44 protein-coding genes are annotated in these 46,112 nt (G+C 71.8%); 20 read left to right on the forward strand and 24 right to left on the reverse strand.

Annotation, left to right across the window (positions count from 1 at the left end):
- Nucleotides 1–113: 113 nt before the first annotated feature.
- The 4 genes from ACWCPY_RS35575 to ACWCPY_RS35590 form a co-directional block, all read right to left on the reverse strand.
- Nucleotides 114–797: an ABC transporter ATP-binding protein gene (locus tag ACWCPY_RS35575; protein WP_451272103.1), complete on the reverse strand. Its 684-nt coding sequence runs from the start codon at nt 795–797 to the stop codon at nt 114–116.
- Between the two features lie 45 nt (nt 798–842).
- Nucleotides 843–2,297: an ABC transporter permease gene (locus ACWCPY_RS35580; RefSeq protein ID WP_451272105.1), complete on the reverse strand. Its 1,455-nt coding sequence runs from the start codon at nt 2,295–2,297 to the stop codon at nt 843–845.
- 200 nt (nt 2,298–2,497) lie between these two features.
- Complete coding sequence (locus tag ACWCPY_RS35585) at nt 2,498–3,760, reverse strand: L,D-transpeptidase (protein ID WP_451272107.1); 1,263 nt, start codon at nt 3,758–3,760, stop codon at nt 2,498–2,500.
- 275 nt (nt 3,761–4,035) lie between these two features.
- Nucleotides 4,036–4,437, reverse strand: coding sequence for a hypothetical protein (locus tag ACWCPY_RS35590; protein WP_451272109.1), 402 nt, complete (start codon nt 4,435–4,437; stop codon nt 4,036–4,038).
- A 107-nt stretch (nt 4,438–4,544) separates the two neighbouring features.
- Here ACWCPY_RS35590 and ACWCPY_RS35595 point away from each other — a divergent pair, with 107 nt between their 5' ends.
- Nucleotides 4,545–4,838: a hypothetical protein gene (locus tag ACWCPY_RS35595; protein ID WP_451272111.1), complete on the forward strand. Its 294-nt coding sequence runs from the start codon at nt 4,545–4,547 to the stop codon at nt 4,836–4,838.
- A 49-nt stretch (nt 4,839–4,887) separates the two neighbouring features.
- Here the strand turns inward: ACWCPY_RS35595 and hutH are convergent, their stop codons facing one another.
- The 5 genes from hutH to ACWCPY_RS35620 all read right to left on the reverse strand — a co-directional run bounded on the left by hutH (nt 4,888) and on the right by ACWCPY_RS35620 (nt 11,078).
- Entirely contained in the window at nt 4,888–6,438 is a 1,551-nt protein-coding gene (gene hutH, locus ACWCPY_RS35600) for a histidine ammonia-lyase (RefSeq protein WP_451272113.1), read from the reverse strand.
- A 77-nt stretch (nt 6,439–6,515) separates the two neighbouring features.
- Complete coding sequence (locus ACWCPY_RS35605) at nt 6,516–7,685, reverse strand: diguanylate cyclase domain-containing protein (RefSeq protein ID WP_451272115.1); 1,170 nt, start codon at nt 7,683–7,685, stop codon at nt 6,516–6,518.
- A gap of 95 nt (nt 7,686–7,780) precedes the next feature.
- A complete protein-coding gene (locus tag ACWCPY_RS35610) occupies nt 7,781–8,593 on the reverse strand; it encodes an enoyl-CoA hydratase/isomerase family protein (protein WP_451272117.1) in 813 nt (270 codons plus the stop codon).
- Between the two features lie 88 nt (nt 8,594–8,681).
- On the reverse strand, nt 8,682–9,854 hold the full coding sequence (locus ACWCPY_RS35615; protein WP_451272119.1) for an adenylate/guanylate cyclase domain-containing protein: 1,173 nt from the start codon (nt 9,852–9,854) through the stop codon (nt 8,682–8,684).
- 357 nt (nt 9,855–10,211) lie between these two features.
- The gene (locus ACWCPY_RS35620; protein ID WP_451272121.1) at nt 10,212–11,078 is read right to left on the reverse strand and encodes a biotin--[acetyl-CoA-carboxylase] ligase; all 867 of its coding nucleotides are present in this window, start codon (nt 11,076–11,078) and stop codon (nt 10,212–10,214) included.
- 134 nt (nt 11,079–11,212) lie between these two features.
- Here ACWCPY_RS35620 and ACWCPY_RS35625 point away from each other — a divergent pair, with 134 nt between their 5' ends.
- The 4 genes from ACWCPY_RS35625 to ACWCPY_RS35640 all read left to right on the forward strand — a co-directional run bounded on the left by ACWCPY_RS35625 (nt 11,213) and on the right by ACWCPY_RS35640 (nt 13,959).
- Nucleotides 11,213–12,796 (forward strand): acyl-CoA carboxylase subunit beta, encoded by a 1,584-nt coding sequence (locus ACWCPY_RS35625; protein WP_451272123.1) that lies wholly within the window; start codon nt 11,213–11,215, stop codon nt 12,794–12,796.
- Nucleotides 12,797–12,810: 14 nt separating this feature from the next.
- Entirely contained in the window at nt 12,811–13,032 is a 222-nt protein-coding gene (locus ACWCPY_RS35630; protein ID WP_451272125.1) for an acyl-CoA carboxylase epsilon subunit, read from the forward strand.
- 155 nt (nt 13,033–13,187) lie between these two features.
- Nucleotides 13,188–13,316, forward strand: a complete 129-nt coding sequence (gene mmpB / locus ACWCPY_RS35635; protein WP_451272127.1) for a morphogenic membrane protein MmpB — start codon at nt 13,188–13,190, stop codon at nt 13,314–13,316.
- 31 nt (nt 13,317–13,347) lie between these two features.
- Nucleotides 13,348–13,959, forward strand: coding sequence for a nucleoside triphosphate pyrophosphatase (locus ACWCPY_RS35640; protein WP_451272129.1), 612 nt, complete (start codon nt 13,348–13,350; stop codon nt 13,957–13,959).
- A gap of 25 nt (nt 13,960–13,984) precedes the next feature.
- Here the strand turns inward: ACWCPY_RS35640 and ACWCPY_RS35645 are convergent, their stop codons facing one another.
- Nucleotides 13,985–14,446, reverse strand: a complete 462-nt coding sequence (locus tag ACWCPY_RS35645) for a hypothetical protein (protein WP_451272131.1) — start codon at nt 14,444–14,446, stop codon at nt 13,985–13,987.
- Between the two features lie 410 nt (nt 14,447–14,856).
- Between ACWCPY_RS35645 and ACWCPY_RS35650 the strand changes: the two genes are divergently transcribed.
- Together ACWCPY_RS35650 and ACWCPY_RS35655 are read left to right on the forward strand one after the other, a co-directional pair.
- Nucleotides 14,857–16,611, forward strand: a complete 1,755-nt coding sequence (locus ACWCPY_RS35650) for an acetyl/propionyl/methylcrotonyl-CoA carboxylase subunit alpha (protein ID WP_451272133.1) — start codon at nt 14,857–14,859, stop codon at nt 16,609–16,611.
- Nucleotides 16,612–16,758: 147 nt separating this feature from the next.
- The gene (locus ACWCPY_RS35655; RefSeq protein ID WP_451272135.1) at nt 16,759–17,358 is read left to right on the forward strand and encodes a TetR/AcrR family transcriptional regulator; all 600 of its coding nucleotides are present in this window, start codon (nt 16,759–16,761) and stop codon (nt 17,356–17,358) included.
- A gap of 55 nt (nt 17,359–17,413) precedes the next feature.
- Here ACWCPY_RS35655 and ACWCPY_RS35660 read toward each other — a convergent pair whose 3' ends face one another.
- Nucleotides 17,414–18,394, reverse strand: coding sequence for a DeoR/GlpR family DNA-binding transcription regulator (locus ACWCPY_RS35660; protein WP_451272137.1), 981 nt, complete (start codon nt 18,392–18,394; stop codon nt 17,414–17,416).
- A gap of 187 nt (nt 18,395–18,581) precedes the next feature.
- A complete protein-coding gene (locus ACWCPY_RS35665) occupies nt 18,582–20,021 on the reverse strand; it encodes an NAD(P)H-quinone dehydrogenase (protein ID WP_326767398.1) in 1,440 nt (479 codons plus the stop codon).
- Between the two features lie 249 nt (nt 20,022–20,270).
- Here ACWCPY_RS35665 and ACWCPY_RS35670 point away from each other — a divergent pair, with 249 nt between their 5' ends.
- The 3 genes from ACWCPY_RS35670 to ACWCPY_RS35680 all read left to right on the forward strand — a co-directional run bounded on the left by ACWCPY_RS35670 (nt 20,271) and on the right by ACWCPY_RS35680 (nt 23,343).
- Complete coding sequence (locus tag ACWCPY_RS35670) at nt 20,271–20,708, forward strand: gamma-glutamylcyclotransferase (protein WP_072486709.1); 438 nt, start codon at nt 20,271–20,273, stop codon at nt 20,706–20,708.
- 101 nt (nt 20,709–20,809) lie between these two features.
- Nucleotides 20,810–21,634: a purine-nucleoside phosphorylase gene (locus ACWCPY_RS35675; protein WP_362448127.1), complete on the forward strand. Its 825-nt coding sequence runs from the start codon at nt 20,810–20,812 to the stop codon at nt 21,632–21,634.
- Between the two features lie 59 nt (nt 21,635–21,693).
- Complete coding sequence (locus ACWCPY_RS35680; RefSeq protein ID WP_451272140.1) at nt 21,694–23,343, forward strand: phospho-sugar mutase; 1,650 nt, start codon at nt 21,694–21,696, stop codon at nt 23,341–23,343.
- Nucleotides 23,344–23,379: 36 nt separating this feature from the next.
- On the opposite strand, the gene ACWCPY_RS35685 is transcribed toward ACWCPY_RS35680, so the two are convergent.
- The 9 genes from ACWCPY_RS35685 to ACWCPY_RS35725 all read right to left on the reverse strand — a co-directional run bounded on the left by ACWCPY_RS35685 (nt 23,380) and on the right by ACWCPY_RS35725 (nt 34,685).
- On the reverse strand, nt 23,380–24,204 hold the full coding sequence (locus tag ACWCPY_RS35685) for a phosphate ABC transporter ATP-binding protein (protein WP_451272180.1): 825 nt from the start codon (nt 24,202–24,204) through the stop codon (nt 23,380–23,382).
- A gap of 36 nt (nt 24,205–24,240) precedes the next feature.
- Nucleotides 24,241–25,182: a sortase gene (locus tag ACWCPY_RS35690; RefSeq protein ID WP_451272142.1), complete on the reverse strand. Its 942-nt coding sequence runs from the start codon at nt 25,180–25,182 to the stop codon at nt 24,241–24,243.
- Nucleotides 25,183–25,268: 86 nt separating this feature from the next.
- Complete coding sequence (locus ACWCPY_RS35695) at nt 25,269–26,627, reverse strand: Ig-like domain-containing protein (RefSeq protein WP_451272144.1); 1,359 nt, start codon at nt 26,625–26,627, stop codon at nt 25,269–25,271.
- A gap of 95 nt (nt 26,628–26,722) precedes the next feature.
- Nucleotides 26,723–27,691 carry a hypothetical protein gene (locus ACWCPY_RS35700; protein ID WP_451272146.1) on the reverse strand — a complete coding sequence of 323 codons (969 nt, stop codon included), beginning with the start codon at nt 27,689–27,691 and terminating at the stop codon, nt 26,723–26,725.
- A gap of 189 nt (nt 27,692–27,880) precedes the next feature.
- On the reverse strand, nt 27,881–30,325 hold the full coding sequence (locus ACWCPY_RS35705) for a hypothetical protein (RefSeq protein WP_451272148.1): 2,445 nt from the start codon (nt 30,323–30,325) through the stop codon (nt 27,881–27,883).
- Complete coding sequence (locus ACWCPY_RS35710; protein WP_451272150.1) at nt 30,322–32,022, reverse strand: phosphate ABC transporter substrate-binding protein PstS; 1,701 nt, start codon at nt 32,020–32,022, stop codon at nt 30,322–30,324. The genes ACWCPY_RS35705 and ACWCPY_RS35710 overlap by 4 nt, the downstream gene beginning before the upstream one ends.
- 3 nt (nt 32,023–32,025) lie before the next feature.
- Nucleotides 32,026–33,225, reverse strand: coding sequence for a phosphate ABC transporter permease PstA (gene pstA / locus ACWCPY_RS35715; RefSeq protein WP_451272152.1), 1,200 nt, complete (start codon nt 33,223–33,225; stop codon nt 32,026–32,028).
- A 13-nt stretch (nt 33,226–33,238) separates the two neighbouring features.
- Nucleotides 33,239–34,243 carry a phosphate ABC transporter permease subunit PstC gene (pstC, locus tag ACWCPY_RS35720; RefSeq protein WP_451272154.1) on the reverse strand — a complete coding sequence of 335 codons (1,005 nt, stop codon included), beginning with the start codon at nt 34,241–34,243 and terminating at the stop codon, nt 33,239–33,241.
- Nucleotides 34,244–34,304: 61 nt separating this feature from the next.
- Nucleotides 34,305–34,685 (reverse strand): hypothetical protein, encoded by a 381-nt coding sequence (locus tag ACWCPY_RS35725; RefSeq protein ID WP_451272156.1) that lies wholly within the window; start codon nt 34,683–34,685, stop codon nt 34,305–34,307.
- A gap of 209 nt (nt 34,686–34,894) precedes the next feature.
- Between ACWCPY_RS35725 and ACWCPY_RS35730 the strand changes: the two genes are divergently transcribed.
- Nucleotides 34,895–35,698: a hypothetical protein gene (locus tag ACWCPY_RS35730; RefSeq protein WP_451272158.1), complete on the forward strand. Its 804-nt coding sequence runs from the start codon at nt 34,895–34,897 to the stop codon at nt 35,696–35,698.
- Nucleotides 35,699–35,756: 58 nt separating this feature from the next.
- On the opposite strand, the gene ACWCPY_RS35735 is transcribed toward ACWCPY_RS35730, so the two are convergent.
- Nucleotides 35,757–36,410 (reverse strand): PH domain-containing protein, encoded by a 654-nt coding sequence (locus ACWCPY_RS35735; RefSeq protein ID WP_451272160.1) that lies wholly within the window; start codon nt 36,408–36,410, stop codon nt 35,757–35,759.
- 114 nt (nt 36,411–36,524) lie between these two features.
- Here ACWCPY_RS35735 and deoC point away from each other — a divergent pair, with 114 nt between their 5' ends.
- Genes deoC through ACWCPY_RS35750 form a run of 3 tightly spaced genes read left to right on the forward strand, consistent with a single transcriptional unit; the run spans nt 36,525 to nt 39,866 of the window.
- Nucleotides 36,525–37,526 carry a deoxyribose-phosphate aldolase gene (deoC, locus tag ACWCPY_RS35740; protein WP_451272182.1) on the forward strand — a complete coding sequence of 334 codons (1,002 nt, stop codon included), beginning with the start codon at nt 36,525–36,527 and terminating at the stop codon, nt 37,524–37,526.
- A 5-nt stretch (nt 37,527–37,531) separates the two neighbouring features.
- A complete protein-coding gene (locus ACWCPY_RS35745) occupies nt 37,532–38,971 on the forward strand; it encodes an aldehyde dehydrogenase family protein (protein ID WP_451272162.1) in 1,440 nt (479 codons plus the stop codon).
- Nucleotides 38,961–39,866 carry an aldehyde dehydrogenase family protein gene (locus ACWCPY_RS35750; protein WP_451272164.1) on the forward strand — a complete coding sequence of 302 codons (906 nt, stop codon included), beginning with the start codon at nt 38,961–38,963 and terminating at the stop codon, nt 39,864–39,866. Before ACWCPY_RS35745 ends, ACWCPY_RS35750 begins: the two co-directional genes overlap by 11 nt.
- A 66-nt stretch (nt 39,867–39,932) precedes the next feature.
- On the opposite strand, the gene ACWCPY_RS35755 is transcribed toward ACWCPY_RS35750, so the two are convergent.
- Complete coding sequence (locus tag ACWCPY_RS35755; RefSeq protein ID WP_451272166.1) at nt 39,933–40,352, reverse strand: hypothetical protein; 420 nt, start codon at nt 40,350–40,352, stop codon at nt 39,933–39,935.
- Between the two features lie 63 nt (nt 40,353–40,415).
- Between ACWCPY_RS35755 and ACWCPY_RS35760 the strand changes: the two genes are divergently transcribed.
- Entirely contained in the window at nt 40,416–41,123 is a 708-nt protein-coding gene (locus tag ACWCPY_RS35760; protein WP_451272168.1) for a uridine kinase family protein, read from the forward strand.
- A 176-nt stretch (nt 41,124–41,299) separates the two neighbouring features.
- Here ACWCPY_RS35760 and ACWCPY_RS35765 read toward each other — a convergent pair whose 3' ends face one another.
- Nucleotides 41,300–42,061, reverse strand: a complete 762-nt coding sequence (locus ACWCPY_RS35765) for a SigE family RNA polymerase sigma factor (RefSeq protein WP_451272170.1) — start codon at nt 42,059–42,061, stop codon at nt 41,300–41,302.
- Nucleotides 42,062–42,253: 192 nt separating this feature from the next.
- On the opposite strand from ACWCPY_RS35765, the gene afsQ1 reads away from it, so the two are divergent.
- The 5 genes from afsQ1 (at nt 42,254) to ACWCPY_RS35790 (ending at nt 46,069) form a co-directional block, all read left to right on the forward strand.
- On the forward strand, nt 42,254–42,931 hold the full coding sequence (afsQ1, locus tag ACWCPY_RS35770; protein ID WP_388583446.1) for a two-component system response regulator AfsQ1: 678 nt from the start codon (nt 42,254–42,256) through the stop codon (nt 42,929–42,931).
- On the forward strand, nt 42,928–44,466 hold the full coding sequence (locus ACWCPY_RS35775) for an ATP-binding protein (RefSeq protein ID WP_451272172.1): 1,539 nt from the start codon (nt 42,928–42,930) through the stop codon (nt 44,464–44,466). Before afsQ1 ends, ACWCPY_RS35775 begins: the two co-directional genes overlap by 4 nt.
- Entirely contained in the window at nt 44,466–45,083 is a 618-nt protein-coding gene (locus ACWCPY_RS35780; RefSeq protein ID WP_451272174.1) for a hypothetical protein, read from the forward strand. The genes ACWCPY_RS35775 and ACWCPY_RS35780 overlap by 1 nt, the downstream gene beginning before the upstream one ends.
- A gap of 109 nt (nt 45,084–45,192) precedes the next feature.
- Nucleotides 45,193–45,771, forward strand: a complete 579-nt coding sequence (locus ACWCPY_RS35785) for a VanZ family protein (RefSeq protein ID WP_451272176.1) — start codon at nt 45,193–45,195, stop codon at nt 45,769–45,771.
- 94 nt (nt 45,772–45,865) lie between these two features.
- Nucleotides 45,866–46,069 carry a PspC domain-containing protein gene (locus ACWCPY_RS35790; protein WP_451272178.1) on the forward strand — a complete coding sequence of 68 codons (204 nt, stop codon included), beginning with the start codon at nt 45,866–45,868 and terminating at the stop codon, nt 46,067–46,069.
- Nucleotides 46,070–46,112 lie beyond the last annotated feature (43 nt).

Here is a 46,112-nt window from a genome sequence, read left to right on the forward strand (position 1 = left end):
GGTCATGTCACAGCTCCCAGGCGACCGGGAGACCCGCTCCGGCGCGCCCGAATGGGTGGAGTAAATGTGCCCCCGCCCCGCCGCACATGCCGCACTCCGCAGGCCTCCCCGTGTCAGGCCGCCGCGTTCTCCGTGATCGTTACCTCGCCCTTGCGGATGGTCGCCAGGCGCGGTGCCCGCCGGGCGATGGCGCTGTCGTGCGTGACCATGACGAAGGTCAGTCCGTGCTCCTTCCACATGGTCTCCAGCACCTCCATGACCTCGTCGCGCATCGACTCGTCGAGGTTGCCGGTGGGCTCGTCGGCGAGCAGCACCTTCGGCTGCTTGACCAGGGCACGGGCGATCGCCACCCGCTGCTGCTGGCCCCCGGACATCTCGCTGGGCAGGTGCCCGAGCCGCTCGCCGAGGCCGACGGAGTCCAGTGCCTCGGCGGCCCGCCGGCGGCGCTCGGACGCCCGGCCGCCGAGCGGTACGAGCGCGGTCTCGACGTTCTCCTGGGCGGTGAGCGTCGGGATGAGGTTGAAGCTCTGGAAGACGAAGCCGATGTTCTCGGCGCGCACCTTGGTGAGCTTGGCCTCGCTCAGCTTCGCCAGATCGACGCCGTCGAGCTCGACGCTGCCGCTCGTGGGGCGGTCCAGGCCGCCGAGCATCTGCAGCAGTGTGGACTTGCCGCCGCCGGTGGGGCCCTGGATGACCAGCCGGCCACCGTCCTCGATGGTCAGATCGACACCGGCGAGCGCGTGGACGGTGGACTTGCCGCGCGCATAGCGCTTGGTGACGTCTCTGAGCGTGTACATGGGTCAACTCCTGCTGGGACTGAGGGGGATGGGGCACGGGGTGGGCTATTCGACGCGGCGCAGGGCGTCGGCCGGCCGCAGCCGGGAGGCCCGCCAGCCGCCGAAGCCCCCGGCGATCAGCCCGCCCGCCACGGCCAGCGCCACGGCGGCCAGGATGACGGAGAGCGAGACGGGTGCGGTCAGCGCGATGTCGAGCGTCCTGGACGCGGCGGCCCGGCCCGGTCCGCCCATGAACCGGCCACCGCCCATGCCGCCGCCGGACGCGCCGAGCTGTGCGGTGAGCGTGGGGCTGATCGCGGTGACGAGGTACGCGCCGGCCAGGCCGATGCCGATGCCGAGGACGCCGCCCAGCAGCCCGTTGACGAGGGCCTCGCCGACGACCTGGCGGGTGACCCGGCCGCTCTTCCAGCCGAGCGCCTTGAGCGTGCCGAACTCCCGTACCCGGCGGCTGACCGCCGAGGAGGTGAGCAGACCGGCCACCAGGAACGCGGCGGCCAGCACCACGATCGAGAGCCACTTGCCGACGCCCGCGGCCAGGTCGGAGGCGGTGGAGAGCGAACCGGAGACGGTGTCGGCGAGGTCCGCGGAGGTGGTGACGGTGGTGCCCGAAACGTTCTTCTGGATGGTGGACTTGACCTGGTCGATCTGCTGCGAGTCCGCGGCCTTCACATAGACCGTGGTGACCTTGTCCTTCGAGTCCGCGAGGGTCTGCGCCTGCTTGAGCGGGATGTACAGGTTGGCGGCCGCGTCACCGCTGTCGGCGGTCGAGACCCCGACGACGGTGAACTCCGTCCCGTGGACGGTGACGGTCTTGCCGACGTCGAGCTTCTTCTCCTTGGCGTACGCGGAGTCGACGACGGCCACCTTCGCGTCGGTCTCGGACGTCTTGAACGTACGCCCCTTGGTGATCTTCGACGAGGTCAGCGGGCCGAGGTTCTGCTCGGTGACGTCGGTGCCGTACACCGAGTAGGAGTTGACGTCGAAGGAGGCGCCGCCGCCCCTGACCTCGCCCTGCGGCTGCCCGGTGCCGCCCTGCCCGCCGGGGCCGCTCCGGCCGCTCTGGCCCGCGCCCTCCTGCTGCTTGAACTCACCGCGCTTGAACTGGCCGTCGACCTTCATCACGTTGAGGCTGAGGCCGCCGACGGCGCCGGCGACGCCGTTCTGTCCGCCGATCCTGGTGACGGTCGACGAGGCCAGTGTCTGGAAGCCCTGGACCATGACCCGGTCGCTGCTCTGCGTGGCGTCGTCGTCGCCCTTGGCGTCGAACTCGAACTTCGGGCGTCCCTCCCCCGATCCGGGAGCCGCGGCGGCCTTGGTGACCGTCATGTCCGTGCCGAGGCCGTACAGCGATTCCAGGACCTTGTCCTGGGCCCGGCTCATGCCGGTGGAGACCGAGCTGACGACGATGACCAGCGCGATGCCCAGCGCGAGTCCCGAGGCGACGACCAGCGCCGCCTTTCTGCGACGGCGCAGCTCGCGCCGGAGGTAGGTGAAGAACATGGCGCGACGCTATGGAGTGCTTGTGATGGCGGGATAAGGCCGCGATGAAAGCCGGATGAGAAGACATACGAACGCCGGAGGCGGCGGCACCGCGGATCCGTGGGGATCCGGGTGCCGCCGCCTCCGTACGGGATTCGGGGACCGGCCGTCGCCAGGGGCGACGGCCGGCGGCTCGCGCCGGGGACGGCGCGTGGGGTGGGTCAGGCCTGGGAGCCCGCCGTCCACTGCGCCCAGCTCATGTTCCAGCCGTTGAGGCCGTTGTCGGGGGTGATGGTCCGGTCCGGGGAGTTCTTGACGATGACCACGTCGCCGACGATGGAGTTGTTGTAGAACCAGGCGGCGGGCTGGTTGGCGTCGCCCGCACCCTTCACGTCGGCGAGGCCGACGCAGCCGTGGCTGGTGTTGGCGCTGCCGAAGATCGACCGCGCGCCCCAGTAGTTGCCGTGGATGAAGGTGCCCGAGGTGGACAGCCGCATGGCGTGCGGCACGTCCTTGATGTCGTACTCACCCTTGCCGTCGTCGTCGGTGAAGCCGACCGTCGCACCGTTCATCCGGGTCTCCTTGAACTTCTCGGAGATCACCATCTGTCCGTTGTACGTGGGGTTGTCGGGGGAGCCGGAAGAGATCGGGATGGTCCTGATCGTCTTGCCGTCCTGGGTGACGGTCATCATCTTGGTCTTGGCGTCGACCGTCGAGACCTGGTTGCGGCCGACCTTGAAGGTGACCGTCTTCTGCTGCACGCCGAAGACGCCGTCCGCGCCCTCGACGCCGTCCAGCGCCAGCTTCAGCGTGACGGTGGAGCCGCCCTGCCAGTAGTTCTCCGGGCGCAGGTCGAGACGCTGCGAGTTGAACCAGTGGCCCGCCACCTGCTGGCCGCTGCTGGACGTCACGGTGATGCCGGCCTCGACGGCCTTCTTGTCCGTGATCGCCTTGTTGAAGTTGATCGAGACGGGCATGCCGACGCCGACCGTGGAGCCGTCCTCGGGGGTGAAGTTCCCGATGAAGCTGTTGGCGGGCGAGACGGTGGTGAAGGAGGAGTTCTCGTGGGCCTCGCGGCCCTTGGAGTCCTTCGCCGTCGCGCTGATCTTGTACGTGGTGGAGCGCTCCAGCTGGACGTCCGGCTTCCAGCTCTTGCCGTCGGCGGAGAGCGTGCCCTTGACGGTGGCTCCGGCCGTCGTGGTCATGGTGACCTCGGAGAGCGTGCCCTTGGCGACAGTGACCTTGGCGTCGTTGTTGATGCTCGCGTTGGTCGCGCCGTTCTTCGGCGAGATCGTTATCTGGGCTTCCGACGCGTCCTGGGCCGCTGCCTTGTCGACCTCGGCCGCCTGCGACTTCTTCGAGCCCTCGGCACTGCTCTCGCCGCTGTCGTTGCAGCCGGTGAGCACCAGTACGCCGCCGAGCAGTGCGGACGCGGCCATCAGGCCCCTGCGCCGCTTGCTGTCCGTCATCACACGCTTCTCCATCGTTGCCGAATCCCCAAAAACCCCGAGCGGAGCCGCCGACCGGCGAAACCCGTCAATGGTCCTAGAACCCATGGAAAGGGTCCTCCGTTCCCCATCCAAGAAAGATGTGGGGAACAACACTCAACGACGCGTCCGCGGCTGCGGTGGTTCCCGACGCCGATCACGTAGGGGTGAGCGGCGAACCACACGGCCCCGGTCCGCGTGCGAAGCGGTCCGGGGCCGGTGTTCACCAGCTGCTGGTCCCGCCGCCCGCGGCGACGTGACCGTCGTCGTCCTCACCCATTGTGCGGGACGCCACCACCGCCCTCCGCACCGTCCTCCTCGTCCTCCTCGTCGTCCTCGTCCTCCTCGTCGTCCTCGTCGTCGAGGTCCCAGGAGTCCGGGTCGTCCGGGTCGTAGTCGACGATCTCGCTGCTCCAGGACGCCTGGGCGAGTTCGACCCCGGGCACCTCACCGACCAGGTCGAACGGGTCGACGAGGGAGGCGAGGGCCTCCGCGCCGTCCTCCCGTACGGCGGCCTCGGCGCGCAGGCGTTCCTCGGCGGACTCGCCGCCCGGCTCCCCGAACTCGGCGGCGATCGACTCCAGGGCGGTGCCGCTGAGTGCGTCGGGGTCCGTGATCTCCAGCACCATTTCAACTCGAAGCCGAACAAAGCGTGCTGTCTCAGAAGTGCTCATGCGCCGGAGCGTAAGCTCCCCGCACTCCCGGCTTTCCCGCGACCCGCTGCTTTCACTAGCATCGGCGCACATGACTAACTCACGGCCGTGACAAGGGGATCGATTCCGTGGTCATCGCTCGCCGCCCGCTCCTGACCGCCACCGCCGCGGGCACATTGCTGGCCGCCCTCTGGTTCGTACCGTCCGCCAACGCGACGGGCGAACCGGCCGGTCCGTCGGGCAACCGGAGCGGACCGACCACCACCACCGTCGCCGGGGACACCGCGGCCGGTCCGAGGCTGGCCGACACCGGGACCGGGATCGACACCACTCCGTATCTGATCGGCGGAGTGGCGTTCCTGGGCATCGGCGCGGCGCTGGTCTCCCACTCGGCCCGCCGCAGCGACGCCTTCTCCGCCTAGAACACGCCCGGAGGCGTCCGGAGCACCTCCGGACGCCTCCGGAACGGGCCTACGCCAGCGGGCCGGTCACCGGCTCGACCGCGGCGACCAGCTTGCCGGCGCGCACGAACGCGTCCGTCGCGGCCAGGTCCGGCGACAGGAAGCGGTCCGGCCCCGGGCCCTGGACGCCCGCCGCGCGCAGCGCCTCGATGGCGGCCTGCGAGGCGGGGGCGGGGGTGAGTCCTCCGGCGGCGCGCAGCTCGATGGCGCGGGTCGCCGCGTAGAGCTCGACGGCGACGATCCGGGCGAGGTTGTCGACGGCGGTACGGAGCTTGCGTGCCGCCGACCAGCCCATGGAGACGTGGTCCTCCTGCATCGCGGAGGACGGGATCGAGTCGGCCGAGGCGGGTACCGCCAGCCGCTTCATCTCGCTGACCAGGGCGGCCTGGGTGTACTGGGCGATCATCAGGCCCGAGTCCACCCCGGCGTCGTCGGCGAGGAACGGCGGCAGCCCGTGCGAGCGGTTCTTGTCCAGCAGCCGGTCGGTGCGGCGCTCGGTGATGGAGCCGAGGTCCGCCGCGACGATCGCCAGGAAGTCGAGTACGTACGCGACGGGGGCGCCGTGGAAGTTGCCGTTGGACTCGACCCGGCCGTCGGGAAGGACGACGGGGTTGTCGACGGCGGAGGCCAGCTCGCGGTCCGCGACGATCCCGGCGTAGTCGAGGGTGTCGCGGCCCGCGCCGTTGACCTGGGGGGCGCAGCGCACCGAGTAGGCGTCCTGCACACGGGGCGCGTCGTCCTGGTGGTGGCCGGTGAGGCCGGATCCGGCGAGGACCCGCAGCATGTTGTCGGCGCTGACGCCCTGGCCCGGGTGCGGGCGGATGGCGTGCAGCTCCGGGGCGAGCACCTTGTCCGTGCCGAGCAGCGCCTCCAGGGAGAGGGCGGCGGTGATGTCGGCGGAGGTGTAGAGGCTCTTGAGGTCGGCCAGGGCCATCACGAGCATGCCGAGCATGCCGTCGGTGCCGTTGAGAAGGGCGAGGCCCTCCTTCTCGCGCAGCTCGACCGGGGTGATGCCGTGGGCGGCGAGCAGTTCACCGGCCGGGCGCACGGTGCCGTCGGGACCCTCCGCGTCGCCCTCGCCCATCAGCGTCAGGGCGCAGTGGGAGAGCGGGGCCAGGTCGCCGGAGCAGCCGAGCGAGCCGTACTCGTGGACCACGGGCGTGATGCCCGCGTTGAGGACGTCGGCCATGGTCTGCGCGACCTCGGGGCGTACGCCGGTGTGTCCGGAGGCGACCGTCTTCAGCCGCAGGAACATCAGCGCGCGCACGACCTCGCGCTCGACGCGCGGCCCCATGCCGGCGGCGTGCGAGCGGACGATGTTGCGCTGGAGCTGTGCGCGGAGATCCTGGCTGATGTGCCGGCTGGCCAGCGCCCCGAATCCGGTGGAGACGCCGTAGACCGGCTCGGGCTTGGCGGCGAGTGCGTCCACGATCTCGCGGGCGGCGGCAAGCGCTTCGACGGCGGCTGCGGAGAGCTCGACGCGGGCGTTGCCGCGGGCCACGGCGATGACGTCCTGAGCGGTGGTGCCGGACGTCCCCACCACGACTGTATGCATATCCATATTCAGAAGCGTACGGACTGAATCCCTTCATGTCACTAGTGGTCGTGCGGTTGACCCCTTACCGGCCGGTGCGGCGCTCAGGGACGACTGCCGCGCAGGTGGCGGCGGTCGTGCGCGGGCTTGGGCGGCGAGTCGGCCAGCCGGAGCACCTCGCCGTCGCGCCCCGCCACCACCGGCCCGACCGAGCGGGCCGCCTTCGCCCGGTACTGGGCCGCGTCCGCCAGCCGGAACAGCCGCCGCGCCGACACCACCGGACCGATCGGGTCACCGGTCGACGCGATCCCGCACGCCACCCCGTCACCCTGCTCCAACTCGGCTGCCCGTTCGCAGAGTTCGGTGGCCACCCGGACCACGTCGTCCACCTCGGGCCCCACCGTGAGCAGACAGAACTCATCACCGCCGAGCCGGGCCGCGAGCGCGCCGGGCAGCATGGCGCCACAGCGGGAGAGCACCGAGCCGAAACGTTCCAGCAGCCGGTCGCCGACCGCGTGGCCCTGGGTGTCGTTGACCTGCTTCAGACCGTTGAGATCGCAGACGACCAGGCTGACCACCGCCCCGTCCGCCCGGTGCCGCTCCACCGCCTCGTCCAGCCGTACGTCGACGGCGCGACGGTTGGCCAGACCGGTCAGCGGATCGGTGAAGGCGAGCTTGCGGACCTCTTCGAGCCGTTCGCTCTGGGAGACCCCGGCGGCGACGACCGCGGCCAGCACGGTCGCGAAGTCCGCGTCCGACCGCCCGAACACCGGCGCCCCCACCGGGCGGGCCACATACAACTCGCCCCAGGCCCGCCCGTGCAGCACGATCGGGGCGACCACGCAGCAGCCGCGCCCGCGGCGCCGCAGCGCGGCCACCCGCTCCCGGCCGTACCCGCTGCCGTACTGCCGCAGCCCCGCGCCCCCGCCCGGCGCCGCGCCGGGCGGGCCGTCGGCGGTCTCGACCCAGGCGTCCGGCTCACCGCCCTTGGCCCACCGTTCGTGCAGGAACTCGGTGATCTCCGGGAACTGGTGCACCGGATACGTCTCCGCCTCGGGGAACTCCTCCTCCCCTTCGGCCCGTTCGCCCGCGTTCACCAGCACCCGCAGTTCCCCGCGCCCCCGCTCCCACACGGAGAGCGCGGCGAAGCTGCCGCCCAGCGCCTCGCACGCCCCCAGCGCGGCCGCTCGCCACGACCCCCGCGGGGTGTGCGCCGCCGCCATCGCCTGCGCAAGCGCAACCACGGCCCGCAGCCGTGCATCATCACCACCCATCGCTACAGCTTATGTAGTTTTGTGGTGATTTGATCAGTTTGGGGCTTTCGTTGCGTGCACTTCGTGTCCATTCAGTTACCGAAGGTCACTCCGCATCACTCGCCGGGCCAGTTCGGCTTCCTCTTCTCGTTGAACGCGGCCACGCCCTCGGCCCGGTCCCCGGAGAAGGCCACCGAGCGCCAGGCCGCGTCCTCGACTTCGAGGCCGGCCCGCAGATCGAGGCCGTGGCCCAGCCGCAGCGCCCGCTTGGCGGCCCGCAGCCCCACCGGGGAGTTGGCGGCGATCCGGCCGGCGAGCGCCAGCGCGGCCGTACGGTCCTGCCCGGCCTCCACCAGTTCGTCGACCAGCCCGCTGTCGTGCGCCTCGGCCGCCTCCACCCGCCGGGCCGTGAAGACCAGCTCGGCGGCGCGCGCCGCACCGATCCGCCGCGGCAGCAGCTGCGTACCGCCGCCGCCCGGAATGACACCGACCGACACCTCGGGCAGGCCGACCACGGCCGTACGGTCGGCGACGATCAGGTCGCAGGACAGCGCCAGCTCGAATCCGCCACCGAGCGCGAAGCCGTGCACCGCGGCGATCGTCGGCATCGGCAGTTCGAGCACGCCGGTGTACGCGGACCGGGCGGTGGGGCGCTGGCGCAGCAGATCGGCGTCGGTGAAGGAGTTGCGCTCCTTCAGGTCCGCGCCCACGCAGAAGGCCCGCTCGTGGCTGGAGGTGAGGACGGTGACCCGCACGCCGGGGTCGGCGGCCAGCGCGGCACAGGCGGCGGCGATCGAACGGGCCATGTCCGTGGACACGGCGTTCATCGCCCCGGGCCGGTCCAGGACCAGCTCGGCGACGTGTTCCTGCCCCTCGTGGACCCGTACGACGACGAATTCCCCGAACCGCTGCTCGGACGTGACGGTCATGGCTTCACCCCTCCGGTTAACGATCGTTACCGGAGGGATCCTATGGCGCGGCCCGGACAGTGGTCCCGGGAGTGTCCGGGCCCGGGATTCAGGAGGTGGTGCGGCGCGCCAGCAGCCAGGGCTCCACCACGCCGAGGCCGCGCACCGGGCGCTGCCACATCGGCTGCAGCCCGTAGCGGTACTTGGGCAGGGCGAGCGGCTCCACGCCTTCCTGGCGCTCCTTCTCGGCCACCGCGGCCTCCTCCGCCGCCTGCGCCTCGGAGGCCGGGGCGTCGCCGGTACGGGTCAGCTCCTCGGCGAACGCCCCGTCCACCAGCACGGCGTCCTTCGGCGCTATCGAGGTCAGCCGGCTGGCGAGGTTCACCGTCGTACCGAAGACATCGCCCATCCGGGTGGTGACCGTGCCGAACGCGATGCCCACGCGCAGCGCCGGCATGATCTCGTCCTGGGTCATCGCCTCGATCAGGCGCAGCGCGATCTCGGCCGCGGTGCCCGCGTCGTCGGCGGCGAAGAGGACCTCGTCGCCGAGGGTCTTGATGAGACGGCCGCCATGGGCGGCCACCAGGTCGGCCGAGGTGGTCTCGAAGGCCTCGACCAGCTCACCGAGCTCCTCCTCCTCCAGCCGCCGGGTCAGCCGGGTGAACCCGACGAGGTCGGCGAAACCGACGGCCAGGCGCCGGTCGACCATCTCCTCGTCGTCGGCGGCCTGCACGACCCGCCCGGTGGCGGCGGCCAGCTGGCGCCGCCACACATAGACCAGGAACTCCTGGAGCTCCGGGAGCAGCAGCTCGACCAGCGGGTACGTGACCTCGGTACGGGTCATCCCGGGCTCGGGCGGCTCGGTCAGCCCCTCCAGGAAGGAGTCGATCTGCCACTCGGCCAGCCGGGCGGTGGTCTGCCCGGTGGAGCGGGCCACCTGGATCGCCATCGGTTCGCTGAGCAGCCCCGCCTCGACGAGACCGGCGAGCCGGCGCAGCGCCAGCACATCGGCCTCGGTGAGCGCCTTGGCCTGCCCGATGTCGGCGAAGCCCATGGCCCGCCAGAACCTGGAGGCCAGATCCATCGAGACACCGGCGGTACGGGCCGCCTGGAAAGGCGTGTAGCGACGGTCGGCGCCCAGGATCAGCTGTTCCAGCCGGATCGCGAGGGGGTCGTCGGTCGGCTCCGCCGTATGGTCGACTTCGTGATGCGGTGTCGCGTGGACCGAGGGTTCCGACGGGGGCTGTGCTCCCGCACCGGAGGTCGTGTCGTCGACGGTCACCAGCCGCCTCCTGCCCGTTCCCTGCGCACTGCCCTGCCGATCTGTCGGTGGATCGCCTCAACGATACGGCAGGTGTGCCGTGGCTCACGCCCGTATGGCACCCGGGAATGTTCCTGGGTGGGCCGGGGGGCGTGGGTGGTTGCGGCCGGTGGGGGGTTTCCAGGAGGGCACGGTCCTCAACCCCCGGAGCCTCCCGGAACGACCCCTGGGTGGGCCGGGGGGCGTGGGTGGTTGCGGCCGGTGGGGGGTTTCCAGGAGGGCATGGTCCTCAACCCCCGGAGCCTCCCGGAACGACCCCTGGGCGGGCCGGGGGGCGTGGGTGGTTGCGGCCGGTGGGGGGCCAGGAGGGCATGGTCCTCAGACCAGGCCGCCCCCCGCGCCCCGCAGGTGGACGATGTCACCGGCCGACACCGGTTCCTGGAGGCCGTCGTCGGTGGACAGGATCAGGCGGCCGTCGCCGTCGATCGCCACGGCCTCGGCGGTGAGCGTGCGGTCTCCGGGCAGCTGGGCCCTCACCGTCCGGCCGAGGGTCGCGCAGCCCGCCGCGTACGCCTCCTGGAGGCCGCTCGCCGCCGCGTCGCCGTCTGCCGCGCGCCACTGGCCGTACCAGTGCTCCAGCGAGCGCAGCACGCCCCGCAGCAGGGTCTCGCGGTCGGTGGAGACGGCCCCGGCCAGGGCCAGCGAGCCGGCCGTGGGGGCGGGCAGTTCCTCGGCGCGCAGGGAGACGTTGAGGCCCATGCCGATGACGACGCCGTCCCCGGCGCGCTCGGCCAGGATGCCGCCCGCCTTGCGCTCCACGCCCTCCACCGTGACCAGGAGGTCGTTGGGCCACTTCAGGGCCGTGTCGACGCCCGCGGCCTTCGCCAGGCCGGTCGCCGCGGCGACGCCGGTGAGCAGCGGCAGCCAGCCCCACCGTTCGGCGGGCACGTCGCCCGGCTCCAGGTAGACGGAGAAGAACAGGCCCGAACGGGCCGGAGCCGTCCAGGTGCGGTCGAGGCGGCCGCGGCCCGCGGTCTGCTCCTCGGCGACCAGCACGGTGCCCTCGTCGAGCCCGGCCGCCGCCCGCCGGGCGAGCTCCGAGTTGGTGGACCCGATGGTCTCCACGACGTCGAGCGAGGTCCACAGCCCGCCCGGCCGCAGCAGTCCGCGGCGGAGCGCGGCGACGTTCAGGGGTGGCCGGTCCAGGTCCGACCAACGGTTCCGTGGCGCATCCGAAGGTGTCATGCAAGCCAGACTAGGTGTGTCAAACGCCGCACTGCCGAACCGTATCCGCGCCGATACGCTACGGGTCAGTAGGTGTTCAGATACCTGATCAGCAGCACAGTCGTCCCCGTGACCAGGCAGGGAGCCGCCACCCGATGTCCGAGCCGGAAGAGACCGACATCCACACCACCGCGGGCAAGATCGCGGACCTGCAGCGCCGAATCGACGAGGCGACGCACGCGGGCTCCGCGCGCGCGGTCGAGAAGCAGCACGCCAAGGGCAAGTTGACCGCGCGCGAACGGGTCGACCTGCTGCTCGACGAGGGTTCCTTCGTGGAACTCGACGAATTCGCCCGGCACCGCTCCACCAACTTCGGCATCGAGAAGAACCGCCCGTACGGAGACGGCGTCGTGACCGGCTACGGGACGGTCGACGGCCGCCCCGTCTGCGTCTATTCGCAGGACTTCACCATCTTCGGCGGCTCGCTCGGCGAGGTCTACGGTGAGAAAATCGTCAAGGTGATGGACTTCGCGCTGAAGACCGGCTGCCCGGTCATCGGCATCAACGACGGCGGCGGCGCCCGGATCCAGGAAGGCGTGGCGGCGCTCGGTCTGTTCGCGGAGATCTTCCGCCGCAATGTGCACGCCTCGGGTGTCGTGCCGCAGATCTCGCTGATCGTCGGACCGTGCGCGGGCGGCGCGGTCTACTCCCCCGCGATCACCGACTTCACGGTCATGGTCGACCAGACCTCGCACATGTTCATCACCGGTCCCGACGTCATCAAGACGGTCACCGGCGAGGACGTCGGCTTCGAGGAGCTCGGCGGCGCCCGCACCCACAACACCACCTCCGGTGTGGCGCACCACATGGCGGGCGACGAGAAGGACGCCATCGAGTACGTCAAGTCGCTGCTGTCGTACCTGCCTTCGAACAACCTGTCCGAGGCGCCCGCCTTCCCCGAGGCGGCCGATCTCGCCACCACGGACGAGGACCGCGAGCTCGACACCCTCATCCCGGACTCGGCGAACCAGCCGTACGACATGCACACCGCCATCGAGCACGTGCTGGACGACGGCGAGTTCCTGGAGACCCAGGCCCTGTTCGCGCCGAACATCATCACCGGCTTCGGGCGCGTCGAGGGCTACCCGGTCGGCGTCGTCGCCAACCAGCCGATGCAGTTCGCGGGGTGCCTGGACATCAACGCGAGCGAGAAGGCCGCGCGCTTCGTCCGCACCTGCGACGCCTTCAACGTGCCCGTGCTGACCTTCGTGGACGTCCCCGGCTTCCTGCCCGGCGTCGACCAGGAGTACGGCGGCATCATCCGCCGCGGCGCCAAGCTGATCTACGCCTACGCCGAGGCGACCGTCCCGCTGATCACGGTGATCACCCGCAAGGCGTTCGGCGGCGCGTACGACGTCATGGGCTCCAAGCACCTGGGCGCCGACATCAACCTCGCCTGGCCGACCGCTCAGATCGCGGTGATGGGCGCGCAGGGCGCGGTGAACATCCTGCACCGCCGGACGATCGCCGCCGCCGACGACCAGGACGCGACCCGCGCCGAGCTGATCGCCGACTACGAGGACACGCTGCTCAACCCGTACGTGGCGGCCGAACGCGGTTACGTCGACGCGGTGATCATGCCGTCCGACACCCGCGCCCACATCGTGAAGGGGCTGCGCCAGCTGCGTACCAAGCGGGAGTCGCTGCCCCCGAAGAAGCACGGCAACATCCCCCTCTAGAAAGGGTCCTGGCCATGATCAAGGTCGTACGGGGCAACCCGACCCCTGAGGAACTGGCCGCCGCCCTGGCGGTGGTGCGGGCGCGCGCCGCGGCGACGGCGTCCGGCGAGCCGTCCGGTGCACCGGCGGGCTCGCCGGCGCTGCCCGGCCAGTGGTCCGACCCGGGACGCATCGCCCGGCGCACACGTCATCTGCCGGGGCCGCGGGCCTGGGCCCGGACGTACTGGCCCGGGTAGGCGCGGAAGCATTCCTTCCCACACGTTTCCGGAGGTCCGGGCCCTTTCGGGTCCGGGCCTCCGGCGCGTGCGGGCGCGATCTGGCCCGTAGGCACCACGAGGGTTGAGTACCCGTACTCAGGCGCGCCGTCCGTCGCGGCAGCAGGATCGTTTCCATGCTGTGGTCCGACCCCGAGAACAAGCCCCCGAAGGACCTGCGCGACGCCCAGGCCATGATGCGTCGTGCGGGGCTGGTGCTCGCTCTCGCGATGGTGGTCGCGATGTTCGTGGCCGGTCTGCGCTGAGCGGGGCCGGGGCCGGTCCGCCTCTTCTACGATGGCGCGTATGACTGATCAGCGCCGTCTCGTGCTCGCCTCCGCCTCCCCCGCCCGCCTCGGTCTGCTGCGGCAGGCCGGCTTCGCGCCCGAGGTGATCGTCAGCGGCGTGGACGAGGACGCGCTGAGCGCCCCGACACCGGCCGAGCTGGCGCTCGTGCTCGCCGAGGCCAAGGCCGCGGCGGTGGCCGGCCGGCCGGAGGCGGCGGGTGCTCTGGTCATCGGCTGCGACTCGGTGCTCGAACTCGACGGCGAGGCGCTCGGCAAGCCGGCCGACGGCGAGGAGGCCATCGCCCGCTGGAAGTCCATGCGCGGCCGGGCCGGTGTACTGCGAACGGGCCACAGCGTGATCGACACCGCGACCGGACGCACCGCCTCGGCGACCGCCTCCACGACCGTCCGTTTCGGCGAACCGACGGATGCCGAGATCGCCGCCTACGTGGCCACCGGCGAGCCGCTCCACGTCGCGGGCGCCTTCACCCTGGACGGCCGTTCGGCTCCGTTCGTCGACTCCATCGAGGGCGACCACGGCAATGTCATCGGGCTCTCGCTGCCACTGCTGCGCCGGCTGCTGGGCGAGCTGGGAATCTCCGTCACCGAGCTCTGGGTCTGAGAACCGACGGGCCGGGGCCGGCCCGTCAGACCGGCGCCGGGGCGCTCGCCCCGGCGTCGTCGGCGGGCTCGTCGCCGGGCTCGTCCGACCGGGTGCCGTACGCCACCAGGGTCAGCACGATCAGGCCGAGCACCACCATCAGGAACGCGAACGCGGTCCAGCCGACCAGGCCGACCACCAGCGCGCCCAGCACCCCGTGCACCACGGCGCAGAGGATCAGGACGACGCGGGCGAAGCGGCCCGGGGCCCGGTCGCGGATGCCGGCCAGCAGCAGGAGCAGGCCGCACAGCAGCAGGTACAGGCCGAAGACGCCGCCCATCACCCAGGTGCCGTTGGACATGACGGCGGGGTCCATCCCGGCCAGCGACATGTCCTGGTTCTTGACCACCGTCGCCAGGATGCCGTTGATGAGCACGACGCCCACGGCTTCCGCGAACAGCACGAGCGCGGCCACGAACGCCACCGGTCTGCGCACCACGGCGCTCACCCCCTGTTACCTGCAGTACGTGCGATAGCGCGGACCCTACTAACGGGTAATGCTCCGGACAAGGGCCCGGACGATCTCCGCCCCCGCCCCGCGCGCCACGCGTGCGCGGGCGCACTCGTCACCCACCCCCTTGTCGCGGCTCTCGTGCGTCGCGCAAAGAATCGTTCGCCCATTAGTGGGGACTCGACAAAGAAACGCGAAAACTCGCAGCTCGCACGAACAGAGACCTGGACCACACCTTGTGGCTACTGTGCGGTTATGAAACCCGGCGTACCGTGGTGCCACAAGGGATTTCGCGACTTGAGCAAGCCTCGAATCACACTCCGTGTGGGCAAGCTCACCATTGGGGACGGGTCGTAGGGCCGTGTCGGTAGTCCCTAAACTCAGCTTGTTTCAAGGAGGGAGCCATCGTGCGCAAGGTGCTCATCGCCAACCGTGGCGAAATTGCTGTCCGTGTTGCTCGGGCATGCCGGGATGCCGGGATCGGGAGCGTGGCCGTCTACGCAGACCCTGACCGCGACGCTCTGCATGTGCGCGCGGCCGACGAGGCATTCGCTCTGGGCGGTGACACCCCGGCCGCCAGCTATCTGGACATGGCCAAGGTGCTCCAGGCTGCCAAGGACTCCGGGGCCGACGCCATCCACCCGGGCTACGGCTTCCTGTCGGAGAACGCCGAGTTCGCCCAGGCCGTGCTGGACGCCGGTCTGACGTGGATCGGTCCGCCGCCGCAGGCGATCCGGGACCTCGGCGACAAGGTCGCCGCCCGGCACATCGCGCAGCGTGCCGGGGCCCCGCTGGTGGCCGGCACGCCCGACCCGGTCGGGGGTTCCGCCGAGGTCGTGGCCTTCGCCGAGCAGCACGGCCTGCCGATCGCGATCAAGGCCGCCTTCGGCGGCGGCGGTCGCGGGCTGAAGGTGGCGCGCACGCTGGAGGAGATCCCGGAGCTGTACGACTCCGCGGTCCGTGAGGCCGTCGCGGCGTTCGGCCGGGGCGAGTGCTTCGTGGAGCGTTACCTCGACCGGCCGCGTCACGTCGAGACGCAGTGCCTGGCCGACACCCACGGCAACGTGGTCGTGGTCTCCACCCGTGACTGTTCGCTCCAGCGCCGCCACCAGAAGCTGGTCGAGGAGGCCCCGGCCCCGTTCCTGTCGGACGAGCAGAACGCGGAGCTGTACGCGGCGTCCAAGGCCATCCTGAAGGAGGCCGGCTACGTCGGCGCCGGCACGGTGGAGTTCCTGGTCGGCACGGACGGCACCATCTCGTTCCTGGAGGTCAACACCCGGCTCCAGGTCGAGCACCCGGTGACCGAGGAGGTCAGCGGTCTCGACCTCGTACGCGAGATGTTCCGCATCGCCGACGGCGAGGAGCTGGGCTACGACGACCCGGCCGTGCGCGGACACTCCTTCGAGTTCCGGATCAACGGCGAGGACCCGGGCCGCGGCTTCCTGCCCGCCCCGGGCACCGTCACCACGTTCGCCCCGCCGACCGGCCCCGGTGTCCGCCTCGACGCGGGTGTGGAGTCCGGCTCCGTCATCGGCCCCGCCTGGGACTCGCTGCTGGCGAAGCTGATCGTGACCGGCGCGACCCGTGAGCAGGCGCTCCAGCGTGCCGCCCGTGCGCTGGCCGAGTTCAACGTCGAGGGCATGGCCACGGCCATCCCGTTCCACCGCGCGGTCGTCGTCGACCCGGCCTTCACCAGCGATCCGTTCCGGGTGCACACCCGCTGGATCGAGACCGAGTTCGTCAACGAGATCAAGCCCTTCACCGCCACCGCCGACGCCGAGGCCGAGGAGGAGGCCGGCCGTGAGACGGTCGTCGTCGAGGTCGGCGGCAAGCGTCTCGAGGTCTCCCTGCCCTCCTCGCTCGGCATGAGCCTGGCCCGTACCGGGCTCGCCGCGGGCGCCAAGCCCAAGCGCCGCGCCGCGAAGAAGAGCGGTTCAGCGGTCTCCGGCGACACCCTGGCGTCCCCGATGCAGGGCACCATCGTCAAGATCGCGGTCGAGGAGGGCCAGCAGGTCCAGGAGGGCGACCTGATCGTCGTCCTGGAGGCCATGAAGATGGAGCAGCCGCTGAACGCGCACCGCTCCGGCACCGTCAAGGGTCTTGCCGCCGAGGTCGGCAGCTCGGTCTCCTCCGGCGCCGTCATCTGCGAGATCAAGGACTGATCGGGCGGTACCCGACGTTCCGCCGGGGCCCCCGCCGAGTCGTGCGACTCGGCGGGGGCCCCTGTCGTGCGCCACTCCGCGTGGCCTCACTCCTGCGGGGGCGATGGCATCCTGGACCCCGGGGCGGAAGAAAGGGAGGACTGCGCCATGGCGATCAGTGCGGCACGGACACCGGCCCGGCCGATGCGTGCCGACGCGCGCCGGAACTACGGCCGGCTGCTGAGCGAGGCCCGGACCGCCTTCGCGGAGCACGGCACCGACGCGTCCCTGGAGGACATCGCGCGGCGCGCGGGCGTGGGGATCGGCACGCTCTACCGGCACTTCCCGAACCGGCACGCGCTGATGAACGCGGTCTTCCAGGACGCCCTGACGTCACTGATCACCCGTTCCCGTGAACTCGCGGGGGCGGAGCAGCCCTGCCGGGGCCTGGTGGAATGGCTGGGCGCGATCATCACCCACGCGGGTGAGTACCGCGGGCTCGCGCAGGCGCTCATGTCGACGTCGCGGGACGAGACTTCGGCCCTGGCCCAGTGCAATGTGCCGTTGCGCGAGGCGGGGGCGGTGTTGCTGGCGCGGGCGCAGGCGAGCGGGGCCGTGCGGCCGGATGTGTCGATCGACGACCTGATGCAGCTGACCAACGCGATCGCGCTGGCTGCCGAACAGTCGCCGGACGACCCGGAGTTGGCGGGGCGGTTGCTGATGCTGACCTTGCAGGGGCTGAAGGGGCCGAGCGCGGAGAGGTGTTGAGGGGTTCCGCCCCGGACCCCGCGCCCCGAACGCCGACGAGGCCGGCTCTCGGCTGCTACCTGCGTCGCAGGTCCGCGACCCTTGCCCGGTCCCCAGGGCCCTGGCCCTGCTCCGTCAGGGACGCGGCACTCCGCAGCTGCTGCGGACCCGGGGCTCCGGGACCACCCCCGTGCGTACGGCGCTGTCCGGGCACAGGCAGGTCGCGGCGGCCCTGACGGCCGTGCGGGAGGGGCTCGGCAGCTGCGGGGCCACCGCCCGAACCGGCCACCGCGATCTGTACGCCCTGGTCCGCCAGGGCCTGGAGTTCGGTGGCGGCACGGTCGTCGTGGCCGGGGGGCTCGTCCGTCACCAGGCGGGTGATGAGGTCCGTCGGCACCGTCTGGAACATGGTGTCGGCGCCGAGCTTGGTGTGGTCGGCCAGGACCACCACCTCCGCGGCGGCCTGCACCAGCGCCCGGTCCACGCTCGCGGAGAGCATGTTGGACGTGGAGAGGCCGCGCTCGGCGGTGAGCCCGCTCCCGGAGAGGAACGCGCGCGAGACCCGCAGGCCCTGGAGGGACTGCTCGGCGCCACTGCCCACCAGGGCGTAGTTGGAACCGCGCAGCGTGCCGCCGGTCATCACCACCTCCACCCGGTTGGCATGGGCCAATGCCTGGGCGACCAGGAGGGAGTTGGTGACGACGGTCAGGCCGGGGATCCGCGCGAGCCGGCGGGCCAGCTCCTGCGTGGTCGTACCGGCGCCGACGACGATGGCCTCGCCCTCTTCGACGAGACCGGCGGCCAGGTCGGCGATGGCCGTCTTCTCCGCGGTGGCGAGATGGGATTTCTGCGGAATGCCGGACTCACGCGTGAAACCGCCCGGCAGTACCGCACCGCCGTGCCGGCGGTCGAGGAGTCCTTCTGCCTCCAGTGCCCGCACGTCCCGCCGTACGGTCACTTCGGAGGTCTGGACGACGCGGGCGAGCTCACGGAGCGATACCGCCCCGTTGGCACGCACCATTTCGAGGATCAACTGACGACGTTCTGCAGCGAACACGAAACTGACAGTAACGTGACCGCCCGAGTGTTTTCAGCAGTTTGCGCCGAATAACGGAAGTTGTACATACAAGGGGCCGCCAAGTGGTATAGGCGGCCCCGTTGTTGTTCTGTACTGATCGGACGGCGGTCACCGGACCGCCGGAGTTGCCGGAAGTCGCCGGGGTTCTCCGGGTTTCCGGGGGCGTTTACGCCTCGCCCGCGCGCTTACGGGTGTGCAACTGCCGGGCCACTTCCGCGATCGAACCCGACAGGGACGGATACACGGTGAAGGCGTTTGCGATCTGTTCTACCGTCAAATTGTTGTCGACCGCGATCGAGATGGGGTGGATGAGTTCGCTCGCGCGCGGCGCGACGACACAGCCGCCGACCACGATGCCGGTGCCGGGGCGGCAGAAGATCTTGACGAAGCCGTCGCGGATGCCCTGCATCTTGGCGCGCGGGTTGCGCAGCAGGGGCAGCTTGACGACCCGGGCGTCGATCTTGCCGGCGTCGACGTCGGCCTGGGTGTAGCCGACGGTGGCGATCTCGGGGTCGGTGAAGACGTTCGAAGAGACCGTCTTCAGGTCCAGCGGGGCCACCGCGTCGCCGAGGAAGTGGTACATCGCGATCCGGCCCTGCATGGCGGCGACCGAGGCGAGGGCGAAGATCCCGGTGACGTCACCGGCCGCGTACACGCCCGGGGCGCTGGTGCGGGAGACCTTGTCGGTCCAGATGTGGCCGGACTCCTTGAGCCGGACCCCGGCCTCCTCCAGGCCCATGCCCGCGCTGTTCGGGATCGCGCCGACCGCCATGAGGCAGTGCGAACCGGAGATGACCCGGCCGTCGGCGAGGGTGACCTCGACCCGGTCGCCGACACGCTTGGCGGCCTGGGCGCGGGAGCGGGCCATGACGTTCATGCCGCGGCGCCGGAAGACGTCCTCCAGGACGGCGGCGGCGTCCGGGTCCTCGCCCGGCAGCACCCGGTCGCGGGACGAGACGAGGGTGACGCGCGAGCCGAGCGCCTGGTAGGCGCCCGCGAACTCGGCGCCGGTCACGCCGGAGCCGACCACGATGAGCTCCTCGGGCAGCTCGTCGAGGTCGTAGACCTGGGTCCAGTTCAGGATGCGCTCGCCGTCGGGGAGCGCGTCCGGGATCTCGCGGGGGTGGCCGCCGGTCGCGATCAGCACGGCGTCCGCGGTGAGCGTCTCCTCCGTGCCGTCGGCGGCGGTCACGACGACCTTGCGGGAGCCGTCGGCGGCCTGGAGGCCCTCCAGACGGCCGCGGCCGCGCATCACGCGGGCGCCGGCGCGGGTGACGGAGGCGGTGATGTCGTGGGACTGGGCGAGCGCCAGGCGCTTCACCCGTCGGTTGACCTTGCCCAGGTCGACGCCGACCACACGGGCGGCCTGCTCGACGTGCGGGGTGTCGTCGGCGACGATGATGCCCAGTTCCTCGTACGAGGAGTCGAAGGTGGTCATCACCTCCGCCGTCGCGATCAGGGTCTTCGAGGGCACACAGTCGGTGAGCACGGACGCGCCGCCGAGACCGTCGCAGTCGACGACGGTCACCTCCGCGCCGAGCTGGGCGCCCACCAGTGCCGCCTCGTAGCCGCCGGGTCCGCCGCCGATGATCACGATCCGGGTCACGAAAAGTCCGCCTCGCGTATGTCATCCCGCGGCCGTCTGCTGCCCCGGCCGGGGGTCCGGGGGAGCGCCCCGGGGGAATGCAGTACGTACTTCATTGTCCCGCACGCGCCAAGGTGCTTCGCCCCGGGGCCCTCCATACGTGCGCCGGGGCGTGCGCGCCGGGGCCCGGGAGCGGGAAGCGGAACCCTCTGAGTGGTCTTCCGCACCGGAATCGACGTTCTCACCGTCACCTCCCGTACCCTCGAACCCATGTCGCTCTACGCCGCGTACGCCGGCAACCTCGACGCGCGGCTGATGACGCGCCGCGCACCGCATTCCCCGCTGCGCGGCACCGGCTGGCTCAACGGCTGGCGGCTGACCTTCGGCGGGGAGCAGATGGGCTGGGAGGGCGCGCTCGCCACGGTGGTGGAGGCCCCCCGTTCCCAGGTCTTCGTGGCGCTGTACGACCTGGCGCCGATGGACGAGGACTCCATGGACCGGTGGGAGGGTGTCGGGCTCGACATCTACCGCCGGATGCGGGTGCGGGTGCACACCCTGGACGGCGAGGAGCCGGCCTGGATGTATGTGCTGAACGGCTACGAGGGCGGGCTGCCTTCCGCCCGCTATCTGGGTGAGATCGCCGACGCGGCGGAGTCCGCGGGCGCGCCGCACGACTATGTGATGGAACTGCGCAAGCGCCCCTGCTGACCTGCCGACCAGCGCTTTTGTGTGAAAGTACGAGCAAGTGCGCGCAGACTCTGCGCAAGGGCATCTACGCGCGTAGGGAATCACCGGTTACCCTCATCCGCGTGAACGCATCAGTTATTCCGGACCAGATCCAGGGCGACCCGTACGCCGCCGCCTCCGACGCCGCCGCCCGCCTGCGCGAGCTGACCGGTGCCGAGACCCACGACGTCGCGCTCGTGATGGGTTCCGGCTGGGCACCCGCGGGCGATGCGCTCGGCACTCCGGAGGCCGAGTTCCCGGTGACCGAGCTGCCCGGGTTCCCGGCACCCGCCGTACAGGGTCACGGCGGCACGATCCGCTCGTACCGGATCGGTGAGAAGCGTGTCCTGGTCTTCCTCGGCCGCACGCACTTCTACGAGGGCCGGGGCGTCGCCGCCGTCGCGCACGGGGTCCGTACCGCCGTCGCGGCCGGGTGCGGGACCGTCGTCCTGACGAACGGCTGCGGCGGTCTGCGCGAGGGCATGCGCCCCGGTCAGCCCGTGCTGATCAGCGACCACATCAACCTGACGGCGGCCTCCCCGATCGTCGGCGCCAACTTCGTCGACCTGACCGACCTGTACTCGCCGCGGCTGCGCGCGCTGTGCAAGGAGATCGACGAGACGCTCGAAGAGGGCGTGTACGTGCAGTTCACCGGCCCGCACTACGAGACGCCCGCCGAGATCAACATGGTCCGCGTGATGGGCGGCGACCTGGTCGGCATGTCCACCGTGCTCGAAGCCATCGCCGCGCGCGAGGCCGGTGCCGAGGTGCTGGGCATCTCGCTGGTCACCAACCTCGCGGCCGGGCTGAGCGGGGAGCCGCTCAACCACGAAGAGGTGCTGCAGGCGGGGCGGGACTCGGCGACCCGGATGGGTTCGCTGCTGGCCCGGGTGCTCGACCGGATCTGAGCCCCGCGCCCCCGCACACCGGCGGGGGCGAACTCCCACACCGCAGAAAGGCGGACACCGTGTTGCAGGACCTCATCGCGCAGGCCGGGGCATGGCTCGCGGAGGACCCCGATCCCGAGACCCGCGAGGAACTCGCCGGGCTCATCGAGGCCGGGTCCGCCGGGAGTACCGACGAGCTCGCCGCACGGTTCGCCGGCACCCTGCAGTTCGGCACCGCCGGGCTCCGCGGTGAGCTGGGGGCCGGGCCGATGCGGATGAACCGCTCCGTCGTCATCCGGGCGGCGGCCGGGCTCGCCGCGTACCTGAAGGCACAGGGACAGGGCGGCGGGCTCGTCGTCATCGGGTACGACGCCCGGTACAAGTCCGCCGACTTCGCCCGCGACACCGCGGCCGTGATGACCGGCGCGGGCCTGCGGGCGGCGGTGCTCCCCCGCCCGCTCCCCACCCCCGTGCTCGCGTACGCCATAAGGCACCTGGGTGCCGTCGCGGGCGTCGAGGTGACCGCCAGCCACAATCCCCCGCGGGACAACGGCTACAAGGTCTATCTCGGCGACGGCTCGCAGATCGTCCCCCCGGCGGACGGCGAGATCGCCGACGCGATCGACGCGGTCGGCCCGCTCGCCGGCGTGCCCCGCCCCGACGACGGCTGGGAGGTCCTGGGCGAGGAGGTCCTGGCGGCCTATCTGGCGCGCACGGACGCCGTGCTCGCCGCCGGGTCGCCGCGTACCGCCCGGGTCGTGTACACCGCCCTGCACGGGGTCGGCACGTCCGTGCTGACCGCCGCGTTCGACCGGGCCGGGTTCCCCGCGCCGGTGCTCGTCGCCGAACAGGCCGAGCCCGACCCGGCGTTCCCGACCGTCGCCTTCCCCAACCCGGAAGAGCCCGGCGCGATGGACCTCGCCTTCGCGACCGCGCGCCGCGCGGACCCCGACCTCGTCATCGCCAACGACCCGGACGCCGACCGCTGCGCCGTCGCCGTCCCGGACCCCGGTGCCGAGGGCGGCTGGCGGATGCTGCGCGGCGACGAGGTGGGGGCGCTGCTCGCCGCCCATCTGGTGGACCGGGGTGCCACCGGTGTCTTCGCCGAGTCGATCGTCTCGTCCTCGCTGCTCGGCCGGATCGCCGAGAAGGCGGGCAACGGCCACGAGGAGACGCTGACCGGTTTCAAGTGGATCGCCCGGGTGGAGGGGCTGCGGTACGGGTACGAGGAGGCGCTCGGCTACTGCGTCGACCCCGAGGGCGTGCGCGACAAGGACGGGATCACGGCCGCGCTGCTCGTCGCCGAGCTCGCCTCCGTGCTCAAGGAGCAGGGACGTACGCTCCTCGATCTCCTCGACGACCTCGCGGTCGCCCACGGACTGCACGCCACCGATCAGCTGTCGGTCCGGGTGAAGGACCTGTCGGTCATCTCCGACGCCATGGCGCGGCTGCGCGAGCAGCCGCCGGCCGCGCTCGCGGGCCTCGCCGTCACCTCCGCCGAGGACCTGGCACGGGGCACCGAGCAGCTGCCGCCCACCGACGGGCTCCGCTACCACCTGCGGGGCGCCCGGGTGATCGTCCGCCCGAGCGGCACCGAGCCGAAGCTCAAGTGCTATCTGGAGGTCGTGGTGCCGGTCGGTTCGGCGGACGAGCTGCCCGCGGCCCGTGCCAAGGGTGCGGAGCTGCTCGCCGGGATCAAGCGCGATCTGGCGGCCGCGGCCGGGATCTGAGCGGGATCGGGGCAGTCGGCGCGGGACCCCGGGGCGTCATCCGAAGCGGCCGTTCACGTAGTCGGCGGTCCGGGTGTCCCGCGGGGAGCCGAACATCTCGCCGGTCGGGCCGTGTTCGACGACGACGCCGGGCGTGCCCTGTTCGGCGAGGAAGAACGCGCAGTGGTCGGAGACCCGCGCCGCCTGCTGCATGTTGTGCGTGACGATCACGATGGTGACCTCCGCCTTGAGGTCGGCGATGGTCTCCTCGATCCGGCGGGTGGAGGTCGGGTCGAGGGCGGAGCAGGGTTCGTCCATCAGCAGCACCCGGGGGCGTACCGCCAACGACCGTGCGATGCACAGGCGTTGCTGCTGTCCGCCGGAGAGCGCGCCGCCGGGCCGGCGGAGCCGGTCCTTGACCTCGCGCCACAGGCCCGCCTTGGTCAGGCACTCCTCGACGAGGTCGTCCCGGCTGTCCCTGGCCGCCTTGATGCCGTTGAGCCTCAGCCCCGCGAGGACGTTGTCGTACAGGGACATGGCGGGGAACGGGTTGGGTTTCTGGAAGACCATGCCGATCTCGCGGCGGGCGCGGGTGATGCGGCGGCCCCGGTCGTAGATGTCCTCGCCGTCCAGCAGGACCCGGCCGGCCAGTGAGGCGGAGCCGGTCAGTTCGTGCATCCGGTTGAGGATGCGCAGGAACGTCGACTTGCCGCAGCCGGACGGGCCGATGAGGGCGGTGACCTCCAGTGCGGGCATGTGCAGGGAGACCCGGTCCAGGACCTTGTGGTCGCCGAACCAGGCGGAGATCGCTTCGGCTTCGAGGGTGGCGGGGGAGGCGGTGCCGGTGCGCGGCCGGTTCGGCGCGGTGGCGGGCAGCGGCATGGTCTCGGTCATCGGGATACGTCAACTCCTGTTGGTTCAGAGCAGGTTGGGGAGGAGGCGGGTGACGGCCGACGCGACCGCGAGGCCGAGCGCGGCGAGGACGGGCCCGGCGGCGATCCAGGTCTGCCAGCTCCCCCAGACCCGGTGCAGCCAGACCGTGAGGAGTGCGGCGGCGAGCAGCGCCTGCGCCCGGAGGAAGACCGCGAGCCAGGCGCCGCCCTCGCCGGTCTCCCCGCCGAGCGCCTCCTCGGCGGGGCCGATCCAGCCGAGGCGGACGGGGCGGGGCGGGCTGGGCCGGACGGGGGTGGCGAGTTCGGCGTCGACGTACAGCACGCCCGAGGGGGTGTACGGGCCGCCGGACGCGGTCATGAGGGTGAGCCGCCCCCGGGTCCCGGCGGGAGCGGGGAGCCTGTCGCCCGGGCGCCGGACGCCCGACACGGTGTACACGGCACTGCCCTGACCGGTCGTCACCTCGATCCTGGCCCCGGCGGGGAGCTTCGACAGGCCGTGGAACGGGCTGCCGTATCCCCACTGACGCCCCATGATCACGCTGGTGCCCGCCTGTCCCGGCAGCGGGGTGTCGCGGCGGTGTCCGGGTCCCGACATCAGCACGCCGGAGGTGGTGCCCTCGCCGACGACCTCGCGCAGGCCGAGGGCGGGGATGCGCAGAAGGGCGACGGGCGCCCCCGGGGAGAGCGGTTTGTCGTCGTAGGTGCGCTGGCCCACCGGGGCGGTGCCGAGCGCGAGTTGCCTGCGGAGTTCGGCGTAGCCGGTCCGCTGGTCGCGGGCGTGCTGGAGGTGACCGACGACCGTGAGACTGGCGGCGAAGCCGAGGAGTACGGCCGCGAGTACGCACAGCGCCGCTCCGGCCAGGGCGAGACCGGGGCGGGCGGGGGGCCGGGGCGCCGCTCCGGGGCCCGGCGGGGCGGGGGGCGGGGCGGGTGCCGCCGGCGGCGGCGGGGTCAGCACGGTCGTCACGTCGGATGTGCTCCTCGTCGGGGTGGGATGGGGGCGGGTCCTTGGCCGCACGGCAGGGCGGGGGTCGCGGCCCCGCCCCCGTGCGTTCAGAACCGGAGCAGGCCCTTGCGGCGGGTGTGTGTCACGAACGCGGTGCCGAGCCCGCAGAGCGCCAGCGCGGCCGTGCCGAGCGCGAGTGCGCCGGTGCCGGTCGAGGCGAGCACGCCGGAGGCGGCGTCCGGGCCGCCGCCCGAACCGCCGGTGGACGGGCCCCCGGTGGACGGAGCCGAGGCCCCGCCGTCGTCCGCGGAGTCGCTCGGGCTCGGCTCGGGGTCCGGTGCGTCGCCGACGGCGAAGAGGAACTCGACGCTGTGGCCGCCGGTCCCCGGCTCGGCGAGGGTGAGGGTGTACGAGCCGTCCTCGATGTCCGCCGGGACGGTGAACGCATAGGCGGAGACGGTCCCTTCGGCGTCGGCGGTGGCATCGGGGAAGGCGGCCCCGCTGTCGGCGAGGGCGACCTTCACCTTGGCGCCCCTGCCGTAGCCGCGCGCGGTGATCAGGACCTTCTGCCCGGCGGTGAGCGTCGGATTGACGTCCAGGGCTGTGCCGTCCGCGTCGGTGACGTCGAGGTCGGCGGGGGTATCCGGAGTGGGGCTGGCGGTGTCGCTCGGGTCCGGGGAGGGCGAGGTGCCGGCCCCGGTGACGGTGTACGCCACGGCGGCGGAGACGGATTCCGCGTACGCGCCGGAGTCCGCCGGGACGAACTCCGCGGTGAGCGTGTGCGCGCCTTCGGTGAGCGTCTTCGTCCTCGACTCGGCCGTTCCGGAGGCGACATCGGCGCTGCCGAGCTCGGTGGCCCCGTCCAGGAAGGTGACCTTCCCGGTGGCGTCCTGCGGTGTGACGGCGGCCTTCAGCGCGACCTCCGCCCCGGCGGGGGCGGTGGCGGGGGTGGCGGTGAGCGCGGTCGTGGTGGCGGCGGCCGTGCGTACGGCCCAGGAGTCGCCGGTGACCTGGATCCTCGCGGGGAAGTACTTGCCGCCGATGTTGGCGGCGTCGCGGCACATGAGCCGGACGTCGTACGTACCGTCCAGCGAACCGCTCGGGATCCAGCTCCGCAGCAGGGTTTCGAGCGACTTCCCGGCGAGGATGTCGGCGCTGAACGGCCCCTGGTCGAACGGGGCGCCGACGGTCGTCTTCCCCAGGGTGACCGTCCCGCCGGCCGGTTTGGCCAGCACCAGTGAGACCTGCTGCGCGTTCTCGGCGGGGCAGGCGCCGTCGGTGGTCACCCGGGGGAAGGTCGGGTTGTCGGCGGTCCTCCCCGAGGCGACCGGGAACGTCAGCCGGCCCAGCGTGTCCTCGGCCCGGGCGGCCGGCGCGAGGCCGAGGACCGCGGCCGCCGCGGCGAGCAGGAGCGAGCAGCAGAGCAGCAGCGCGGCGGGTGTTCTCGGTGGTGCGAGGTGTCTCATGGTGGTCGGTCCCCCCAATGGGATGCGGTGGTGGATACGCCGTGGAGCCGGGCACCCTGGGGGTGCCCGGCCGTGGCGCGGTTACGGGGTGGTGGTCAGCTCTCGCCCCGGAGGCCGGTGCTGCCGCAGCCGGCGATCGTGCCGAAGCCGTACGTGGCGATCACGCCGCTCTGCGCGCAGACCTTGGACGTGGAGCCGACGAAGGCGGCGGCGATCGTCGGGTCGGTCAGCTTGGCGGTCGGGACGACGTTGTAGACGTCGCGGTTGAAGGGGAAGGCGGTGTTGAGGGTGCCGTCCGTGTTGCGCGGGGCCACACCGTTCACCGAACCGAGCACGGCCGCGCCGCGCCGGTCGACGACGTCGCCCGGCTCGTTGCTCTGCGCGATGTACTGCGCGACGGAGTACGGGGCGATGTCGCCCGCGCTGTCCAGCGCCTCGCCGTTGTGCTCCTGGACGGTGTCGTCGACACAGGAGCCGAAGGTGGACTCGGTGAGGCCCAGCTGCCCGAGGAAGAAGGACCGGGTGCCGGAACCGGACTGGGGCAGCAGCGGGGTGAGCGCCACACCGTTGAGGGACGTCGTCTGGCAGGTGTAGACGGAGACGAGCTGTGCCTTGGTGAGCGCCTTGGGCAGGGCGCTGTCGGAGCGGACGGCGAAGGTGACCGCGTCCTTGCCGAACGGGATCCAGGTCAGGTCGGTGGACGAGGTGTCCGCGACGCCGCGCGAGGAGCGGGCGAAGTCCAGACAGCCGGTGTTGTTGTCGACGGCGTTGCGCAGTGCGTTGATGCCGGCCGAGGAGCCGTTGGGCCGGGCGATCGCGCAGCCGGTGGCGCGGGTCTTGACCGTCGTCGTGCCGAGGGCGTTGTACGAGGCGATCAGCGCGCCGCCGTCGACGGCGTCGCCGAGGCCGTTGACGACGTCCTGGGTGGTGTCCGAGCCGACACCGGCGAGGACCCGGTAGGTACCGGGGGCCGGGTCCGCCGAGGCGGGGGCCGCCATGGCGCCGAGGGCGAGGGCGGCGGCACCGACGACGGCACCGATGCGTGCGCGGGACTTGACGTTCACTTCTGTTCTCCTCCGTGCGTACGGATACGAGGAATGGAAGGAATGGACGCTCAAGCAGAATTCTGAATTCTTTTTCCACCGGCCCGTCGACCGGCCACCGGAGACTTTTCCGTATCCGGTTCCCGGCGGCCACCAACGGCGACGGTTGATCAGGTTACGAAATGCTTTACGAGGCGACACCTGGAGAACTCAGCCGGCCCGGACCGATTTCCGCACGGAAAGGCGGAGCAGAACGGGTCCGGAAAGGCCCGAGATGCCACCCGCGAGCAGCACCCCGATCAGCACCCAGCGGACGACCCCGAGGACCGTGGCGGGGGTCGGGCCGCCGGACTCGGCGACGTTCTGCTGCCCGGCTCCGCCGGGGCCCGCCCGGTGCGCCGGTGCGCCGCCGGTGCCGGAGTCCGCGCCGCTCCCGCCGGCCGCGCCCGTTCCGCCACCGGCGCCGCCCGTGCCGCCGCCCGCTCCCCCGGTCCCGCCGCCGGACGCGCCGAAGCCGCCGGGGCCCGCCGGTCCGCCCGCTCCGGAGCTCCCGGCCGCGGACTCCGGCCGCTCCAGCCGGTCCGCGGCGGCGAGCGCCCGGGTTCGGAGGGTGGCGGGCAGCGGCGCGTATCCGGGCGGGAGCTGTCCGGCGGCGGCACCCGGGGTCTGGCCGGCCCGTGCCGCGTAACGGATCAGTCCGGCGAAGTCCTTGCGCTCGGCCGCCGGGGTGCCGGTGTAGGCGCCCGCGTAGACGACGGAGGCGAGGGGGTAGGCCCGGCCCCTGGCGCCGGCCGGGTTCGGGGCGAGCACACCCGGTGTGGCCGAGTCCTTCATGGCGGCGACGCCGGCGAGCAGCGAGGCGGGGGTGGGGGCGACGAAGGTGCCGTCGGCGTTGCGCAGGGAGGCGGTCCGGAGGCCGTAACGGGCCGCGGAGGCGGCGTCGACGATCGCGAGCACCATGCGCTGGCCGGCCAGCGGGGGCGTGTTGACCAGCTTGGCCGGTGAACCGTTGCCCCCGGCGGCCGCGGTGGTCGTCGATCCGTTGTTGCCCCGGCGGGTGCGCAGCGCGCCCTCGTGCATGTCCTGGACGTACGGGGCGATCTCGGTGGTTCCGTACTCCAGGGACTCGTCCCCGACGGTCACGGTGGTGCGGGTCGGATCCGCCTTGGGGAAGTCGTTCATGCCGGTGTCGGAGTCGAGGTGCAGTTCCTCGAAGTACGGGTTGACCTTCGTGCCCCAGGGGTCGGGGGTGCCGGCCAGGAATTCCCGCGCCTCGGTGTCGGACCGCAGCCACTTCCACAGCATTTCGGTGGTGTCGGAACTCTCCAGCTGCACCATGATGCTCGACGGCGAAAGATAGGGAACCCAGTCCTCGAAGGCCGGATTGAGCTTCTTGAATTCCTCGTCGTGGAAGAGGCTGAGCGGATTTCCCTTGAGGTGTTCGGGGGCCTCCTTGATCCTGCTGACCACGTCCTTCTGGTACGAGGAGGTGAGCATCTTGGCGAGCAGTCTCGGGGTGAGTTTCATCGAGGCGAGCTGTCCGGAGCCCGGCATCTCGACGAAGAAGCCGACGACCAGTCCGCTCACCGCGACCGGGGCGTGCACCGCGGTTCCGGCCGCCCCCTCCCCCGGCGGGAGCAGCGGGTCGACGGTGAAGGCGAGGTGCGGGGAGCCCGTCGTGGGCCGGGCGAGGGTGTCCCGGGCGCCCGCCTCGCCGCTCTGGCTGAACGCGAACTTCGCGCTGCCCGCACCCGCGCAGAGGGTCGACTGCCAGGAGCTGACCGCCTCGGTGACGAGCTCCGAGCCGGTCACCCGGCGCTCCGCCCGGTCGGCCGGGCAGGTGTTGCCGACCGGCTGGAAGTGCAGCGGGACCACGAGGCGCTGGGCCCAGTTGGAGGCGGTGAGCGGCGAGGTCTCCAGCCGGTGGTTCGAGCCGGTTCCCCCGTCCACGTCGTGTCCGCCGCGCGGTACGACGACGAGCCAGCAGGGGCGGGTCCCGGTCCGGCCGTTCTTCCGCACCGGCTCGCCGCAGCCGAGCTGCGAGGCCTCCTGCCCGGACTGCATCTGGAAGGTGAACTCGCCGGTGCCGTCCGCGTGGGTGACGGCGTAGGGCTCCTCGTTGGAGTCGATCGAGCTGAAGTAGGTCCAGTCGCGCGACCCGGAGGTCGCGGTACCGCCGTCGGCGGGGCGGAACGGGACGTACGACTCGCCGGCCCCGTTGTCCACGTACTCCTTCTCGGCGGGGTCGGCGGCGCCCACCCCGATCTGGCGCAGCGCGGTCCAGTTGCCGCCCTGCCCGCCGCTGCCCTGGGCGCCGAACTGGCACTGCTCGCGCGAGGGCCCCCGGGGGTCGTCGCCCCAGCACTGCATGATCTGGAGGTAGTCGTAGGTGAAGCCGTCCTGCGTCGGCCGGCCGCCGGTCCAGGTGATCCGGACCCCCTGGCCCCGGAGCTGTTCGGTCTGGTGGACGGTGACCCTCAGCTTCGAGAAGTCGTCGTACGGGCCCTCGCGGCCGGTCACCGTCACCGCCGAGCCCGTCGCCGCCTCGGCGGGAGAGGTGGTGGAGGGCAGCGGCAGCAGGGCGGTCACCAGGGCGGCGAGCAGGGCCCCGGCGCCGGTGACGAGGCGTCGGGGGGTGTGACGTCCGGGTGTCATCGCAGCCCTTCCTTGCGGCGGTTGCGGGCGGCGAGCGCCCGTGCGGTGAGCGGTGGTCCGACGACCACGCCGAGGAGCAGGACGGCGGAGAGCGCCATCAGTACGCCGCGCAGCCCCGGCGATCCGGCCGCGGCGAGGGTGACCGGGTTGCCGACGACGGAGGCGTCCCCGGTCCCGGCCGCGGCCGAGCCGTCGATCCGCTCGCCGGTGTCGGGGTCGACGGCGCCGGAGGCCGCACCGCCCGCCGTACCGCCGGACGCCCCGTCCGTACCGGAGGAGCCGCCCGACGCGCCTGCGGCCCCGGCGCCGCCCGCACCGCCCGCGGAGCCCTGGCCGCCGCCCGTGCCGCCGGTGGATCCGCCGCCGGAACCGCCGCCGTTCGCACCGGCGCCGACCCGGGTCCGCTCCTTGGCGCCGGCCGTGCCGTCGGCGCACTGCGTGGTGCCGCGCTTGTCGCAGGCCTGGGGGTAAGGGGCGTTCCTGGCAAGGGTGTTGGAGCCGTCGGAGGAGAAGGTGGGGTTGCGGCAGCTCTTGATGTCGATGGCGGCGGTCGGCGCACCCGGGATCCTGCGGACCTGGGTGAATCCGGCTTCGACGAGGTTCTTGGGCAGCGGCGAGTAGCCGAGTTCCTCGGCCTGCTGCTGGCCCTCGCAGAGGAAGTAGTTGGCGAAGGCGCCGAGGGTCCTGCCCTTGGCGGCGGTGAACGGCGACTCGGCCGCGGTAGGCACGATCATGTAGCTGTAGGAGGAGAGCGGGTAGGTGCGCCGGTCGGTCGAGCGGTAGACCCCGTCCAGGATCTGGGTGAGGTAGTTCTCGGAGTTCCTGTCCTCGTTGATCCGGGCCTTCATCAGCGCCACGGCGACGCTGGAGGCGGTCGGCTCGACGTAGTAGCCGGAGGCGTTGAGCACCTTCGCCACCGGGAAGTGGGTCTTGATCGCGTACGAGTACTCGACGTAGGTGATCGCGCCTTCGGCGTGCCCCTGCTTGGTGTAGCCGGAGACGCCGAGCGAACCGGACTTGGCGATCGTCGAGGAGCCCGGCACGACGGGGAAGTACGAGGTCATCCCGCAGGGTGCGGAGCGCCCGGCGCGCCTGCAGTACGCGTCCCACAGTGCGCCGTGCTCCTTGGCCAGCCAGGTGGTCAGCTGCGCGGTCGTACCGGAGCCGTCGGAGCGCACGACGGGGATGATGCGGCGGGCGGGGAGCACCAGGCCGGGGTTGTCGGCCCGGATCTCGGGGGCGTTCCACATCGTGAGCGCGCCGGTGAAGATCTTGGTGACGACCTCGCCGGAGAGCCGCAGATTGGTGACCTGGCGGCCACCGATCCGCAGGTTGTACATGAAGGCCGTGCCACCGGCCACGATCGGCATGTACGCGTATCCGCGCCTGGGCGGCGCGTCCCGCATCCCGGATTCGGTCAGTCCGTACGGGATCTCGGAGACGGCGAAGTCGGCCGTGCCGTTCTTGAACTGCTCACGGCCCACCGAGGAGCCGACCGGTGAGTAGTTGACCGTCATGCCGCTGTTGGCGGCGACATTGCGGCGCCACTGGTCGAGCGCGTTGGAGCTCCAGGTGGAGCCCCCGCCGCTGATCTTCGTGTACGAGGCGGCCCGGGCGGTCGCCGGGTGCAGGGCGAGCAGCGCGCACACCAGTGCCGCCACCGCCGTGGTCAGTCGGGAGACGGTTGCCGGTCTCACTGGTCACTCACTCCTCGTGTCGATGGGGGTCTGCCGGGACCGGGCGGCGAACCGCTCGGCGTCGCGCCGCGACGCCCGGACCCGGCGGTGCTCCTGACGTCTGGTCAGCTGCCCCGGTCCGCGGCCGCCGATGACCCGGGCGAGGACGAACAGCACCAGCACCAGCGCCATCAGGACGGCCGCCGTGCCGAAACCGCGGGCGATCATCGTGGGTTCGGGCGACTTGACGAACTCGAAGGTGGCGAGCGGCAGCGAGACCTGGGGTCCCGACAGCGGGTCGCCGTTGATCTCGGCGGTGAATCCGGCGGTCAGCAGCACGGGCGAGGTCTCGCCGATCCCGCGCGCGGTGCCGAGGATGACGGAGGTGGTCAGCCCGGAGCGCGCGGTCGGCAGCACCACGTGCCGGACGGTGCGCCAGCGCGAGGTGCCCAGCGCGTACGCGGCCTCCCGCAGCGTCCCCGGCACCAGCCGGATCACCACGTCCGCCGCCCTGATGACGATCGGCAGCATCATCACGGCGAGCGCGAGCGACGCGGCGAAGCCGGACCGGTCGAAGCCGAGCGCCAGGATCACCGTCGCGTAGACGAACAGGCCCGCGACGATCGACGGCAGCGCGGTCATCGCCTCGACGACGGTGCGCACGAACCGGGCGAAGCGGCCCGGCACCTCGTTGAGGAAGACCGCGCAGACCATGCCGGCGGGCACGGTCAGGGCGAGCGCGACGGTGATCTGCTCCAGCGTGCCGAGGATCGCGTGCAGGATGCCGCCCGCCGAGAGCGGGTCCAGCGGGCCGGCCTCGGCCATGTCCTGGGTGAAGAAGTTCAGGTGCGGCAGCGCCTTGCGGCCCTCCCACAGCGTGAAGACGACGACGAAGCCGAGCGCGACGACCATGACCAGGCCGAGGCTCTGCACCACGACGGCGGCCAGCCGGTCCCGTACCGCGGGGCCGTTCTCGTCGAAGGAGACCAGCAGGGCGTACAGGGCGAGGAACAGTCCGTACGCGACGGCCAGGAAGCCGACGGTCCCGCTGAACGGCAGCAGCCGGGCGAACAGCAGCCAGGTGATCGACAGGGCGGCGGCCGCGGCGCCGAGCAGCGCGTACACATCGGTGGCGCGCAGCAGACGCGGGGACCGCCGCCGCTCGCCCTCGGGCGGCGCGGCGCGTTCCGCGGTGGTGACGGGCTTCTCGGGTGCGATGGTCATCTGCTGGGTCCCCTCATTCACTCGTCGCGCCGGACCGGCTGCGGGCGGCGATCGACGACGCCGCGAAGTTGACGACGAGGGTCATCAGGAAGAGCGCGAGGCCCGCTGCCATCAGCGCCGACATGCCGAATTCGCTGGCCTCGCCGTAGCGCAGCGCGATCAGCGCGGCGACCGAACCGGCCCCGCTGCGCACCACGTGCCACTGGATCTCGAAGACCGGCGAGATGATCAGGTAGACCCCGATGGTCTCGCCCAGCGCCCTGCCCAGGCCGAGCATGGTGCCGCCGATCATGCCGCCCCTGCCGAACGGCAGGACGACGCTGCGGATCATGCCCCAGCGGGTGGCGCCCAGCGCGTACGCGCCCTCGCGCTCGCCGGCCGGCGCCTGCGAGAACACCTCGCGCATCACCGAGCAGGCGATCGGCGCGACCATCAGCGCCACGACGACCCCCGCGACCAGGGTGGACGAGGTGTACACGCTCTCCGGCGCAAGCGGGTCGGAGGGATCGGCGCCGTCCACCCGGAAGACCGGGATCCAGCCCAGATAGGTCGCGATCCAGCGGGCGGTGGGCAGGATCTTCCCCTCGAAGAAGAACAGCCCCCACAGCCCGTAGACGACCGACGGCACGGCCGCCATCAGATCGACGACGCTGATCAGCGTGCGGCGCAGCCGGGGCGGCGCGTACTCGGAGATGTACAGCGCCCCGCCGACCGCCAGCGGTACGGCGACGGCGACGGCCACCAGCGCGATGAGCACCGTCCCGACCAGTACGGCGGCGATCCCGAAGCGGCCGGCGTCCGGTTCCCAGGCCTCGGTCGTCAGGAACGACCAGCCCGCCCGGGACAGTGCCGACCAGGCCCGGTAGAGCAGGAATCCGCCGACCAGCAGCATGACCGCGAGCACCAGCCCACCGCCGCCGCGGGCCACGCCCCTGAACACGCGGTCGGGCAGTCCCGGATCCGCGTACAGCCGCCGCGGCGTGTCCGGCGCCGCGGTCCCCCTCGTATCTCTCGTCACGCGGTCGACGCTGCTGCCGCGTCATGGACACGCATGCTCCGAGATGTGAATGAGGTGTTCCCTAAGGGCAACTTCCGGTGACGCCCCCCATCTCGGCGAGCAGCCCGCAGAACCGCTCGTACGCGGCCCGGCAGGTCGAATGGCGCTCGTAGGCCCGCGCCGAGACGACGGTGGCCCGTCCGTCCCGGTCCCGGAGCAACCACATCCAGCCGTTGCCCCCGGGCGTGTGCTGCACGCCGCCCGTCAGGCCCTGCTGTCCCGCGCGCAGCTCCTCGAAGGCGGCCCGGCATGCGCCGTGCTCGCCGTACGAACGCGCGGAAACCGCGACCACCCGCCCGTTCTGCGCGATCATCCGCCAGCCGTATCCGCCGTCCGCGCCGATGTCTATGCGGCAGCGCGTGCCGGTGGCGTCCGCTCTGCCGGAACCGCCGTCGTCCGTCATCTCGTCCCACCCCCCGCCGCCCGCTTCGGAAGTCGGGCGGCACGCGCAATGTATGGAGGGCGGCAGGACCGCCGGGACCCGAAACCGCCGCAGCGGTCGGCTTTCACACGGAAGTTGCCCCTCGTGCGCCCGGCATACACGGGGGCGTTCCGCCCGGCGCCGGGCGGTAGTCTGCGGCGACTCGCATACCTACCAGTGAGAGGCCGTGCATGCGCACAGGCAGAACCGGCACCGTGGCCGCCCTCGCGGGAGCGCTCGCCCTCGCGGCGTTCACCGCCCCGGCCGCGGAGGCCGCCGACACCGGCATCAAGGTGTCGAAGATGGTCGTGAACTCGGGCAGGCCCGTCGTCGTGGGCACCACCGAGGAGAAACTCCCCGGTGTCAGCTTCCATGTCACCTGGTCCGCGGGCCACTCGCTCTCCGACGTGGAGGCAAGTCCGTACCTGTACCACGACACCACCGCGAGCAGGGGTGCCGACCACGGCGGCATCTACCTGAGCAGCATGACCTGTTACGAGGACGGCTCGCGCGCCGCCGACTGCGAGGGCGAGCTGTACATCGAGCCGCGCTACACCCTGGACTCGAACAACGACGCCACGACCTGGAAGGTCGGCGCGGCCGCACGCGTCTGGGGTGCGAACGGTCAGCCGAAGAGCCAGGAGTACCTGCCCGCCCTCGGCACGGCGCGGGTCAAGCGTGCCGCGCGGGCGACCGTCAACGCCTCGCCCGAGCCGGTGGCCAAGGGCAGGACGCTCACCGTGACCGGCCGGCTCACGCGCGCCGACTGGGTGAAGCACACCTACACCGGTTACGGCGGCAAGGCGGCGAAGCTGCAGTTCCGCAAGGCGGGCACCAGCACGTACTCCACGGTGAAGATCGTCAAGGCGAACTCCTCGGGCAACCTGAGGACCACGGTCAAGGCCTCCGCGGACGGCTACTGGCGCTGGACCTTCGGCGAGACGTCCACGACGGGCGGCGCGACCGCCGGCGGGGACTACGTCGACGTCAGGTAGGCCCCGGAACATGGGTGGAGCCCGCACCGGCACGGTGCGGGCTCCACCGGACCGGGCCTCAGCCGGTCGCGAGGAGCACCACGAGCAGCACCGCGCCCACCACCGCGGGAGCGATCACCTCGTAGGCCCAGCGCACCGACACCGACGGCTCCGTGGACCCCGCGGCGGCGCCCGCACCACCCGTCCTCGCCCGCTCCGCCAGCTCACGCAGATCGGCCATGGTCTGGTCGGCCGACGCCGTCCGGGCCCGGGTGTCGCGCACATCGGCCTGCACGGACGTGCGGTCGTACGGGTCGTCCAGCGACCGCCGGGACTGCTGCCGGGCCGCCTTCTTCCGCTGCCGCAGCGAGACCGGCACCGCCCACAGCTGGTACTTGGCGCCGCCCTCGGTGAACAGCTCGCTCGAATACCCGGCCCGCAGATCGGAGACCTCGGTCCACGGCATGGTGATCGTCCGGAACGGGTTACGGATCCGGATGCGCCGGTCGTTGGCGAGCACGACGGGCCGCAGCGTGAACGCGACGACCAGCGGCACCGAGGTCAGCATCCCCGCCAGCGCCAGCCACGGCACCCGGCCGTCCCCGCGGATCGCGGCGTCCCCGCCGATCCAGAGGATGAGCACAAGCAGCAGGACGCCCCCGACGATCCCGGCGGGCGAGCGGAAGGTCCGGTCGGCGTAGACCGGCTCGGCGGGTGGTGTGGGGCTCGTCATGGGCCCGATTCTGCCTGACGGGGGCACGGTGCCGCCCGGCGGACCGCGCCCCGCGCGGAGAGGTGGTCCCCCTGTACAGGTCGCTACGCGCGTAGATATGCTCCTCTGGTGACCATGCCCACCACAGCCCCCTCCCCCAGGCTCTCAGCTGCGTTCGAGCAGGGAGGTGCCCCCCTCGCCGACGCGACCGCGTCCGACAGTGCGCTGCGCCGCTTCCTGCACGGGCTGCCCGGCGTCGACGCCGTCGGCCTCGAAGCGCGCGCCGCGTCCCTCGGCACGCGTTCGATCAAGACGACGGCCAAGGCCTACGCCATCGACCTGGCCATCTCGATGATCGACCTGACGACGCTGGAAGGCGCGGACACCCCGGGCAAGGTCCGGGCCCTCGCCGCCAAGGCCGTCAACCCCGACCCGACCGACCGCACGACCCCGCGCACCGCGGCGGTCTGCGTCTACCCCGACATGGCGGCGACCGCCGTCGCCGCGCTGGCCGGTTCCGGTGTGAAGGTGGCGTCGGTGGCGACGGCCTTCCCCGCCGGCCGCGCCGCGCTCGACGTGAAGCTCGCGGACGTCCGCGACGCCGTGGCCGCCGGGGCCGACGAGATCGACATGGTGATCGACCGGGGGGCCTTCCTCTCCGGCCGCTATCTGAAGGTGTACGAGGAGATCCTCGCCGTGAAGGCGGAGTGCGCGCGGGCCGACGGCACCGACGCCCGCCTGAAGGTGATCTTCGAGACCGGCGAGCTGTCCACGTACGACAACATCCGCCGCGCCTCCTGGCTCGGCATGCTGGCCGGCGCCGACTTCATCAAGACCTCGACCGGCAAGGTCGGGACGAACGCCACGCCCGCGAACACCCTGCTGATGCTGGAGGCCGTGCGCGACTTCCGCGCGCAGACCGGTGTGCAGATCGGCGTGAAGCCGGCCGGCGGCATCCGCACGTCCAAGGACGCGATCAAGTTCCTGGTGCTGGTGAACGAGACCGCGGGCGAGGACTGGCTGGACAACCACTGGTTCCGCTTCGGCGCCTCCAGCCTGCTGAACGATCTGCTGATGCAGCGCCAGAAGCTCAGCACCGGCCGTTACTCCGGCCCCGATTACGTGACGGTGGACTGATCCCCATGGCATCTGTATTCGAGTACGCCCCCGCCCCCGAGTCGCGCTCGGTCGTCGACATCGCCCCCTCGTACGGGCTGTTCATCGACGGCGAGTTCACCGAGGCGGCCGACGGCAAGGTCTTCAAGACCGTCTCGCCGAGCAGCGAAGAGGTGCTCTCCGAGGTCGCGCAGGCCGGCGCCGCCGACGTCGACCGGGCCGTGAAGGCGGCCCGCAAGGCGTTCGAGAAGTGGTCGGCGCTGCCCGGCTCCGAGCGCGCCAAGTACCTCTTCCGGATCGCCCGGATCATCCAGGAGCGCAGCCGCGAGCTCGCCGTCCTCGAAACCCTCGACAACGGCAAGCCGATCAAGGAGACCCGCGACGCGGACCTCCCGCTGGTCGCGGCGCACTTCTTCTACTACGCGGGCTGGGCCGACAAGCTGGACCACGCCGGCTACGGCGCGAACCCGCGCCCGCTCGGTGTCGCGGGCCAGGTCATCCCGTGGAACTTCCCGCTGCTCATGCTCGCGTGGAAGATCGCACCGGCGCTCGCCACCGGCAACACGGTGGTCCTCAAGCCCGCCGAGACGACCCCGCTCTCCGCACTGTTCTTCGCGGACATCTGCCGCCAGGCGGGCCTGCCCAGGGGCGTCGTGAACATCGTCACCGGGTACGGCGACGCGGGCGCCGCGCTCGTCGCCCACGAGGACGTGAACAAGGTCGCCTTCACCGGCTCGACCGCGGTCGGCAAGGCCATCGCCCGCCAGGTCGCCGGTACGGACAAGAAGGTCACCCTCGAACTGGGCGGCAAGGGCGCCAACATCGTCTTCGACGACGCCCCGGTCGACCAGGCCGTCGAGGGCATCGTCACCGGCATCTTCTTCAACCAGGGCCAGGTCTGCTGCGCGGGCTCGCGGCTCCTGGTCCAGGAGTCGGTCCAGGACGAGGTGCTGGACGCGCTGAAGCGCCGGCTGTCCACCCTCCGGCTCGGCGACCCGCTGGACAAGAACACCGACATCGGTGCGATCAACTCCGCGGAGCAGCTCGCCCGGATCACCGCACTCGCCGAGACGGGCGAGGCGGAGGGCGCCGAACGCTGGAGCGCCCCCTGCGAACTCCCCTCCGCCGGTTACTGGTTCGCCCCGACGCTGTTCACCAACGTCACCCAGGCGCACACCATCGCCCGCGACGAGATCTTCGGCCCGGTGCTGTCGGTGCTGTCGTTCCGCACGCCCGACGAGGCGGTCGCCAAGGCCAACAACAGCCAGTACGGCCTCTCGGCCGGCATCTGGACGGAGAAGGGCTCCCGCATCCTCGCGGTGGCGAACAGGCTCCGGGCGGGCGTCGTCTGGGCCAACACGTTCAACAAGTTCGACCCGACCTCGCCCTTCGGCGGCTACAAGGAGTCGGGCTTCGGCCGCGAAGGCGGCCGTCACGGCCTGGAGGCGTACCTCGATGTCCGATAACCGTCTGAGCGTCTTCAAGACCTACAAGCTGTACGTCGGGGGCAAGTTCCCCCGCTCCGAGAGCGGCCGGGTGTACGAGGTGACGGACTCGAAGGGCAAGTGGCTGGCGAACGCCCCCCAGTCCTCCCGCAAGGACGCGCGCGACGCGGTCGTGGCCGCCCGCAAGGCGTTCGGCGGCTGGTCGGGGGCGACCGCGTACAACCGCGGCCAGATCCTCTACCGCGTCGCGGAGATGCTGGAGGGCCGCAAGGACCAGTTCGTACGCGAAGTGGCCGACGCCGAGGGCCTGTCGAAGTCCAAGGCGGCGGCCGCCGTCGACGCGGCGATCGACCGCTGGGTCTGGTACGCCGGGTGGACCGACAAGATCGGCCAGGTCGTGGGCGGGGCGAACCCGGTCGCGGGCCCGTTCTTCAATCTGTCCACCCCCGAGCCCACCGGTGTGGTCACGGTCCTGGCGCCCCAGGAGTCCTCGTTCCTGGGCCTGGTCTCGGTGATCGCCCCGGTGATCGCGACCGGCAACACGGCCGTCGTCATCGCTTCGGCGGCCTCCCCGCTGCCCGCGCTCTCGCTGGGCGAGGTGCTGGCCACCTCCGACCTGCCGGGCGGAGTGGTGAACATCCTGTCCGGGAGGACCGCGGAGATCGCCGCCCCGCTCGCCTCCCACCAGGACGTCAACGCCATCGACCTCACGGGCGCCGACACCGCGCTGGCGAAGGAGCTGGAGATCGCGGCGGCGGACAACCTGAAGCGCGTCCTGCGCCCGCCCGTCTCCCCGGACGGCGGCGCCACGGACTGGACGGCCGATCCGGGCACCCACCGCCTGACGGCCTTCCTGGAGACCAAGACGGTCTGGCACCCGACGGGCGCCCTGGGCGTCTCGGGCTCCTCGTACTGACCGGATCCCCGCACGTCGACGGCCTGTTCCTCCGGCACCCCGGCGGAACAGGCCGTCGACGGCCGCTCAGCCGCCGTGCAGCGCCTGTGCCACCGGCCCGACCAGCGGCAGGTCCTTCAGTGCACCGCCGCTGGTCAGCGGGTCGGTGACGGCGGCCGTGGACACCGGCTTGAAGTCGGCGAGCTGCGTACCCACCGCGTTGTCCAGCGGATCCGTGCCGGTGCCGGCCAGCGGGTCGAGCCGCAGATGCGTCACCGGGGCGATGCCGTTGCGGAGCGAGTGACCGAGCGCCCCGGTCACCGCACCCCCGGCGGCCTCCCCGGCCTCGCCGAGGCCGGTGTCGGCGCCCACGACCGGCACGTGGGGCAGCGGCGCCGCCTGGGCCGCCGCACCCCCCGCGCCGAGCGCGGCACCCACCGCGGTGACGGTCAGACCTGCCCTCAGCAGAGCGCGGCGCCGGGACCTGGAAAGTGCATGACGTGCCATGGAGTTCCCACCTGATCGAGACGATCGAGTAATCATCTGAGTGCGTAGAGTAGTTGAGGTGTGATGCTCGATACCAACACGGGCACCGGGGGATCCCCTGCGCGGGTCAATGCCTCACACTCATGTTCTGTGAATTCCCAACCGATCCCGACCCGCGTGGTGCTGCTCGCGGGCCCTTCCGGCTCCGGCAAGTCCTCCCTCGCCGCCCGCACCGACCTGCCGGTGCTGCGCCTGGACGACTTCTACAAGGAGGGCGACGACCCCACGCTGCCGCTCGTCCCCGGCAGCACGGACATCGACTGGGACTCCGCGCAGTCCTGGGACGCCGACGCCGCGGTCGCCGCGATCGAGGAACTCTGCCGCACGGGCCGCACCCACGTCCCGGTCTACGACATCTCCACCAGCTCCCGGGTCGACCGGGAGGCCCTCCACATCCAGCGCACGCCGCTGTTCGTGGCCGAGGGGATCTTCGCCGCGGACATAGTCGAGCGGTGCCAGGAACTGGGCGTACTGGCGGACGCGCTGTGCCTGCGCGGCCGTCCGACGACGACGTTCCGCCGCCGGCTGCTGCGGGACCTGCGCGAGGGACGCAAGTCGGTGCCGTTCCTGCTGCGGCGCGGGTGGCGGCTGATGCGGGCGGAGCGGCGGATCGTGGCGCGGCAGACGGCGCTGGGCGCGCATCCCTGCGGCAAGGAAGAGGCCCTGGGCCGGCTGGCCGCGGCGGCGGCGGGCCGCTGCCGACGGGCGCCCGCGGCACGCGGCACGGCGTAGCGGGCCCGCCCCGTACACACGCGAACGGGGTCGGACAGGCCCCCCGGCCCGTCCGACCCCGCAGCACTTCCCCCGTACTCCGCTACCTCCCCCGAAGCAGCGCCCCCGTGCTTCCCCCGTACTCCGCCACCTCCCCCGAAGCGGCGGCCCCGTGTTCCCCCGTGTTCCCCCTCGCCTCAGGCCACCAGCTCACCGAAGGACTCCTCCTCGTCACGGCCGAAGCTGAGGACCTCGTCCTCGCGCAGCCGGCGGAGCGACCGCCAGATGCTGGACTTCACCGTGCCGACACTGATGTCGAGGATGGCCGCGATCTCCGGATCGGTGCGGCCCTCGTAGTAGCGGAGGACCAGCATCGTGCGCTGGAGTTCCGGCAGCCGCGCCAGCGCCTGCCAGAGCACGGCGCGCAGTTCCGTGCCGCGCATCGCGTCCGTGTCGCCCGCCGTCTCCGGCAGCTCCTCGGTCGGGTACTCGTTGAGCTTGCGCCTGCGCCAGGCGCTGATGTGCAGATTGGTCATGGTGCGGCGCAGATAGCCGCCGACCGCCGCCTTGTCACTGATCCGGTCCCACGCCCGGTACGTCGAGAAGAGGGCGCTCTGCAGCAGGTCCTCGGCCTCGAACCGGTCGCCGGTCAGGTGGTAGGCGGTCGCGTACAGGGAGGCGCGGCGCTCCCGGACGTAGGCCGTGAACGCCGCTTCGGCGTCCTCGCCCTGCGCCGGAGCCGTCCGCTCCCCCGTGCCCTCCCCGTACGCCTTGCCCCCGTTGTTCCCCCCGTTGCCCCCCACGGGCACGTCAACCACCGTCATGTACGACGGGTGCTGACGCCCGGCGCCACGAACGCACCCCCGTCCACTCCCGGCGCCGGACTTCTCGGTGCCCCTGCCGACGTCATGGAGACGCGTGACAACTGCGCTTGCGGTGATGCTGTGAGTTGCGTTCATCTCGCGCCCCCCATCGGTGGAGTCCGTCCGTTCCTTGTGCCAATGAGCTTGCCGGGGCAGTTTCATGGCGCTGTCCGCCGACTGTCACAGGCCTGTCACAGGGCCTGCCGTCCGTGCGCGGAAGGTGCGCCGGAGGTATGAGTCGGCCCCAACTGTCGAACTGAGGCTCTGCCATGGGTCAGAATGACCAGCGTGCCTTTCCTGTTGCTGATCGAGGACGACGACGCCATCCGCACGGCCCTCGAACTCTCGCTGTCGCGCCAGGGCCACCGTGTGGCCACTGCCGCGACGGGAGAGGACGGCCTGAAACTGCTGCGTGAGCAGCGGCCGGACCTGGTCGTGCTGGATGTGATGCTGCCCGGGATCGACGGCTTCGAGGTGTGCCGGCGCATCCGGCGCACCGACCAGCTGCCGATCATTCTGCTGACCGCCCGCAGCGACGACATCGACGTCGTGGTCGGGCTGGAGTCCGGTGCCGACGACTATGTGGTGAAACCCGTGCAGGGCCGGGTGCTCGACGCCCGCATCCGCGCGGTGCTGCGTCGCGGCGAGCGCGAATCCACCGACTCCGCGTCCTTCGGGAGCGTGGTGATCGACCGTTCCGCGATGACCGTGACCAAGAACGGGGAGGACCTGCAGCTCACGCCGACCGAGCTGCGCCTCCTGCTGGAGCTGAGCCGCCGCCCGGGCCAGGCCCTGTCGCGGCAGCAGTTGCTGCGGCTGGTCTGGGAACACGACTACCTCGGTGACTCCCGGCTGGTCGACGCGTGCGTGCAGCGGCTGCGGGCCAAGGTGGAGGACGTGCCGTCCTCGCCGACACTGATCCGTACCGTCCGGGGTGTGGGCTACCGGCTGGACTCGCCTCAGTGAGCAATGCCGTCAAACGGAGCCTGCTCACCGGGCTTCGCTGGACCAGTCTGCGGCTGCGTCTCGTCGTGGTGTTCGCCCTGGTGGCGCTGACCGCCGCGGTCTCCGCGTCGGGGATCGCGTACTGGCTGAACCGCGAGGCCGTGCTGACCCGTACCCAGGACTCCGCCCTCGGGGACTTCCGCCAGGAGATGCAGAGCCGGGCGGCCTCGCTGCCGCTCCACCCCACCAGGGACGACCTGCAGAACGCCGCCGTGCAGATGGCGAGCAGCTCGCCCGGCTACAGCGTGCTGCTGGTCGACGAACGCGACACCGGCAAGCCGATCGTCGGCAACTCCGACCTGGACACCTTCACGCTCGACAACGTACCGCTGTCGCTCCAGAAGGCGGTCAACAAGAAGCAGCCGCTGGAAGCGGGCAACAAGTACGAGTACCACCTGTTCTGGCAGCGGACCAGCATCCGCGGCACGCCGTACCTGGTGGGCGGTACGAAGATCATCGGCGGTGGCCCGACCGGCTACATGCTGAAGTCGCTCGACCAGGAACGGCAGGACCTCAACTCCCTGGCCTGGTCCCTGGGGATCGCCACCGGGCTCGCGCTGATCGGCTCGGCGCTGCTCGCGCAGGCCGCGGCGACCACCGTGCTGCGGCCCGTGCAGCGGCTCGGCGACGCCGCCCGCAAGCTCGGCGAGGGCAAGCTCGACACCCGGCTCGTGGTCTCCGGCACGGACGAACTGGCCGACCTCTCCCGTACGTTCAACAGAACCGCGAGTTCGCTGGAGAAACGGGTCGCGGACATGAGCGCACGGGACGAGGCGAGCCGGCGGTTCGTCGCCGACATGTCGCACGAGCTGCGCACCCCGCTCACCGCGCTGACCGCCGTCACCGAGGTGCTGGAGGACGAGGCGGACAGCCTCGACCCGATGATCGCGCCCGCGGTACGCCTGGTGGTGAGCGAGACCCGGCGACTGAACGACCTGGTGGAGAACCTGATGGAGGTCACCCGCTTCGACGCGGGTACGGCCCGGCTCGTCCTCGACACCGTCGACGTCGCGGACCAGGTCACCGCCTGCATCGACGCCCGCGCCTGGCTGGACGCGGTGGATCTGGACGCCGAGCGCGGCATGATGGTCCGCCTCGACCCGCGCCGGCTCGACGTGATCCTGGCGAACCTGATCGGCAACGCGCTCAAGCACGGCGGTTCGCCGGTACGGGTAGCAGTGCGGACCGAGGGCGACGAACTCGTCATCGAGGTCCGCGACCACGGCCCCGGTATCCCCGAGGACGTACTGCCGCACGTCTTCGACCGGTTCTACAAGGCCAGCGCCTCGCGCCCGCGCTCCGAGGGCAGCGGCCTCGGCCTGTCGATCGCCATGGAGAACGCGCACATCCACGGCGGTGACATCACGGCCGCGAACTCGCCGGACGGCGACGGCGCGGTGTTCGTGCTGCGGCTTCCGCGCGATGCCGAGCCGCTCACCCGTTCCGCCGACGGGCACGACACCGGGGACCGGGACGAGGAGGACGACGCGACGTGATGGGCAGCGACAACCGCCGGGCGCGCCGCTCGGCCCTGGCACTGGCCGGGGCCGTGACCGGCGCCGTGCTGGCCGCGGGCTGCGGGATCAGGTCCACCTCGGTGCCGGTGGACGCCGGGGCCGCGCCGTCCCAGGTGCCGTGCACGATGTCCGCGGAGAACGTCACGACACAGGCACTCAAGGGCATACCCGTACAGATCTATCTGGTCTGCTCCTCGCAGCTGGTCACGGTGGACCGCACGGTGCAGGCCGACGGGAACGGCTCGGACCGGGTGCCGGTCGCGCAGGCGCTCCTGGACGAACTGCGCCGCAAGCCGCCGGCCACGGAACGGCAGGCCGGGTACTCCACGGCCGTCCCGAAGAACCTGCGGGTCGTCGCGGCCCGCCCCGGCGACCGACAGGGCACCCTGCGGCTCAGCGAGCAGCCGGAGGACCTGCGTTCCGAGGCGCTGGCGCAGATCGTGTGCACCTACGCGGAGAGCGAGACGCTCGCCCCCCGGGGCACGGTCGTACTGGGCGGGCCCGGGAACTACGCGCCGCGCGGCTATCTGTGCACCTCGGAGATGAAGGCGAGACCGAAGACCGTCCCGACACCGGTGGCGGGCACCGGCGGCTGACCGGCCCGCGCCGGCCCGGTCGCCCGCCCTCCCGTGCCGGTCAGGCGCCCGCCGGGCCGGATTCCGGGCCGGCGGAACCGATCCTGCCGTTCGCCGCGTCTTGGGGTGCGTGCGTCAAGGTTCGGACGGTCAAACCGTCATCCGTTTCCGCGCGGCCGGGGTAGCTCTCCTCCTCGCGCATCTGCTGCTCGTCGGGTGGCTGACGCTGCGCCCCCTCGACGTGCCGTGGACGACCGCCTCGAATCTTCAGCCGCTCGCCGGCATCAGAGCCGATCTGTCCCTCGGCCCGGTCGAGGCGACCCGCCGGATCGGCGAGGGGCTGCTGCTGCTCGCCCCGCTGGGCATACTGCTGCCGATGGCCGGTGGCCGGCTCACCGTCTCGCCCTGGGCCTCGCTCGCCCGCACCGTCGCGGCGGGGTCACTGATCTCCACGACCATCGAACTGGCCCAGACCGGAGTGCCCGGACAGGTCGTCGACGTCGACTCGCTGCTGCTGAACACCACCGGCGTGGCGCTCGCCCATCTGCTCGTCGTCCCCATGTGCCGGGCGCGGCTGCGCCGCCGGAAGCAGGGGCGGACCGGGGCGGTATGCCACCCCGGGGACGGGACCGGGGCGGTGCCCCACCGCAGGGACGAGACCGGTCAGGGTGCGACCCCGACGATTCCAAGGGTCGGGATCGCCCCGTAGAGCGACGCTTTGCCCCCGTTCGCCGGGCCACCATGGAGCCATCGGGAGCACGACGGAGCTGCTCCCTCAGCAACGGTTCGCGAAGGAGCCCACCATGGCCGCACTTGCCCGCCCCCGTGACGGACGCATGATCGGCGGAGTGTGCGCAGCGCTGGCAAGGCGCTTCGGCATCTCCGCGGGAACCATGCGCGTCATCTTCCTGGTCTCCTGCCTGCTGCCGGGGCCGCAGTTCCTGCTCTACCTGGCGCTGTGGCTGCTGTTCCCGTCCGAGGAGACCTCGTCGGCCACCAGCTGGTGACCCTCGCACACACGTATACGCCTGTGGGGCGGACACCCGGTCC

It is taken from the genome of Streptomyces sp. NPDC002403 (assembly GCF_053593015.1).

Coding starts and splice junctions, on each gene's coding strand:
- ACWCPY_RS35575 (WP_451272103.1), bottom strand. CDS start 797: ATGTACACGCTCAGAGACGTCACCAAGCGCTATGCGCGCGGCAAGTCC.
- ACWCPY_RS35580 (WP_451272105.1), bottom strand. CDS start 2,297: ATGTTCTTCACCTACCTCCGGCGCGAGCTGCGCCGTCGCAGAAAGGCG.
- ACWCPY_RS35585 (WP_451272107.1), bottom strand. CDS start 3,760: ATGGAGAAGCGTGTGATGACGGACAGCAAGCGGCGCAGGGGCCTGATG.
- ACWCPY_RS35590 (WP_451272109.1), bottom strand. CDS start 4,437: ATGAGCACTTCTGAGACAGCACGCTTTGTTCGGCTTCGAGTTGAAATG.
- hutH (WP_451272113.1), bottom strand. CDS start 6,438: ATGGATATGCATACAGTCGTGGTGGGGACGTCCGGCACCACCGCTCAG.
- ACWCPY_RS35605 (WP_451272115.1), bottom strand. CDS start 7,685: ATGGGTGGTGATGATGCACGGCTGCGGGCCGTGGTTGCGCTTGCGCAG.
- ACWCPY_RS35610 (WP_451272117.1), bottom strand. CDS start 8,593: ATGACCGTCACGTCCGAGCAGCGGTTCGGGGAATTCGTCGTCGTACGG.
- ACWCPY_RS35620 (WP_451272121.1), bottom strand. CDS start 11,078: ATGACACCTTCGGATGCGCCACGGAACCGTTGGTCGGACCTGGACCGG.
- ACWCPY_RS35625 (WP_451272123.1), top strand. CDS start 11,213: ATGTCCGAGCCGGAAGAGACCGACATCCACACCACCGCGGGCAAGATC.
- ACWCPY_RS35630 (WP_451272125.1), top strand. CDS start 12,811: ATGATCAAGGTCGTACGGGGCAACCCGACCCCTGAGGAACTGGCCGCC.
- mmpB (WP_451272127.1), top strand. CDS start 13,188: ATGCTGTGGTCCGACCCCGAGAACAAGCCCCCGAAGGACCTGCGCGAC.
- ACWCPY_RS35640 (WP_451272129.1), top strand. CDS start 13,348: ATGGCGCGTATGACTGATCAGCGCCGTCTCGTGCTCGCCTCCGCCTCC.
- ACWCPY_RS35655 (WP_451272135.1), top strand. CDS start 16,759: ATGGCGATCAGTGCGGCACGGACACCGGCCCGGCCGATGCGTGCCGAC.
- ACWCPY_RS35670 (WP_072486709.1), top strand. CDS start 20,271: ATGTCGCTCTACGCCGCGTACGCCGGCAACCTCGACGCGCGGCTGATG.
- ACWCPY_RS35685 (WP_451272180.1), bottom strand. CDS start 24,204: ATGCCGCTGCCCGCCACCGCGCCGAACCGGCCGCGCACCGGCACCGCC.
- ACWCPY_RS35695 (WP_451272144.1), bottom strand. CDS start 26,627: ATGAGACACCTCGCACCACCGAGAACACCCGCCGCGCTGCTGCTCTGC.
- ACWCPY_RS35705 (WP_451272148.1), bottom strand. CDS start 30,325: ATGACACCCGGACGTCACACCCCCCGACGCCTCGTCACCGGCGCCGGG.
- pstA (WP_451272152.1), bottom strand. CDS start 33,225: ATGACCATCGCACCCGAGAAGCCCGTCACCACCGCGGAACGCGCCGCG.
- ACWCPY_RS35725 (WP_451272156.1), bottom strand. CDS start 34,685: ATGACGGACGACGGCGGTTCCGGCAGAGCGGACGCCACCGGCACGCGC.
- ACWCPY_RS35730 (WP_451272158.1), top strand. CDS start 34,895: ATGCGCACAGGCAGAACCGGCACCGTGGCCGCCCTCGCGGGAGCGCTC.
- ACWCPY_RS35735 (WP_451272160.1), bottom strand. CDS start 36,410: ATGACGAGCCCCACACCACCCGCCGAGCCGGTCTACGCCGACCGGACC.
- deoC (WP_451272182.1), top strand. CDS start 36,525: ATGCCCACCACAGCCCCCTCCCCCAGGCTCTCAGCTGCGTTCGAGCAG.
- ACWCPY_RS35745 (WP_451272162.1), top strand. CDS start 37,532: ATGGCATCTGTATTCGAGTACGCCCCCGCCCCCGAGTCGCGCTCGGTC.
- ACWCPY_RS35750 (WP_451272164.1), top strand. CDS start 38,961: ATGTCCGATAACCGTCTGAGCGTCTTCAAGACCTACAAGCTGTACGTC.
- ACWCPY_RS35755 (WP_451272166.1), bottom strand. CDS start 40,352: ATGGCACGTCATGCACTTTCCAGGTCCCGGCGCCGCGCTCTGCTGAGG.
- ACWCPY_RS35760 (WP_451272168.1), top strand. CDS start 40,416: ATGCTCGATACCAACACGGGCACCGGGGGATCCCCTGCGCGGGTCAAT.
- ACWCPY_RS35765 (WP_451272170.1), bottom strand. CDS start 42,061: ATGAACGCAACTCACAGCATCACCGCAAGCGCAGTTGTCACGCGTCTC.
- ACWCPY_RS35780 (WP_451272174.1), top strand. CDS start 44,466: ATGGGCAGCGACAACCGCCGGGCGCGCCGCTCGGCCCTGGCACTGGCC.
- ACWCPY_RS35790 (WP_451272178.1), top strand. CDS start 45,866: ATGGCCGCACTTGCCCGCCCCCGTGACGGACGCATGATCGGCGGAGTG.